This is a genomic window from Arthrobacter sp. P1_C12_2 (genome assembly GCF_056406415.1).
The window spans coordinates 1-57,671 of record NZ_JBFUAF010000002.1; the positions used below are offsets into that span (position 1 = coordinate 1).

Consider the following 57,671-nt stretch of genomic DNA (forward strand, 5'->3'; position numbering starts at 1 on the left):
GGGCCGGGGCGCGCGCTTGCCGGCGGCCAGGGCGGCCCGGGCCGCCCGGGCCGCCGGCACGGGGAGCCGCAGCGCCAGCCGCTGCAGCAGCGGCATCGCCGGAATCAGTTCAACGGAGACGATGCTTTGCAGCCCGACGTCGGACGGCAGTTGACGGACCTTGTCAACGGCCTTGTCCCAGACGACGGCGACGGTGGCGCCGTGGTCCTCGAACTGGTGGCGCAGCTCGCGGTCTGTATATAAGGGATTGTGTTCGACGACCACGGCGCCCAGCCGCAGCGCCGCGTGGAACGCGATGATGTGTTGCGGGCAGTTCGGCAGGACCAGCGCCACACGGTCACCGGGCCGGACGCCGAGCTTCCTCAGGCCCGCGGCCGCCTTGTTGATGGCGGCGCCCAGTTCGCGGTAGCTGGTGCGCGCCCCGAAGAATTCCAGCGCGGTCTTCTTCCCATAGCGCCGGACGGACGCGTCCATCAGATCGACCAGGGACCCTTCCGGGAGCTTGAGGCTGGCGGGAACTCCGGGGCTGTAGTGGCGGGTCCAGGGGCGGTCGGGACGCCGGGGCTCCGCGGATGTGGTGCTCATGGTGTGTCCTTGCCACTGGGCTGCGCCGGGCTGCCGGCCTCGGGCCCGGCGGGGCCCGTCAGGAAATCCTACCGGGGCGGCCCCGCACGGACGCGCGCCGCGGTAGGGCCGACGGCGGCAACCGGTGCGGGCCCACGGCGGCGGGGAGCGCGGGCCCGGAGGTGACTTTTGGCCCTTGGCACCCGGCGGGCCCGGGCGGAAGCTGGGGCGTACACCGCGAACCGCAGGTCCGTGCACTTCGCTGGGCCGCTCAGGTCACAGGTTCGCGCACTTCACAGGTTCGCGCGCAATCTAGAGGTCCACGGGAGCGCCATGAAGCACCAGCAGCCGAGCGACATCGAGGATCCGCGATGAACCCCGTAGCCGTCACCCGGACCACCGTGCTGAAGGAGATCCATGATCTCGCCCGGCCGCTGAAAACCGATCGGGACCTCAACGGCCTCGTGCGGCGCGCGGCCGACTGCCGTTTTGTGGCCATCGGCGAGGCCTCGCACGGCACGCACGAGTTCTACACCTGGCGCGACACCCTCAGCAGGCGGCTCATCGCGGAGGAAGGCTACAACTGGATCGGGGTGGAAGGGGACTGGCCCGACTGCTGGCGCATCAACCGCTGGGTCCGCGGCCAGGAGGGGAAGGACAAGGGCGTCCACGCGCTGCTGGCCGGCTTCGAACGCTGGCCGACCTGGATGTGGGCCAACGAGGAAGTTGCCGCGTTCCTGGACTGGCTGCGCAGCTGGAACCTGGCCAGGCCGCTGGACAAGCGTGTCGGGTTCTACGGACTGGATGTCTACTCGCTCTGGGATTCGCTGCGCGAAATTATCGGCTGGCTGGAGGAGAACGTTCCGGACGCCGTGCCTGCGGCCGAGCGTGCCTGGCAGTGTTTCGTGCCCCATCACGAGGACCCGCACCAGTACGCCTGGAGCACGCGGCTGGTGCCGCAGTCCTGCGAGCCTGACGTCGTGGCCCTCCTGACCGAGGTCAGGAACCGGGCTTTCAGCCCCGGCCGCCACGAGGAGGATGCCTTCGACGCCGTCCAGAACGCTGAAGTCGCGGCCAACGCCGAGCACTACTACCGCATCATGGTCCGCGGCGACCGGCAGTCCTGGAACGTCCGCGACCACCATATGGCCGACACCATCGACCGGGTCAGCAGGCACCTCGGACCGGCGTCGAAGGGCCTGATCTGGGAACACAACACGCACATCGGGGATGCCCGGGCCACCGACATGGCGGAGGACGGCCTGGTCAACGTCGGGCAGTTGCTGCGCGAACGCCACGCGGTCGAAGGGGTGCTGTTGGTCGGCTTCGCAGCCCACCGCGGCTCCGTGATCGCCTCCGACGGGTGGGGCCGCCCCGAACGCATCCTTACGGTGCCGGAAGCACGTCCGGGCAGCCACGAAGACTTCCTGCATCAGGCCCTGGGCGTGCCGTCAGTGCTGGAGTTCGGCGACGACCGGACCGGGCCGTGGCTTTCGACACGGCTTGGGCACCGGGCGATCGGCGTCGTCTACCACCCGGAAAGGGACGCCGGAAACTACGTTCCGACCCGGATGGGGGAGCGCTACGATGCCCTCATCTGGCTGGAACACACGGCAGCGCTGCGCCCGGTGCACCACGAGGGGCCGCCCCGGGAGCCGGAATTCGAGACAGAGCCCACCGGATTCTAGGCCGGTGGGGATTCCAGGAAAGCGGGAATCAGGATGAGCAAAGCAATCATCGTCGGTTTCAACGGGTCCGCAGGCAGCGACGCCGCATTGAGCTGGGCCCTTGAGCGGGCCGCCCGGGACAAGCTCCCGGTCATCATCGTCCACGCGGTGGACGACCGGTGGATGTCACCGGATTTCCAGTACCACGAGATCATCCGGGAATCGGGGATGGAGCTGCTTCGGCAAGCCCAGGCGAACGCCAGCGGGCAGGCCCCGGACGTCACGGTGGACATCCAGCTCCGTCATGGCAGCGGAGGCTCAGTGCTGCGGGAGGTATCCAAGCAGGCAGCCATCCTGGTGGTCGGCGGGCATGACAAGCGTTGGCTGGACGGCGGTCCCATGACGGACCGCGCCCTGCAAGTTGTCTCGGCCTCGGAATGCCCGGTAGCCGTCGTACCGGTGAAACGGGGAACGGGGGACCGGGGCGTGGTGGTCGGCGTGGACGGTTCCGAGGAGTCGCTGCAGGCCGTCGCCTTCGCGGCCGCGGAAGCCGACCTGGGCGGCGATGACCTCACCGTGGTCCTCGCCTTCAAGAACCCGGCCCGGTGGGTCGAGAAACAGCGGCCCTCCAGCGGCCTTGCCGAGAGTATGGTCGAAAAGGACCGGATCGTGCTGGCCGAGTCGGTTGCCGGCCTCAGCGGGGCATATCCGGACTTGACAGTTCAGCAGCGTCTGGAAACGAACACCGAACCGGCGAAAGCACTCGTCGATATAGCCGCCGGAGCCAGGCTGCTGGTGATCGGAAGCCGCGGACGCGGCGCGTTCTCCCGGACGGTGCTCGGCTCCACGGCGCATGCTGTCCTGCTGAGCGTGCCTTGCCCCACCATCGTCACGCGGGTGCACAGGGTCAAGCACGGGGACTGACGCCCGGCAGGGAATCCGTTGTCCCGGCCCGGCCCGTGACCGGCGGTTAGCCCGCGCCCGGGGAGGGGGCTTTTCGCCGCCGCCGCCGGATGGGAGGATGATGCCGTGGACCCCTTCTTCAATTTCGTCACTCACTTTTGGTGGCTCGTCTTTCCCCTCAGCGGACTGGCCGGCGGGTGGGCGCGGTCCTGGTCCAAAGCTGCTGAACGCCGGCACCGCCGCCGCGTGGAGCTCTACACGCTCAAGAACCAGGCGGCGCAGGCAGAGCAGGCGAGCCAGGCCGACGTGCTGGCACTCATGAAGGCGCACGACACCGTCAACAAGCGCTGGCTGGACTACGAACTCGACGTGGGGAAGCTGATCGACTATCCGGTCATGACGGATGTCCGCGAGCCCCTCACCGTGGCTTTCCTCCGGGCCAAGCGCGAGGCCGACGGGCTGCGCCCCGCCGCCCCCGCAGAGGTCAGGACCGCCGCCCGGCTTGCGGAGTACCGGGCGGCCGTGACCAGTTTTGAACTCGCATTCGACGTCGCCGAACGGGAAGCCAAACGGATCAGGGACAGCAAGTTCACGGGGCCGGAACGCCAGCGGCTGGAGACTGCCCGGAAGCTCCTGCGGATCGCATCGGACGCGGCCGCGACTCCCGCCGAGCGCCAGACGGCCTACCGGCGCGCCCGCCGGGAACTCGACGGGCTCATCGTGCTGCCGGAGGCGACGCTCGCAGCACTTGAGGACAGGATCGCGTCGATGCTCGACGCCGGTCCGGCGCCGGACGTCCGGCGGACCGTCTAAGCCGCGCCGCGTCCGGCGCGACGCCCGCTGTGACCGGCATCGCACCGCCGCTGTGAATGCCCCCGGCCGCACCGGCGGCCCGATTTTAGGGACTTCTGGCACGTTTTGCCCAGCCGTCATTCCCACGTACCATCGATAAGGTTTCAAGCTGCGTAAGTGACCACCGCGAGTTCATCGGGACAGACACCGGATGAACGTGGAGGCCCTGCGGCACAGGGGACGTGAAACTGGCTGACCATGGACACTTCAGATTGGGCAACAGGTGGAAATCACCGTAATGGTGGCGCTAGTGATATCGCTGGCGCTGTTCTTCGACTTCACGAACGGATTTCATGACACCGCGAACGCCATGGCTACGCCCATCGCGACCGGCGCCATCAAACCGAAAACAGCAGTTGCCCTGGCGGCGGTGCTGAACCTTGTGGGAGCGTTCCTTTCCACGGAAGTCGCCAAGACCGTTTCGGGCGGCATCATCAAGGAGGGCGCGGACGGTGTCCAGATCACGCCGGACATCATCTTCGCCGGGCTGATGGGCGCCATCCTCTGGAACATGATCACCTGGCTCAAGGGCCTGCCGTCCAGTTCCTCGCATGCTCTCTTCGGCGGCCTGATTGGCGCGGCGATCGCCGGCATCGGCATCCACTCGGTCAACTTCGAGTCGCTCATGCAGAAGGTCATTCTTCCCGCAGTGTTCGCCCCGATCATCGCCGGTGGAGTCGCCTACTTGTGCACGCGCCTGGCGTACGCCCTGACCGCCCGCCATGACCCGGAAACCGGGGACAAGCTCACGCAGAAGCGCGGCGGATTCCGGACCGGCCAGATCTTCACGTCCAGCCTCGTGGCGCTGGCCCACGGCACCAACGACGCCCAGAAGACCATGGGCATCATCACCCTGGTCCTGATCTCGGCAGGCCATCAGGCTACCGGCTCCGGCCCCGAGTGGTGGGTCATCACGGCCTGTGCCCTCGCCATCGCGATCGGCACCTACGCCGGCGGCTGGCGGATCATCCGCACCATGGGCTCCGGACTCACCGAGGTGAAGCCGGCCCAGGGATTCGCCGCCGAGTCCAGCACCGCCAGTGCCATCTTGGCCTCGTCGCACTTGGGCTTCGCCCTCTCCACCACGCAGGTGGCCTCCGGTTCAGTCATCGGCTCCGGGATGGGACGCCGCGGAACCACCGTGCGGTGGGGAACCGCCGGGAGGATTGCGATCGGCTGGCTGTTCACACTCCCCGCGGCCGGGATTGTGGGTGCACTGACTGCCATGCTCGTGCAGACCGGACCCATTGGAGTGATCATCGCGGCCGTCGCCGGCACCGCCGCCGTGGCTTATATGTTCGTGCATTCGCGCAAATCCCACGTCGGCCACCACAATGCCGTCCAGATCGAGGAAGTCGGCCAGGCCGTGCAATTCCGTAAGAAGAAGTCCCTCGCTAAGGCGATCAAGAACGGGGACGCAAAGCGATGAAGTGGTTGGAACTGCTCAGCGTGGCCGGAGCCACGCTTCTGTCCGCGGTGACCGTCGTCGTCCTCTACGCCCTGGGTGTCCGGCTCACCGCCATCGCGGGCGACATCCGGAACTCGCCGGCGTCATGGACCCGGCCGCTCGCTTACGCATGCTTCGCCGTGTGCGGCGTTGCAGTCCTCTTCGGGCTCTACCTGATCATTCCCTACTTCCACAAGTAAGCCGCCCTGCGCACGCAGTAAGGCCGGGGCACGGCCGTGCGTCGGCGCGTCCGCACAGCAGGGCGTCCGGGGGATGGGAACCGGGCACCGCATTGGCTACGCTGGGGCCATGGTGAGCTTCCAGTACTTCGTGGCGTCCTCACTCGACGGGTTCATCGCCACCGCCGGGGACAATCTGGACTGGCTGCTCCAGTTCGACGGATTTGAGGGCGGTCAGGACAGCTACGACGCGTTCATGTCCGACGTCGGCTGCATCGTCATGGGCGGCGAGACCTTCGCGTGGCTTCGGGAGCATGAACCGGACGCGTGGCCGTATCCGGGCACACCCTGCTGGGTCTTCACCCGCCACGAACACTCCGCCCCGAAGGGCGCCGATGTGACGTTCGTGCGCGGGGCCGTCGGCGAGTTTGTGGACGACCTCAAGGAAGCGGCCGGCGGCCGGAACATCTGGGTTGTGGGCGGCGGCGTCCTCGCAGCGCAGTTCGCGGACGCCGGGCTGCTGGACGAACTGATTGTCTCGGTCATCCCCGTGGTCCTGGGCAGCGGCAAACCGTTGCTGCCCATGACGGGCCCGACGCCGCCGCTGGAGTTGACTTCCTCGCGCACCTTGGGCCGGGGCATCGTGGAGCTGCGGTACCGTGTCCCGGCCCGGACGTAGCCGGCTCCGGCGCCGCCGGCGGCCGGTCGCCTAGCGCGCGATATCGCGGATGAGGTTCGTGATCCGGGCGGTGGAGAGCCGCCGGCCGTGCTCATCGGTCATCACGATCTCGTGGGTGGCGAGTGTCCGGCCGAGGTGGATGGCCGTGCAGGTGCCGGTGACGGTGCCCTCGGAGATCGCCCGGTGGTGCGTCGCTCCGACCTCGATCCCCAGCGCCTGCCGGTTGGGACCGGCGTGCATGCCCGCGGCGAAAGAACCCAGGGTTTCGGCCAGGACCACGTGCGCCCCGCCGTGCAAGATGCCGGCCACCTGGGTGTTCCCCTCCACCGGCATGGTGGCCACGGTGCGCCCCGGACTCATCTCCAGGAAGCGGATCCCCATCTTCACCACCAGGGCTCCGACGCCGTACTGGCCAAGCCAATCGTGCATCTCCTCGGGAACCCCGGCCGCCGCGAGCTCGGCCGCGTAGGGGCCGGGCGTGAAATTGTCCATCATGGGAACTAGGCTGGCACCTGTGAGCGAAACTACCAAACCGGCCCTTGCCCCCCTTTCTGCAGACACTGCAGCAGACCTTGCAGCAGACCTTCTCCCGGCAAGTGAACCGGATTCAGTGGTTGCGGCCAAGCCCGCCGGAAAATCCAGCCGGGCCGCGGCGTCGGTTTCCGCCACCGAGGCGCCCGTGATTCCCATCACGGACCAGCCGCGGCTGCTCGTGCTCGATGGTCACTCCATGGCGTTCCGGGCGTTCTTCGCCCTGCCCGCGGACAAGTTCTCCACCGCCACGGGCCAGCACACGAACGCCGTTCACGGCTTCACATCCATGCTGATCAACCTGATCAAGGAGCAAAAGCCCACCCACGTGGCGGTGGCGTTCGACGTCTCCGACGACACGACGCACCGTAAGGCCGAGTACAGCGAGTACAAGGGCGGACGCAATGAGACCCCGCGGGAAATGAGCGGCCAGATCGACCTCATCGACAAGGTCATGGGCGCCTGGGGCATCAAGACCATCAAAATGCCCGGCTGGGAAGCCGACGACATCCTGGCCACTCTCGCCGCCATGGGGGAAAAGGCCGGTTACGAGGTGCTTCTGGTCTCAGGCGACCGCGATGCCTTCCAGCTCATCACGGACAACGTATTTGTCCTGTACCCCAAGAAGGGCGTCAGCGATATTCCCCGCATGGACGCGGACGCCATCCAGGAGAAGTATTTCGTCAGCCCCGCCCAGTACTCGGACCTCGCCGCCCTGGTGGGGGAATCCGCGGACAACCTCCCCGGCGTTCCCGGCGTCGGGCCCAAGACGGCAGCGAAATGGATCAACCTTTACGGCGGTCTCGAGGGGGTCCTGGAGAACCTCGACGCGATCGGCGGGAAGGTGGGGGACTCGCTCCGCGAATATGTGGACGACGTCAAGCGCAACCGGCGGCTCAACCGGCTGCACACCGATCTGGACCTGCCCGTGACACTGGACGAGCTCGCGGACCCACGGCCGGACCAGGCCGCCCTCGAGGAGCTGTTCGACACCCTCGAATTCAAGACCATCCGCACCCGGCTCTTTGCTCTCTACGGAAGCGAAGTTGCCGAAGCCGAGCGGGAAAGCCTGGAAACCCCGGAGTTCGTGACCCCGGCGGACGCAGCGGAGCTCGGCGCCTTCCTGGCCGCCGGTGCCGGTAAGCGCTCCGCTGTGGCGGTCGACCTTGTGCCCGGCCGGATCGGCGAGGACGCCGCCGCGGTGGCGATCGTCCGTGACGGCGCCGCCGTCTACATCGACCTGGCCAGCCAGGACGCTGCCGCCGAAAACGTCCTGGCGGCGTGGCTGCGTGACGCCCAGGCGCCCAAGGTGGTGCACGGGTTCAAGGCTGCCCTGAAGGCCCTGACCGCCCGCGGACTGGAACTGGAGGGCGTGGTGGATGACACCTCCATCTCCGGCTACCTGATCCAGCCGGACCGCCGCAGCTATGAACTCGCCGAGCTGGCGCAGCATCACCTCAACATCTCGGTGTCCACCGAGGCCGCCAAGGCAGGCCAGCTGGAGCTGGCATTCGACGGCGACGACGCCGCCGCTGCCGGCGCGCTGGTGCACGTGGCCGCCGTCGTCCAGGCCTTGAGCCGCTTCTTCGAATCAGAACTGAAGGAACGACAAGCCCAGGACCTGCTCACCACGCTGGAACTGCCCGTCAGCCGGGTGCTCGCCGATATGGAACTCGCGGGAATCGCCATCGACATGCCCCGCATGGACGAGCAGGTGTCGGACCTGGCCAAGGTGATCGACAACGCCCAGGAGCTGGCGTTCGCCGCGATCGGCCACGAGGTCAACCTTGGTTCGCCGAAGCAGCTCCAGACCGTGCTGTTCGACGAACTTCAGTTGCCGAAAACCAAGAAAATCAAGTCCGGCTACACCACCGACGCCGCCTCGCTCAAGAACCTGCTGGAAAAGACCGGGCACGAATTCCTGGTCCAGCTGATGGCGCACCGCGAGTCGTCGAAGCTGCGCCAGATGCTGGAGTCGCTGAAGAAGTCCGTCACGGAAGACGGCCGGATCCACACCACCTACGCGCAGAACGTCGCAGCCACGGGCCGGATCTCCTCCAACAACCCCAACCTCCAGAACATCCCGATCCGCAGCGAGGAAGGCCGGCGCGTCCGCGGCATCTTTGTGGTCAGCGAGGGCTACGAGTGCCTGCTCTCCGCGGACTACTCGCAGATCGAAATGCGGATCATGGCGCACCTCTCGGGCGACGCCGGCCTGATCCAGGCCTACAAGGACGGCGAAGACCTCCACCGGTTTGTGGGCTCGAACATCTTCCATGTGCCCACTGACCAGGTGACGAGTGCCATGCGGTCCAAGGTCAAGGCGATGTCCTATGGCCTCGCGTACGGGCTGACATCATTCGGTCTGTCCAAACAGCTGGAGATCTCCGTTGATGAGGCGCGGACCCTCATGAAGGACTACTTTGACCGGTTCGGCGCCGTCCGCGACTACCTCCGCGGCGTGGTGGACCAGGCCCGGATCGACGGCTACACCGCCACCATCGAGGGGCGCCGGCGCTATCTCCCGGACCTGACCAGCACCGACCGTCAGCTGCGCGAAAACGCGGAACGCATCGCGCTGAACTCTCCAATCCAGGGATCGGCGGCTGACATCATCAAGCGCGCCATGCTGGGCGTGCATGCGGAACTGGCGGCACAGGGCCTGAAATCGCGCATGCTGCTGCAGGTCCATGATGAACTTGTCCTCGAAGTCGCGACGGGCGAGCGCGAGGCCGTGGAGAAACTTGTGACCGAGCAAATGGGCTCGGCCGCGGACCTCAGCGTTCCGCTGGACGTCCAGATCGGCATCGGCTCCAGCTGGTACGAGGCGGGGCACTAACGCTTTACCGGTTTCGGCAGGTTTTTGTTCGGCAGGTTTTTGTTCCGGCGCTTGCCGGGACGCGAGATTCTCAGGGGGAGAAACACATGGCAGAAAAGTACGAGCTCAGGCGGTTCCGCGCGGTCGCGAAGGACGCGGCGGACTACGCGCAGGGCACCGCGTGGCTGCGCGGGGTCGGGATTGGTTTCTATGAGGAGCCGCGCAAAGACGACCTCGTGGACAAGATCATGGCCATGTATGTCGTGGACAACCGCGAGATCACCGGCGTCTACCAGGCCGACGGCGTCGCGGCCCACTCGCTGGCGGCCGACGTCCCGGTGGCGACTTTCGCCACCCTGCGCAAGGACCTGAACATCGGTTACGGCCGTCAGCTCGAAGCCCAGCTCGTCACGGCCGTCACGGTGCGCGGGACGCACCGCCGGCAGGGACTGCTCCGGCGGATGATGACCGAGGACCTCGCCGCGGCCAAGGCCGACGGCGTCGCGCTGGCGGCACTCACTGCCTCGGAGGCCTCGATCTATGGCCGGTTCGGCTACGGTGTGGCCACCTTCGAGCGGAGCATCAAGGTCGACACCGGGCCGCGTTTCCGGCTGCGCCATGCGCCGGTCGGATCGGTGGAGATTGCCGACCGCAAAGTCCTGCTGGAACTGGCCCCCGAAGTTTTTGGACGGGTCCACGGTTCAATGCCTGGATCGATCTCGCGGCAGGAGGCCTACCGGCTGCGGTCCTCGGGCATGCTCGGCCGTGACGGCGGCGAGGACGAGGCAATCCGCTGCGCCCTGCACTACGACGCCGCCGGCACCGTGGACGGGTACGTCTCCTATAAGTTCGCCGGGTGGGACACCAAGCCCTACACCATGGAGATCGTGGACCTCGTGGCCGCGACTGACGCCGCGTACCTGGAATTGTGGCAGTTCCTCGGCAGCATCGACCTCGTGGATCGGATCAGCTGGCAGGAAGCGCCGGTGGACGACGCCCTGGTCTGGGCGCTCGAGGACCCCCGCTGCGTCGAGGCCTCGGACCACCGGGACATGCTGTGGCTGCGCGTCCTGGACCCGGCCCGGGTGCTGGGGGCCAGGCGCTACTCGGCCGACGGGACACTCATTCTCGCGATCAGGGACGGTCTCGGCTTCGCGGCCGGCACCTTCGCCCTCACGGTCAGCGGGGGAGAGGCCACGGTGACGTCGGCTCCGGAGGCTGAACCGGACCTCTCGCTTGATGTCGCGGACCTTGGTTCCATCTACCTGGGGGCCGTCTGTCCCGTGACCCTGAAGGCTGCCGGCCGGATCAGCGAGCACACGGCCGGGGCGGCGCTGACAGCGCGGCTCATGTTCGCCGTCGAACGCTCACCGCACTGCCTCACGCACTTCTAGGCGTCCGGCCCGCTTCCGGCGCGACGGGCGACGCGGAAGGCCCATGCGCTTTGACCGGCGTTCGCGTAAACGACTAGACTAAACGGGCGCGTACTACGTGCGCGCATCTACAATCCACAAAATCAGGATGACCCGGCGGATCGCTTGCTGTGATGCCGTGCTCTTGGCCTGCATTCCATAATGCCGGCGAAGCGGTTTGCCTGACCGACTAACTATCCACAACGGAGCCCCTACTACATGACCATCACCTCAACCGAGAAGCCCGGTACCCCCGTAGTCGCCATTAACGACATCGGTACCGCTGAGGACTTCCTCGCAGCTGTCGACGCCACCATCAAGTACTTCAACGACGGAGACCTCGTCGAAGGTACCGTCGTCAAGGTCGACCGCGACGAAGTTCTGCTCGACATCGGTTACAAGACCGAAGGTGTCATTCCCTCCCGCGAGCTTTCCATCAAGCACGACGTTGACCCCGGAGACGTCGTCTCCGTTGGCGATCAGGTCGAAGCCCTGGTGCTCACCAAGGAAGACAAAGAAGGCCGCCTGATCCTCTCCAAGAAGCGTGCTCAGTACGAGCGTGCCTGGGGCGACATCGAGAAGGTCAAGGAAGAAGACGGTGTTGTCACCGGTACCGTCATCGAGGTTGTCAAGGGTGGTCTTATCCTCGACATCGGTCTGCGCGGCTTCCTGCCCGCATCCCTCGTCGAGATGCGCCGTGTGCGCGACCTCGCTCCGTACATCGGTCAGCAGATCGAAGCCAAGATCATCGAGCTGGACAAGAACCGCAACAACGTTGTGCTTTCCCGCCGTGCATGGCTCGAGCAGACCCAGTCCGAGGTCCGATCCACGTTCCTCAACAAGCTGGAAAAGGGCCAGGTTCGTCCCGGCGTCGTTTCCTCCATCGTCAACTTCGGTGCCTTCGTGGACCTGGGCGGCGTAGATGGCCTGGTTCACGTTTCCGAGCTGTCCTGGAAGCACATCGACCACCCGTCCGAGGTTGTCGAAGTTGGCCAGGAAGTCACCGTCGAGGTTCTCGAGGTCGACCTGGATCGCGAGCGCGTCTCCCTGTCGCTCAAGGCTACGCAGGAAGATCCGTGGCAGACCTTCGCCCGCACCCACGCCCTCGGCCAGGTTGTTCCGGGTAAGGTCACCAAGCTGGTTCCGTTCGGCGCGTTCGTTCGCGTTGAAGACGGCATCGAAGGCCTGGTCCACATCTCCGAGCTCGCCGTGCGCCACGTTGAGCTGGCCGAGCAGGTCGTCTCCGTTGGTGACGAACTGTTCGTCAAGGTCATCGACATCGACCTCGAGCGCCGCCGCATCTCGCTCTCCCTCAAGCAGGCCAACGAGGGCGTCGACGCCGACAGCACCGAATTCGACCCGGCTCTCTACGGCATGGCCGCTGAGTACGACGAAGAGGGCAACTACAAGTACCCGGAGGGCTTCGACCCGGAGTCCAACGAGTGGCTTGAAGGCTACGAGAACCAGCGCGCAGCCTGGGAGCAGCAGTACGCTGACGCCCAGACCCGCTGGGAAGCACACAAGAAGCAGGTTGCCCAGCACGCTGCCGACGACGCTGCAGCTGCAACGTCCGGCGAGAGCGATTCCGGCACCACCAGCTACTCCTCCGAGCCCGCTGCAGCCGAGACCGGTGCAGGCACGCTTGCTTCGGACGAGGCTCTTGCCGCTCTGCGCGAGAAGCTGACCGGCAACTAATTGCCCGTGTTCCTCAGGGAGTCCGCTCCCTGGGGCCAGGCAGTTTGTAGCCTGAACTACCGCACCGTCACTGTGCGGTAGTTCAGATGCACAGCAAAGGTGGCCGTCCCCTCGGGGGCGGCCACTTTTCTTTGTGCCCCGGAGGACATGCTCATTCTTAGAGCTTTCCCGTGGGCATGTGCGGATTGTGCCCAGTCCTGGCCCCGGGCGCGGGACATGTCCATTGCTGGGAGGCCCGGGGCACGTGCTTCCTCCGGACATGCTCAATGTTCGGGCCGCCCTTGGGACATGCCCATTTTTCAAATCCTTCCCCGGGGGACATGCCCATTCCTGGTGCCCTCCCGTGGGCATGCGTGGATTGTGCCCAGTCCTGGCTCCGGGCGCGGGACATGCCCAGTGGTGGGATGCCCGCGCCACGTCCTGTCTCCGGGCATGCCCAATGATCGGGCTGCCCTTGGGACATGCCCAGTCTTGGAGGTGTCCCGTGGACCTATGAGTACCAAGCTGTTCCTCCCCGCGGCACGGACATGGCCCCGCGGCAGGCCGGGAGGTGGGCTCCTTGACGGCGGCCCGGCCCTGAGTGCAAACTCGGCGGGTTGAGATATTCGCAGCTGACGACGAGGGACTTCCATGGCTGATACTTCAGAAGCAGTTGAACCGCAGGACTCAGTCAGGGCCGCGGGTCCATGGCCGCGGGGCATCCATGCCGTCACCCTGTTCGTCGAAGACCTGGCCGCGACGAAGGGTTTCTACGAGTCAGTCTTCGGATTGCCTCTCATTTTCGAGGACGAAGTCTCAGCCGTCTTCAAGTTCGAGAACACGTTGATCAACCTGCTCAATGTCTCCGAAGCTCCCGAGCTCATCCAACCGGCCGCAGTCGCCAGCGCAGATTCCGGTGCCAGAATGCAGTTCACCATCGAAGTGGACGACGTCGACTCCATGTGCGCCGAGTTGACCGGCCGCGGCGTCGAGCTGCTCAACGGCCCAATGGACCGGCCGTGGGGTATCCGCACGGCCTGCTTCCGCGACCCTGCCGGGCATATCTGGGAAATAGCCCACTAGAAATTGGCTCAGGCGGACCGTCTTTGGTTCGCTCGACCGAGGGCATGCCATTGCTGGGTGCGTGGGATGGGCATAGGGGGGAATGGGCGCAGTGCTCGTGGCCACCGAGGGGCATGTCCAGTTCGCGTTCCGAATCCGGGGGTTGGCTGCGGGCGGGCATGTCCATTGCTGGGTGCGTGGGATGGGCATTGGGGGGAATGGGCGCAGTGCTCGCGGCCACCGGAGGGCATGTCCAGTTCTCGTTCCGAATCTGGGGGTTGGCTGCGGGCGGGCATGTCCAGTGGTGGGCGCGTGGGATGGGCATAGGGGGAGCGGGCACATTTCTCGCGACGAGGGTGGGGCATGTCCAGTCGTCATTCCGGACGCGGATGCCGGGCCGTCAGTGCAGCGGGATGTTGCCTTTGACGGGCACGGTCTCCGTCTCCGAGGCAGCACCGGCCACAAGCTCGGCGCCGGCGGATTTCAGCAATGCGAGGGCACTCACATTGCCGGCCGTCGTCTCGGCCACCAGGACGGCTGCCCCGGCCGACGCGGCGCGAGCCTTTACGAGCCGCAGCGCCTCGCGGCCCACACCACGGCCGCGGAAGCTCCGGGCCAGCCAGATTCCGGTTTCCAGCGCCCCGCCACGAGCCCCAGCACCAGCCCCAGCAAGCGCATCAGCCCCGCCTCCAGCCCCGCCGTCAACCGCCTCTGCCGGCTCCGTGTCCGTCCGCTTGAGCCGGACGGACCCTGCCAGCTGCCCGTCGCAGCTGATGGCCCAGCTCTTCTGCCCCGCGGGACCGTCCAGACCCGCTGCGGAGGCACGGTGGAATTCGCGGAACCAGCTGATCCGGTCGGTGTTCCAGCCGGCGGTCGTGCCCAACGGCGGGGTGACCTCGTCGGCGTCGGCGTCCCGGAGCGCAAGTTCCAGGAGCTGTTCGAGAACGTCCTCGCTGACATCAAGCAGCGCGACCGCGGGCACAGGCTCAGCTGATGGGGACATCGATCCACTCCGTTTCTCCGGGCAACAGCGATGCGCTGCCGGCTGACAAGGCGGCCACGCGGTCCGCGGCCCGGGCCAGTTCTTCCGGATCATCCGGCAGCGCCAGCCTCAGGACAGTAGTCTGCGCCTCGTAACGGGTTTCGGCCATGACATACCCCGCGGCGCGCAGATCGTTCTCGAGCCGCCCGGCCACGGCGTGCTGCACCGGCACCGAGCAGATCCGCAGGCGGCGGCGCCGTACGAGGGGAGCGAGCTCCAGCGCCCCGGACACCGATTCGGAATAGGCCCGCACCAGGCCGCCGGCACCGAGCAGAATGCCGCCGAAATAGCGCACGACGACGGCGGCCACGTCGCTGAGGTCGGCGACGCCGGGCGCGGTCTCCCGCTTCAGCAGCGCCTCGAGCATGGGGATGCCGGCGGTGCCGGAGGGCTCGCCGTCGTCGTTGGACCGCTGCACGTCCCGGTCGGGGCCGAGCACGAAGGCGAAACAGTGGTGCCGGGCGTCATGGAATTCCCTGCGCAGCCGGCCCAGGACAGCCCGGGCGGCGTCCTCGTCCGCCGTTCGGGCCAGGACGGTGATGAACCGGGACCGCTTGACCTCGATTTCGTGGCGAAACTCGGGCCCGGCGGCAAGGGTGGTGTAGACGGCCGTCCTGCTCTCGGGGGTTTCCGCCGCATCTGCCACCGGTTCAGTTTAGTCTGGTGAGGTGTTGAAGATCGGGTTGACCGGCGGAATCGCCTCGGGGAAGTCCATGGTTGCCGCGCGCCTGCGTGAACTCGGAGCAGTGCTTGTCGACGCCGACGCGCTGGCCCGAGAGGTCGTGGAGCCCGGTACGCCCGGGCTGGCCAGTGTGGTCGAGGCGTTCGGCGCTGCCATCCTGACTCCGGACGGCCGGCTGGACCGGGCCCGGCTCGGCGCCCTGGTCTTCGGCGAGCCGGAGCGCCTGGCCGTGCTCAACGGGATCATCCATCCCCTGGTGCGGGAGCGCGCAGCGGCGATGGTCGCCGCCGCCCCGGCCGGCGCCGTCGTGGTCCAGGACATCCCGCTGCTGGTCGAAACCGGACAAGGGAAGAACTTCCATCTGGTGGTCGTGGTGGATGCCCCGGACGACGTCCGGGTCCAGCGCATGGCAGAACACCGCAACATGACCGCCGACGAGGCGCGCGCCCGGATGGGAGCCCAGGCGAGCCGCGAGGACCGGCTGGCCGCGGCGGATGTCGTGCTGGATAACTCTGGCACCCCGGACGAACTCAGGCACGCAGTCGACGCGCTGTGGGAGGAACGGCTGACGCAGTTCGCGCTTAACCTCAAGGAGCAGAGGATTGCCCCGCGGACCGAAGGGCCGGTCCTTGCCCCTGCCGATCCCAGCTGGGCCGCGCAGGCCGCCCGGCTCATCGCCCGGTTGCGGGCAGCGGTTCCGCAGGATGTCCTGGCTGTGGACCACATCGGGTCCACGTCCGTCCCGGGCCTCGACGCCAAAGATGTGATCGACCTCCAGCTGAGCGTCCGCGACCTCGACGCCGCGGACCGGATCACGCCGCTGCTGGCCGACGCGGGATTCCCGCGCTGGCCCGGCATTATTTCCGACAATCCCAAGCCCTCCCACCCGGACCCCGCCGACTGGGGCAAGCGGCTGCACGGCAACGCCGATCCCGGCCGGCCGGTGAATCTTCACCTGCGTGCGGCCGGTTCACCGGGCTGGCGGTATGCCTTGTGCTTCCGCGACTGGCTCCGTGCCGATCCCGAGGCCCCGGCGGACTACGTCGCCGAAAAGCAGCGGGTCGCCGGGCTGCACGACGTCGACAAGTCCACCGCCGGCTACGCGGCCGACAAGGAGGGCTGGTTCACCGACTACGCCTGGCCCCGGATGGAAGCGTGGGTGCTGCGCACGGGATGGCAGCCGCCGTCGTACCCCGACGATGAGAGGGCGGACGACGGCGGAGCGGACGACGCCGGCAACGGCACCGTCAGCGGCGCCGGAGTCGGCCCTGGTAGTGCCCAAAGCTGAATCAGGACATCCTGTCACAGCCCGGCGGTAGATTAGGTACATGAGTCTTGCCCAGGAGATCAACCGTGTCGTGGCGCCCTTCGAGGTCATCAGCGAGTTCCAGCCGGCGGGTGACCAGCCGGCCGCCATCGCCGACCTGACCGAGCGCATCAAGAACGGCGAAAAAGACGTCGTGCTGCTCGGTGCCACCGGTACCGGTAAGAGCGCGACCACGGCCTGGCTGATCGAGCAGGTCCAGCGTCCCACCCTGGTGATGGTGCAGAACAAGACCCTCGCCGCGCAGCTGGCCAACGAATTCCGTGAACTGCTGCCGAACAACGCGGTGGAGTACTTCGTGTCCTACTACGACTACTACCAGCCCGAGGCCTACGTCGCCCAGACGGACACCTTCATCGAGAAGGACTCCTCCGTCAACGAGGAAGTCGAACGGCTCCGCCACTCCGCCACCAACGCGCTGCTGACCCGCCGCGACGTGATCGTGGTGGCCACCGTTTCCTGCATCTACGGCCTCGGCACCCCGGAAGAATACATCGCCGGCATGGTGACCCTCCGCAGGGGGGCTGAGATGAACCGCGACGACCTGCTCCGGAAGTTCGTCTCCATGCAGTACACCCGCAACGACATGGACTTCCACCGCGGCACGTTCCGGGTGCGCGGGGACACCGTGGAAATCATCCCGATGTACGAGGAACTGGCGATCCGGATCGAATTCTTCGGGGACGAGATCGAAAATATCCAGACCCTGCACCCGTTGACAGGCGAAGTGCTCCGCGACGAGACCGAAATGTACGTCTTCCCCGCCTCGCACTACGTCGCCGGTCCGGAGCGGATGGGCCGGGCGATCAAGCGCATCGAAGACGAACTGGCCGAACGCCTCGCGGTGCTGGAAAGCCAGAACAAGCTGGTGGAGGCCCAGCGCCTCCGGATGCGCACCACTTATGACCTGGAAATGATGCAGCAGATGGGGTTCTGCAACGGCATCGAGAACTATTCCTCGCACATTGACGGCCGGGGCCGCGGGACCGCGCCGCACTGCCTCATCGACTACTTCCCGGACGACTTCCTCCTGGTGATCGACGAATCCCACGTCACCGTGCCGCAGATCGGCGCCATGTACGAGGGCGACATGTCCCGCAAACGGAACCTCGTGGACCACGGCTTCAGGCTGCCCTCGGCGATGGACAACCGCCCGCTCAAATGGGACGAGTTCCAGGACCGCGTGGGCCAGACCGTCTACCTCTCCGCCACCCCGGGCAAGTACGAGCTCGGCAAGTCCGACGGCTTCGTCCAGCAGATCATCCGCCCCACCGGCCTGATCGATCCCGAGGTCGTCGTCAAGCCCACGAAGGGGCAGATCGATGACCTGCTGGGCGAAATCCGGACCCGCACCGCGAAGAACGAGCGGGTCCTGGTCACCACCCTGACCAAGCGGATGGCAGAGGACCTGACGGACTACCTGCTGGGCCATGGCGTGAAGGTGGAATACCTGCACTCGGACGTCGACACCCTCCGCCGCGTGGAACTCCTACGCGAACTGCGGATGGGTGTCTTCGACGTCCTCGTCGGCATCAACCTGCTTCGTGAAGGCCTCGACCTCCCGGAGGTGTCTCTGGTCAGCATCCTGGACGCGGACAAGGAAGGCTTCCTGCGCTCCTCGACGTCCCTGATCCAGACCATCGGGCGTGCCGCCCGAAACGTGTCCGGCCAGGTGCACATGTACGCGGACCGGATCACCGACTCGATGGCCCATGCCATCGACGAGACGAACCGCCGCCGCGCCATCCAGGTTGCCTACAACACGGAAAAGGGGATCGATCCCCAGCCGCTCCGGAAAAAGATCGCGGACATCACCGACCAGCTGGCCAAGGAAGACGCCGACACCCGCGAGCTGCTGGCCGCGGCCGGAAAGAACCGCGGCAAGGGCAAGGGCGCCTCCCTCATCCGTGCGGACGGGCTCGCGGCAGCGCCGGCCGAGGACCTCGTCGGCTTGATCGAACAGCTGACCGAACAGATGCACGCCGCAGCCGGGGAGCTGCAGTTCGAGCTCGCGGCCCGGCTCCGCGACGAGGTGGGGGACCTGAAGAAGGAACTGCGGCAAATGCAATCCGCGGGGCACGCCTAGGGTAAACTCGGACCAACGTAGGGGAGTATCCCAAGCGCTACGATCGTCAACACGCACGGCTACGACGCCGCGCCGGGCGTAGCGGGCAGCCAGGCAATGTCATGCGCCGGCGGTCGGAGAGACTTACACCGCTGAGCTGTACCCTACGAAAGGTATTTCCCCGTGCCCGACCTTCCCCTATGGTTCGAGATCGGCTCGTTTGTCGTCCTTGGCGTCATTCTGGCCATCGACCTGCTGATGGTCCTCAAACGCCCGCATGAGCCCTCCATGAAGGAAGCCGGACTGTGGGTCGCGTTCTACGTGGCCCTGGCCCTGGTCTTCGCCGGCGCCATGTTCGCCTTCACCGGCCCGGAATTCGGCGGCCAGTTCATCGCCGGCTGGGTGACCGAATACAGCCTGAGCATCGACAACTTGTTCGTCTTCATCATCATCATGGCGCGCTTCTCGGTACCGCGAAAGTACCAGCAGGAAGTGCTCATGGTGGGCATCATCATTGCCCTCATTCTCCGCGGCATCTTCATCATGCTCGGCGCGATCGTGATCGAGCAGTTCAGCTGGGTCTTCTACATCTTCGGCGCCTTCCTGCTCTGGACCGCCTGGAAGCAGGCCCAGGACGAGGGCGAGGACGAGGAAGACAAGGAAAACCCGCTGATCGCCCGGATCCGCCGGGTCCTGCCGATGTCCGAGAAGTTCGACGGCGGCAAGCTCCGCACCGTGGTCGACGGCAAGAAGGTGTTCACCCCAATGCTGATCGTCTTCGTGACCATCGGCATGACGGACCTGCTCTTCGCGGTCGACTCCATTCCGGCCATCTTCGGCCTCACCCAGAGCGCCTTCATCGTCTTCACCGCGAACATCTTCGCCCTCATGGGGCTGCGCCAGCTGTACTTCTTGCTCGGCGGACTCATGAACCGGCTCATTTACCTCAAGCACGCCCTGTCCGTGATCCTGGCGTTCATTGGCGTCAAGCTGGTCCTGCACGCCATGCACGTCAACGAGCTGCCCTTCATCAACGGCGGCCAGCACATCGAATGGGCGCCGGAGATCCCGACGTACGTCTCCCTCGCGGTGATCATCGGCACCATCGTTATCGCGGTGATCGCCAGCCTGATCAGCTCCAAGGCGTCCAAGTCGAAGCTGGACACCCGGCTGGAAGAGGACTCCCGCAAGAGCCTGAGCGACGTCGACTAGCACCGCCACGTCGATTAACAGCCGGGTGCCCGGCAGCGCAAACAGGTACGGCGCTGGACCTCCACGGTCCAGCGCCGTACCTGTTTGGCAGGGGCGCCATCGACTGCGCCCGTGCCTGGTCAGCGGCCTGGTTAGCGCCAGGTCAGCGGCGGGCGGGACGGGCCATTCCCAGCAGGCGCCGGAAGATCGCCTCGCCGTCGTCCGCGATCCCGTCATGGTGGAATTCATCAGACTCCCACACCTGCAGTCCCCGGACGGCGGCCGCTGTTTCCAGGGACAGCTCCCGGTCCACGTAGATGTCGTCGGTGTAGACGGCCGCGGCGACGGGCACGGTGTTCAGCGCCAGCCTCTCCGGATCGTAGAGCGGTGCCCAGTCGTCCTTTTCGGCCAGCAGCCGGGCCACGTCCTGCAGCGGGCGCAGGGCAGGGTCCTGCTCGAAGTACCAGGGGTACACCATTTCCCCGGTCAGGAGCGGTTCGCCGGCGTCGGGACGGAACTCGGGGAATTCCTCCAGCACGCGCCACGCGGCCCAGTTGGTGGCCCCGGCCTGGCCGTAAATGGACTCGTGCATCAACGCGTACAACGGGTTCGCGGCCCGCGAAACGAGGCCCCGGAGCTGTTCCAGGAACGCGTCCGAGAGGCGGTCGCCGCCGGGTGTGGCCACGAAGGCGTCCTCGAGCAGATGGTGCAGCGCGTCCACGCGGGTATTGCCGCCCAGGAACGAGCCCACCATCTGGAACCGTTCAACCGTGAGCCGGCCGCCGTCGGGCAGGATCTCCTTCGTGTCGCGCAGGTGCTTGGCGATCCGGGTGATGGCGGCACGGTCCTCGGGGTACCAGTCAAAGTATTCGGCGTTCCGGGCCGCGACCCGCTGGAACGTCGCCCGGTACACACGGTCCGCGGAGCCGTCCAGCGGGGCCAGCCCGCCCGTCACGAGCACCTCGCGCAGCCCCTCGGGGGCGAAGGACAGGTAGCTGAGCGCGCAGAACCCGCCGTAGCTCTGGCCGTAGATGGTCCATGGGGCGGAGCCCAGGGCAGCCCTGATGGCCTCGGCGTCGGCGACGATCGAGTCGGCGCGGAAGTGCGTCAGGTACTGGGCCTGCTCCACATCGGCGCCGCGCAGCGGCAGCGTGTTGCGGTCGACCGGCGAGGACAGTCCGGTGCCGCGCTGGTCCAGCATCAGGATCCGGAAGTCCTTCGCGGCGGCCTTGCTCCAGCCGCCCAGGGACGGGAACCGGTTACCGCGGCCGCCGGGACCGCCCTGCAGGAAGAGCAGCCAGGGAAGCTCGGCGGCCGCTTCCTCGCTGTGTTCGGTGGACACGTACTCGCGGGCGAACACGGAGATGGTCTCACCCCGGCGCCCCGACTCGCTGAAGTGGTCCAGGGGGACCTGGAAGTAGTGTTCCGCGGTCCGCATTCCCCGGTAAGTGTGGCGTGCCCGGACGCTGTGCCGGACTTTGCGCGGGACGCTGGATGCAGGCTCCAGGAGGGAGGCTCCCATCAGCCCCGTCATTGGAAGATCAGCCACGGATGGCCGCCTCGCGGGCACCGGCAGGGGACTCCGCGCCGGAAACTGTGCCGTGGCCGCCGAAAGCCGCCAGCGCCGCTCCGGTGAGGCGGAAGGTGGACCATTCCTCCATCGGCGCGGCGCCAAGCTTCTTGTAGAAGTTGATGGAGGGCTCGTTCCAGTCCAGGACACTCCACTCGACGCGCGCGTAGCCGCGGTCGACGGCGGTCGCGGCCAGGTGCTGCAGGAGTGCCTTGCCGTGGCCCTCGCCGCGGGCCTCCGGCCTGACATAGAGGTCCTCCAGGTAGATCCCGTGGACGCCCTCCCACGTGGAGTAGTTCAGGAACCAGAGGGCAAAACCCCGGACCTCGCCGGCCGCGTTCTCCGCCATGGTGGCGAAGACCTTCGGATGCTCGCCGAAAAGGACCTCGGTGAGCATCTCGGGGGTGTTCCGGACGGCGTCCGGTTCCTTCTCGTAGAGGGCGAGGTCGTGGATCATCTGCAGGATCTCAGGGACGTCATGTGCTGTGGCAGGCCGGATTACACTCATTATTCGAGTTTACCCGCGGCGCGACGGGGCCCCCGGCCCCGCCCCGCGGGTCCTTCGCCCGCGGTCCTTCGCCCGCGCCCTGCGCCCCTGCCGTGCCCCTAGAGCCGGTTGACGTCCGTGACGCGGACGACGGCGGTGCCGGACTCGTCCGAGGCCGCCAGATCCACCTCGGCGGAGATGCCCCAGTCGTGGTTGCCGGCCGGGTCATCGAAAATCTGCCGGACCTTCCACACGGCGGGCTCCTCGGTGATGATCAGCAGCCCGGGACCGCGGGCATCCGGGCCGGTGCCGATGTCGTTGTGCTCATCGAAGTAGTCATCCAGCGCATCTTCCCAGCGCTCCGCGTCCCAGCCGGATCCGGCGTCGAGCTCGCCCAGGGCGCTGGCGGCTTCATCGGCGAACAGCTCCACGCGGCGGAACATCTCGTTGCGCACCATCACCCGGAAGGCCCGGACGTTGGAGGTCAGCGACGGCGGCGGGGGCGGGGGAGCGTCGTGCGGCGTGGGCGCCGCGCCGGACGTTAGTTCTTCCCATTCGTCCAGCAGGCTGGAGTCCACCTGCCGGACCAGTTCGCCCAGCCAGGCGATGAGGTCCTCGAGGTCCTCCCGGAGGGCATCCTGCGGGACGGTCTGGCGGAGCGCCTTGAAACCGTCCGCGAGGTAGCGCAGCACGATCCCCTCCGAGCGGGCCAGGCCGTAGAACTGGACGAACTCGCCGAAGTTCATGGCGCGCTCGTACATGTCCCGGACCACGGACTTGGGCGCGAGCTCGAAGTCGCCGACCCACGGCGCGGCCTTGCGGTAGACATCGAAGGCCTCGCCGAGGATCTCCGCGAGCGGCTGCGGGTAGGTGACCTCCTCGAGCATCGCCATCCGCTGGTCGTACTCGATGCCGTCGGCCTTCATCGCCGCGATGGCCTCGCCGCGCGCCTTTTTCTGCTGTGCCGACAGGATCTGGCGCGGCTTCTCCAGGGTCGCCTCGATCACCGACACAACGTCCAGGGCGTACGACGGCGACTCCGGGTCCAAGAGCTCCAGCGCGGCCAGCGCGAACGGGGACAGCGGTTGGTTGAGGGCAAAGTTTGCCTGCAGGTGGACCGTGAGCCGGACCGTGCGGCCGTCAGCACCCTGCTCCTCGGCCGGGATCCGCTCCACGACGCCGGCGGCGAGCAGCTCGCGGTAGATTCCCAAGGCCTTCTTCATGAGCCGCAGCTGGGCCGGCCGGGTCTCGTGGTTTTCGGTGAGCAGGCGGCGGGCGGCCTGGAACGGGTCGCCGGGGCGTTCCATGAGGTTCATCAGCATCGCGTGCGTCACGGTGAAACTCGACGTCAGCGGATCCGGAACGGACTCGACCAGCCGCTTGTACGTCGGTTCACCCCAGGACACGAAGCCTTCCGGGGGCTTCTTCTTGACCACCTGGCGCAGCTTCTTCTGGTCGTCGCCGAACTTGGCCGTGGCCTTGGCCATCGCCTTCACGTTTTCCGTCACGTGCTCCGGGGCCTGGACCACCACGGTTCCGGCGGTGTCATAGCCGGCGCGTCCGGCGCGCCCGGCGATCTGGTGGAACTCGCGGGAGTTCAGCAGCCGGGTGCGGACGCCGTCGTACTTGCTCAGGGCCGTGAGCAGCACGGTGCGGATGGGCACGTTGATGCCCACCCCGAGGGTATCTGTGCCGCAGATGACCTTCAGCAGGCCGGCCTGGGCCAGCTGTTCCACCAGCCGGCGGTACTTCGGCAGCATGCCGGCGTGGTGGACGCCGATGCCGTGCCGGACCAGCCGGTTGAGGGTCTTGCCGAAGCCTGCGGCGAAGCGGAACCCGGCAATGAGCTCGGCAATCTTGTCCTTTTCCTCGCGGGTGCAGACGTTGATGCTCATCAGGTTCTGGGCCCGGTCGATCGCCTCGACCTGGCTGAAGTGGACCACGTAGACCGGGACCTGTTTGGTGGCGAGGAGTTCCTCAAGGGTCTCGTGGACCGGGGTCTGTTCGTAGTAATAGTGCAGCGGAATGGGGCGTTCCGCGGAACTGACGGTCGTCGTCGCGCGCCCGGTCAGCTCCCTGAGGCCGTCCTCGAACCGGCTGACATCGCCGAGAGTCGCCGACATCAGCAGGAACTGCGCCTGGGGCAGTTCCAGCAGCGGCACCTGCCACGCCCAGCCGCGCTGCGGGTCCGAGTAGAAGTGGAACTCGTCCATGATGACGGCGCCGAGCTGCGCCGCCGAACCTTCACGCAAGGCGATGTTGGCCAGGATTTCGGCCGTGCAGCAGATGATCGGGGCGTCCTGGTTGACGCCGGAGTCGCCAGTGATCATGCCGACGTTCTCGGCCCCGAAGATCTCGCAGAGGGCGAAGAACTTTTCCGAAACCAGGGCCTTGATCGGGGCGGTGTAGTAGCTGCGCTGCCCGCGCGCCATGGCCTGGAAGTGCGCGGCGATGGCCACGAGGGACTTCCCGGACCCGGTCGGGGTGGCCAGGATGACGTTGGAGCCGGCGGCCAGCTCCATGATGGCCTCGTCCTGGGCGGTGTACAGGGCCAGTCCGCGGGTCTCGGTCCACTCGACAAACCGGGTGTAGAGCTCGTCCGGGTCCAGGCCCGTCCTGCCGGGAACTCGGGCGGCGGGGGCGGGGAGCTGATCTGCGAGTTTCATTGCTGTCCAGCTTAGTGCCCGCGTGGTCCCGCCGGCACCGGAGGGAGCGTGCGCCGTACGCAGCTCATGCGCGCTTCCTTGGCTGGCCTACGGGGCGGGACTAGGCTTCGGTTAGGACAACTTGCCGGGAACTGGAGGCAGCCATGAAGTGGGATCCGGAGAAATATGTGCAGTTCGGGGACTACCGGGACAGACCATTTTTTGATCTGACGGGACGGATTCATGCCGAAGCCCCGCGGCACGTCGTGGACCTCGGCTGCGGTCCCGGCAACCTGACCGCGACGCTCGCGGACCGGTGGCCGGGTGCGCAGGTGGTGGGCCTGGATTCATCGCCGGAAATGCTGGCCACCTCCAAGGACCACGCAGCCGCGGCGGCCAATCTCTCCTACGAGCTGGCCGACATCGAACACTGGCTGCCATCCGGAGACACGGACGTGGTGGTCACCAACGCGGCCTTGCAGTGGGTGCCTAGCCACCGAAAGCTGTTACCCGCCTGGCTCGATGCCCTCAAGCCGGGGGCCTGGTTCGCGCTGCAAGTACCGGGAAACTTCAACGCCCCGTCCCACACCCTGATGCGGGAGCTGGCCGAGTCTCCGGCCTGGGCGGGGCGGCTCGCCGGGGTGCTGCGCCACGACGACGTGGTGGGGGAGGCGGAGGAATACCTGGAGATCATGCTCGACGCCGGTTGTGCCGCCGACGCCTGGGAGACCACCTACCTTCAGCTGCTCCCGGGCGCCCACCCCGTCTTGGAGTGGGTCCGCGGCACTGGACTCAGGCCGGTCCTCGCGGCCCTCCCCGAGGACGAGGCCAGGGAGTTCGAAGCCGAGTATTCGGCGCGGCTGGACGACGCGTATCCCGCGGGCCGTCACGGGACGGTGTTCCCGTTCCGCCGTACGTTCGCGGTGGCGCAGAAAACCGGGTAAGCGGCGTGGCTGCCGTATGACACGAAGCACTCCAGAATGGGGCTTACAATGACGTGGCGGTATGGGGCGGCCGTTAGGCTGATCACCATTCCGAGCCCTGGGCTAGTAATGGAGGTTCGGTGCTTATAGGCCTGATGTCGCGGTTGCTGTCCGCGCATAAGGGGGCCGTGCTGGCCATCGTTGTGCTGCAGCTCGTGCAAGCCACTGCCAACCTGCTCCTGCCCAYCCTGAACGCCGCGATCATCGACGACGGCATCATCGGCGGGAACACCGGGGAGATCATCCATCTCGGCGCCTGGATGGCCGGCATCGCTGCCGTCCAGGTGATCACGGCCGTCGCGGCCGGATATCTGGGCGCCGTGGTCGCCATGGAGATCGGCGGCCAGCTGCGTGGGGAGCTGTTCGCGAAGGTGCAGTCCTTCTCCTCCCAGGAGGTCGGCGTTTTCGGTGCGCCCAGCCTGGTGACCCGGGCCACCAACGACGTCGCCCAAATCCAAAACCTCGCCGTCCTGGTGTTCATCATGCTGATTGCCGCACCGGCGATCTTCATCGGCGGCATCGTGCTGGCCGTGCACCAGGACGTGGTGCTGTCCTGGATCGTTGTCGTGGTGATCCCGGTCCTGACGGTGATCATGACGGTGATCGTGCGCCGCCTGATACCCCTGTACCGCCAGGGCCAGGGCCTCCTGGACCGGATCGGCCGGGTGCTGCGGGAGCAGATCATCGGCGCGAATGTCATCCGCGGCTTTGTCCGGCAGGACCACGAGATCCGCCGCTTCGATGAAGCCAACAAGGACCTCACCCGGAACAACCTGCAATCCGCCCTCCTGGTCGCGGCGATGATGCCGATGATCATGTTCGTGGTCAACATCTCTTCCGTGTTCGTGGTGTGGTTTGGCGGCCACCGGATCGACGCCGGCGAAATGCGGCTGGGGGCGCTGACGGCGTTCATCGCCTACATCCTGCAGATCCTGATCGCCATCATGATGGCGATGTACGTCTTCATGACCGCACCCCGGGCGGCGGCATGCGCGGAACGGATCCGCGAGGTGCTGGACACGGAACCGGCCATCGCGGATCCGGCCACTCCTGCCACTCCCGCCGCCGCTACCGGCACTGCCGGCCCCACGGGTCGCTCCGGCGCTGTCGAGTTCCGGAACGTTTCCTTCGCGTATCCCGGCGCGGAAGCGCCCGTGCTGGACGGCGTCTCGTTCACCGCCAGGACCGGGACCACGACGGCGATCATCGGCGCGACGGGCAGCGGCAAGACGACGCTCCTGAACCTGCTTCCCCGCTTCCTCGACGCGACTACCGGAGAGATCAGCATCGGCGGGGTCAATGTGCGGGCCATGCCGCTGGAGGTCCTGCGGGGCCTCATCGCAGTGGTCCCGCAACAGTCCTATCTCTTCGCGGAGACGGTCGCGGAAAACCTCCGGCTCGGATCGCCTGCCGCCGGCGAGCCCGAGTTGTGGCAGGCGCTCGAAGCGGCCCAGGCTGCCGAATTTATCCGCGCCCTGCCGCTCGGGCTCGAAACTCCCGTGAGCCAGGGCGGCACCAACTTCTCCGGCGGCGAACGGCAGCGCCTGTGCATTGCCCGGGCACTGCTCAAGAAGGCCCCCGCCTACCTGTTCGACGACAGCTTCTCGGCCCTGGACTACGGGACCGACGTCAGGGTCCGCGCGGCGATCGAACCGCTGCTGAGCTCGGCTACCGTGCTCATCGTGGCCGAGCGGGTGTCAACAATCGTGGACGCCGGGCTGATCCTCGTCCTGGAGGACGGCCGGGTCGTCGCGCAGGGTACGCACAGCGAACTCATGGAGTCCTCGCCCAGCTACCAGGAAATTGCCGCGTCCCAGCTGGTTCTGGAGGAGGCCCCGTGAGCCGCTCGCGGGCACACCGCGCCGGGACTGATGCGGGGCCCGGCGTCCCGGAGGGCATCAAATGGCCCACCGCTGCCCGGCTGCTTGGCCTGCTGCTGCCGCTGAAGTGGCGGATGGCCGGAGTTATCGCCGCCACCTGTGCGTTCGTGACACTCAACGTGGCGGCCCCCAAGGTCCTGGGCGACGCCACCGACGTCGTCGTCGATGGCTTCTTGGGCGGCTCCCTCGACGAGCAACAGCTGGCCGAGCGGCTGCTGGCGGTTTCCGCCATGTACGTCGGGGCGTCGCTGTTCAGCTGGATCCAGGGCAGCCTGACCGCCACCGCGGTGCAGCGCCTCAGCTACGGGCTCCGCGGCTCCGTGGAACAAAAACTCCATGTGCTGCCGTCCAGCCATTTCGAGGAGCAGCGCCGCGGCGACGTGCTCAGCCGGGCCACGAACGACGTCGACAACATCTCCCAGGCGCTCAACCAGCTCCTCAACCAGCTGATCATGTCCGTCCTGATGCTCTCGGCCGCACTCGCCATGATGCTGTGGCTCTCGCCGCTGCTGGCGCTGATCGCGGTCCTCTCGGTACCGGTGTCCATGGTCATCACTGTGCTCGTGGCGCGGCACTCCCAGGCGCACTTCAAGGAGCAGTGGAGCAGCACGGGGGCACTGCACGCCCAACTCGAAGAATTCTTCACCGGGCATGAGGTGGTCAAGGCATTCGGCCGGCAGGAAGAGGCAGCGGTGAGCTTCCGGGAGTGCAATGAGAAGCTCACGCGATCGAGCACCCGCGCCCAGTATTTGTCCGGCATCGTGCAGCCGCTGCTGGTGTTTGTCGCCAACCTCAACTACATCGCGGTGGCTGTCGTGGGGGCGGTCCAGGTTACCGCGGGGGCGATGACCATCGGCGGCCTCCAGGCTTTCTTTCAATTCTCCCGCCTCTTCAGCCAGCCCGTGGGCCAGATCGGCGGACTGCTCACTCTCATGCAATCCTGTCTGGCCTCGGCGGAGCGCGTGTTTGAGCTGCTTGACGCTCCGGAGATCCCGCCGGACCGCGCTGTGCCGGCCGTTTCGGCAAATGGTGCCGGCCAGCTTCATCGCGGCGGTTCCCCGCGGAAACTCCGTTTCCCGCGCAAATCCTCCAACGGACGCAAAGCCCTTGCCCCGAGCACGTCCAGCGACGTGCTGAATCCGGGCGCAGTGGCAGGCAGGGTCACGTTCGAGCACGTCAGCTTCAGCTACAGCCCCGGCACCCCCGTGGTGAAGGACCTCTCGTTCACGGTGGAGCCGGGACAGACCGTCGCGATCGTGGGACACACCGGGGCCGGCAAGACCACCGTGGTGAACCTCCTGATGCGCTTCTATGAGCTCGACTCAGGACGGATTCTGGTGGACTCGACGGACATCGCCACCATCCCGCGGGACGTGCTGCGGCGCGCCTTCGGAACCGTCCTCCAGGATGCCTGGCTGTTCACCGGCAGCATCCGGGAGAACATCGAATATGGCCGGCCCGGCGCCACCGACGCCGACATCGTCGCGGCGGCCCGCGCCAGCCACGTGGACCAGTTTGTCCGGTCCCTTCCGGCCGGGTACGCCACGATGCTCGGCAACGACGGCGACTCCCTGAGCCGCGGCCAGCGCCAGCTCGTCTCGATCGCGCGGGCGCAGATCGCGGGGCGCAGCATCCTCGTGCTGGACGAGGCGACGAGCTCCGTCGACAGCCGCACCGAGGTGCAGATCCGGCATGCCATGGAGCGGCTGCGGCACGGTCACACGAGCTTCGTGATCGCGCACCGTTTGTCCACGGTCCGGGACGCTGATCTAATTCTCGTCATGGACCACGGACGAATCGTTGAACACGGCACCCATCAGCAGCTGGTCGCCCGGCGCGGGCTCTACAAGGATTTGTACGAGGCCCAGTTCGCCGGTCGCGAACAGGTCCCGGCCGTCCGGGAGGCTGAACAGTGAGCCCCGCGGACGCCGCGGGGGAGCGTTTCCCCGGATCCTGGCGGACCAATCCGGCCAGCTCCGTCCCGCTCTTCGAACAGCTCCGGCTCTACGTCATTGAACGCGCCGACAACGGCACGCTCGCACCCGGCACCAGGCTTCCGGCCGTGCGGAGCCTCGCCGGCGAACTGGGCGTGGCGCCGCACACCGTGGCGCGGGCCTACAAGGAACTCGAAGCCGCCGGCGTCGTGGTGACAAAGGGCCGCAACGGCACCGTTGTCTGTGCCCGCGATGAAGCCTGGAGCTCGCTGTCCGCCGCCGCCGCCGAGTTCGCCGCGGCCGCCAAGGCCCAGGGCGCCAGTTTCGCCGAGGCCGTGCAGTTGCTGGCCGCCGCCTACGACCGCCACTAGCACATCCGGCGCCGCCCCTGGTGCGCAGAATAGTTTTTCGAAGAAGTTTTCGATTAGCATTAGATTCGTGCCTAAAGCCGTAGCTGAAGATCCAGCCGTTGAAGTCCATTCCGCCGTCGAGCCCCTGGCAGTCCGGGATGCGGCCCCGTCCCGCCCCGTCCTGAAACGTCCGGACATGACGCGCCTCGTCGTCAAGGGCGCCCGCGAGCACAACCTGCGCAACGTCGACCTGGACCTGCCGCGCGATGCCATGATCGTGTTCACCGGCCTGTCCGGCTCCGGGAAGTCCTCCCTCGCGTTCGACACCATCTTCGCCGAGGGCCAGCGCCGCTACGTCGAATCGCTCTCCGCCTACGCCCGGCAGTTCCTGGGCCAGGTGGACAAGCCCGACGTCGACTTCATCGAGGGCCTCTCGCCGGCGGTGTCCATCGACCAGAAGTCCACCAGCAAGAACCCGCGCTCGACCGTGGGCACCATTACCGAGATTTACGACTACATGCGCCTGCTCTGGGCCCGCGTGGGCCGGCCGCACTGCCCCGTCTGCGGGGAGCCCGTGACCAAGCAGACCCCGCAGCAGATCRTCGACCAGCTGCTCGAACTCCCGGACGGCACGCGCTTCCAGGTGCTGGCACCCGTGGTCCGCGGCCGCAAGGGCGAATTCGTGGACCTCTTCAAGGAACTCACCGCCAAGGGCTACTCGCGCGCCCGGGTGGACAGCGAGCTGGTCCACCTGAGTGATCCGCCGAAGCTGGGCAAGCAGTTCAAGCACACCATCGAAGTGGTGGTGGACCGCCTCGTGGTCAAGGAAGGCATCAGCCAGCGCCTGACCGACTCCGTCGAAACCGCGCTCGGATTGGCGGAGGGCCGCATCCTGGCCGAATTCGTCGACCTCGAAGCAGACGATCCCGAGCGGATCAGGGCGTTCTCCGAACACCTCGCCTGCCCCAACGAACACCCCCTGGCGATCGACGAGATCGAGCCCCGCTCGTTCTCGTTCAACAACCCTTTCGGCGCCTGCAGCGCGTGCAGCGGCATCGGCACCAAGCTGGAAGTCGACGAGGAACTCCTCATCCCCAACCCGGAGCTCTCGCTCTCCGAGGGGGCCATTGCGCCGTGGTCCCTGGGTACCGCCACGACGGAGTACTGGAACCGGCTGCTGGCCGGCCTCGCCGAGGAGCTCGGCTTCTCGATGACGACGGCGTGGGAGAAGCTCAGCACCGACGTCCGGCAGACGGTCCTGCACGGCAAGGACCACAAGGTGGTGGTGCAATACCGCAACCGCTTCGGCCGGGAACGCAAGTACAGCACAGGCTTCGAGGGCGTCGTGCAGTACGTCCACCGCAAGCACGGCGAGACTGATTCCGACTACGCGCGCGACCGCTATGAGGAATACATGCGCCAGGTCCCGTGCCCGGCCTGCAACGGCGCACGCCTGAACCCGGCGTCACTCTCGGTGCTGATCAACGGCAAGTCAATCGCCGAGGTCGCCGCGCTGCCCATGCGGGAATGCGCAAACTTCCTCGAAAACCTCGTCCTCACCGGCCGCGAAGCCCAGATCGCCCACCAGGTCCTCAAGGAAATCCAGGCCCGGCTGACCTTCCTCCTCGACGTCGGACTCGAATACCTGAACCTGGAACGGCCCTCCGGCACCCTGTCCGGCGGCGAAGCCCAGCGCATCCGGCTGGCCACCCAGATCGGCTCCGGCCTCGTGGGCGTGCTGTACGTCCTCGACGAGCCCTCGATCGGCCTGCACCAGCGGGACAACCGCCGCCTGATTGAAACGCTCACCCGGCTCCGGGACCTCGGCAACACGCTGATCGTGGTGGAGCATGACGAGGACACCATCCAGGAGGCCGACTGGGTGGTGGACATCGGACCGGGCGCCGGCGAGCACGGCGGCATGGTGGTCCATTCCGGTTCCTACCAGGCGCTGCTGGAAAATACGGATTCGCTCACCGGCGACTACCTCTCGGGCCGGCGGAAGATCGAGATCCCGAAGAAGCGGCGCAAATACGACAAAAAGCGCGAGCTCAAGGTGGTCGGGGCGAAGGAGAACAACCTCCTGAACATCGACGCCAGCTTCCCGCTGGGCCTCTTCACCGCCGTCACCGGCGTCAGCGGCTCGGGTAAGTCCACCCTGGTCAACGAGATCCTCTACAAAGTGCTCGCCAACAAGCTCAACGGCGCCAAGCAGGTGGCCGGCCGGCACAAGTCCGTCCAGGGCCTCGAACACCTGGACAAGGTGGTGCACGTCGACCAGAGCCCCATCGGACGCACCCCGCGCTCGAACCCGGCCACCTACACCGGCGTGTTCGACAACATCCGGAAGCTCTTCGCCGAGACCACCGAGGCCAAGGTCCGCGGCTACCTGCCGGGCCGGTTCTCCTTCAACGTCAAGGGCGGCCGCTGCGAGGCGTGCTCCGGCGACGGCACCCTGAAGATCGAGATGAACTTCCTGCCGGACGTCTATGTCCCCTGCGAGGTCTGCCACGGCGCCCGGTACAACCGCGAAACCCTGGAAGTCCACTACAAGGGCAAGACCATCGCGGACGTGCTGAACATGCCCATCGAGGAAGGGGCCGAATTTTTCGCGGCCTTCTCGCCGATCGCGCGCCACCTCAACACGCTCGTCGACGTCGGCCTTGGCTACGTCCGGCTGGGCCAGCCGGCCACCACGCTCTCCGGCGGTGAGGCCCAGCGCGTGAAGCTCGCAGCGGAGCTCCAGAAACGCTCCAACGGCCGCAGCGTCTACGTCCTGGACGAGCCCACCACGGGCTTGCACTTCGAGGACATCCGCAAGCTCCTCATGGTGCTGCAGGGCCTCGTGGAGAAGGGCAACACGGTGATCACGATCGAACACAACCTGGACGTCATCAAGAGTGCTGACTGGATCGTGGATCTTGGCCCCGATGGCGGTTCGGGCGGCGGCCGGGTGGTCGCCTCCGGCACGCCCGAGCAGGTGGCCAAGTCGAGCGAGAGCCACACGGCCGCGTTCCTCGCCGAACTCCTCGCCTGAACCCGGCCGCCGGGGACCGTGCGGGCGGGAAAGCGCCTGCTTTCGCCGCACGTGTCCCCGCCAGCCCGGGAGTGTCTTTGATCAACGTATTCCTGAAGGAGTATGCGAATTTCTGGCATCCGCAGACTCGTGAGAAACTAAGCCGGTGACGCATACAACAGTGCCCGTGATCTTCGACCTTGACGGCACTCTTGTCGATCCCGCCGGCGGGATTACGGATGGCATCGCCGCCGCCCTCACCGAGCTGGGCCTGCCGGTTCCGGACAAGGCCCGGATGGACGCGATGATCGGGCCCAAGCTGAGCCATTCCCTCACGGAAATCGCCGGCGTTCCGGCCGCACAGCTGGAAGAAGCAATCCGCATCTACCGCGCGCACTATGTTTCGACCGGAATCGCGCAAAGCCGGCTGTACCCGGGAATCCGCGGCCTCCTCGAGGACTTTGTGGCCGCGGGACGGCCTATCGCCGTTGCCACCCAGAAGCCGGAAGGGCTTGCCCGCACCGTCCTGGCGCACCACGGCATCGCCGGGCTCTTCCACAGCATCCGGGGTTCCGCTGCCGACGAGGCCGCCGCCGGCCCGGCAACGGACTCCGTCCCCGAAGGCTCCGTCCCCGAAGGGAAGGCCGGAATCGTCGCAGCCGCGCTCTCGGACCTGGCTGACGCGACCGCTTCGGCCGCCGGCCGGGCCGTGATGGTGGGGGACCGGGCGCAGGACGTCGCCGGGGCCGCTGCGAACGGACTGGACTGCATCGGCGTAGGCTGGGGATTTGCGCCCGACGGCGAACTGCACGCTGCCGGTGCCGTCGAGATCGTGCACAACACCACGGCGCTTCACGCGACGATCAACCGACTCTCCGAACGCCCGGGGACCACAGCCCTGAACGAGGTGCACACCGATGGCAATGTTTGACGCAATCCGCTGGACCACGCGGGGGCTCGTAACCTCCACGTGCCGTCCAACGGTCATCGGCCTGGAAAACGTGCCCAAGGACGGGCCGTTCATCGTGGCCCCGAACCATCTTTCCTTCCTCGACAGCGTGATCGTCCAGGCCCTCATGCCGCGGCCGGTGGCTTTCTTCGCGAAGGCTGAATACTTCACCACCGGCGGCGTCAAGGGCAAGGCCATGAAGTCGTTCTTCGAGGCCGTGGGCTCCATTCCGGTGGAACGCGGCGAGCAGGCGGCGAGCGTCCAGGCGCTGAAAACGCTGCTGGACATCCTCGACTCCGGCAGGGGCGTGGGCATCTATCCCGAAGGCACCCGCTCCCGCGACGGCATCCTGTACCGCGGCCGCACCGGCGTCGGCTGGTTGGCCCTCACCACGGGTGCGCCCGTGATCCCGGTGGGCCTGATCGGCACCGAACACCTGCAGCCCGCGGACAGCAAGTCCGTCAAACCCCAGCACTTCACCATGAAGGTGGGGGTGCCGCTGTATTTCGAGAAGACCGGACCGGACCATTCCCTGCCGGCCCGCCGCCAGGTCACGGACAGCATCATGGACGCCATCGCCGAACTGAGCGGCCAGGAACGGTCCACGAGCTACAACCAGAGCAAGTCGGCCGAATAGCGCGCAGCTTCCTGCTCCCGGACTCCTCCGGGCATGCGGCGATGTAGGTGCAACGGCACCGCCTGCGGCTCAGTAGACTTGATGTGTGGCAGATCCAGCGAGTTACCGTCCCCAGACGGGTGAAATTCCGACCAATCCGGGCGTGTACCGCTTCCGCGATCCGCACGGCCGGGTCATCTATGTCGGCAAGGCCAAGAACCTTCGTGCCCGGCTGAACACGTACTTCGCCAATCCCGCCGGGCTCATGCCCAAAACCTACGCCATGGTCCACACGGCCAGCAGCGTCGAATGGACCGTGGTGGGCAGCGAGCTCGAGTCGCTGCAGCTGGAATACACCTGGATCAAAGAATTCACGCCCCGCTTCAACGTGATGTTCAGGGACGACAAAACCTACCCGTACCTCGCCGTGACGATGGGGGAGAAGTACCCGCGCGTCCAGGTGCTGCGCGGCGACCGGCGCAAGGGGACCCGGTACTTCGGCCCGTACACCGCAGGTGCGATCCGGGACACCATGGACACCCTGCTGCGCGTCTTCCCGGTGCGGAGCTGCAGTGCCGGGGTGCTTAAGCGCGCCGAGGCCAGCGGCCGGCCCTGCCTGCTCGGCTACATCGACAAATGTGCCGCGCCGTGCGTCGGTCGAATCTCCGCCGCGGACCACCGCGCTCTCGCCGAGGATTTCTGCACGTTCATGGGCGGCGAAGCCAAGCCCTTCGTCAACCGGCTCGAAAGGGAGATGGCCGCGGCAGTCGCCGAGCTTGACTACGAACGCGCCGCCCGGCTCCGGGACGACATCGTGGCGCTGAAGAAGGTCTTCGAGCGTAACGCCGTGGTCCTGGCCGAGGGCACGGACGCCGACGTCTTCGCCCTGCACGAAGACGAGCTCGAGGCCGCCGTCCAGGTCTTCCACGTCCGCGGCGGCCGGATCCGCGGCCAGCGCGGCTGGGTGGTGGAAAAAGTCGAGGACTCCACCACCCCGGAACTGGTCGAACACCTGCTACAGCAGGTCTACGGCGAGGAAGCCGGGCTGCAGGGCAGGTTGCCCCGGGAAGTCCTGGTGCCCGCCGAACCCAGCAACGCGCCGGAGCTCGCGCAATGGCTCAGCGGCCTGCGCGGGGCCCGCGTGGACATCCGCGTACCCCAGCGCGGAGACAAAGCTGCCCTCCTGTCCACGGTCCGTGAAAACGCCGAGCACGCCCTCAAACTCCACAAGTCCCGGCGTGCCGGCGACCTCACCATGCGCTCCCAGGCCCTGCAGGAAATCCAGGAAGCACTCGAGCTTCCCGTGGCCCTGATGCGGATCGAGTGCTTCGACATCTCGCACGTCCAGGGCACGAATGTGGTCGGTTCCATGGTGGTGGTCGAGGACGGCCTGCCGAAGAAGTCCGATTACCGGAAGTTCGCCGTCACCGGAGCCGCCGCCACCGACGACACCGCGGCCATGCACGATGTGCTGACCCGCCGGTTCCGGCACTACCTCCAGGAAAAGAGTGATCAGGCGGCGGCCGCCGCCAAACCCGCACACCAGGCCGCCCTCGACGCGGCCACCGCCGCGGCGGTCGCGGACTCCACGACGCCGGCCCCGCGGAGCAAGTTCGCCTACCCGCCCAACCTCGTCGTCGTCGACGGCGGCAAACCGCAGGTCAACGCCGCCGCGCGGGCGCTGGCAGAACTGGGCATCGAGGACGTCTACGTGGTCGGCCTGGCCAAGCGGCTCGAAGAAGTGTGGCTGCCGGACAGCGACTTCCCGGTGATCCTGCCGCGCGCCTCCGCCGGCCTGTACCTGCTGCAGCGCATCCGCGATGAGGCCCACCGCTTCGCCATCTCCTTCCACCGGCAAAAGCGCGGCAAGGCCATGACGGTCTCCGCGCTGGACAGCGTGCCCGGGCTGGGCGAGTCCAAACGCAAGGCCCTGCTGGCCGAATTCGGCTCCGTCAAGGGCATCAAGGCGGCGACGCAGGAAGAACTGACCGGCGCCAAGGGGATCGGCCCTTCCCTGGCCGCGGCGATCGTCCGGCACTTCGGTGCCGACGGCGGCGAGGAAGCCGCCACGGTTCCCGCGGTCAACATGACCACCGGTGAAATCCTCGACGCTTAGCTAGCGCCGCCAAACTTAGCTAGGGTAAAGACTTGGGTAACGGCACGGCCGCGGCATCACCGCGGCCCGCGCGCTGACCCGACCGGAACAGCAAATCGCGCAGGCAGAGATGGGGCTTCACTGATGGCAGAGTCGACGGCAGGATCCGAGACGGATGCGGACGGCATGACACCCGTCAAACCCGTCGAGGCTGAACTGCTCGTAGTGACCGGAATGTCGGGAGCCGGCCGGAGCACCGCCTCGGACGCCCTTGAGGACCATGGCTGGTACGTCGTGGAAAACCTGCCGCCGCAGATGCTCGGCACGCTCGCCGAACTCGTGTCCCGGACACCACACTCGATGTCCAAGCTCGCCGTCGTGATGGACGTCCGGAGTAAGGAACTGTTCGTCGACATGCGCGCGGCGCTCCGCGCGCTGGAGGCCACCGGCGTGAGCTTCCGCGTGCTGTTCCTCGACGCCAACGACGACGTCCTGGTGCGCCGCTTCGAGCAGGGCCGCCGGCCCCACCCGCTTCAGGGCGGCGGCCGGATCCTCGACGGCATCGCCGCCGAACGTGAACTTGTCCGTGAATTGAGGGACACCGCCGACATCGTCCTGGACACCTCCTCCCTCAACGTCCACGGTCTCGCCACCGCCATCACTGAACTCTTCAGCGAGACCGGTCCGGTGGCCCTGCGGCTGAACGTCATGAGCTTTGGCTTCAAGTACGGGCTGCCGGTGGACGCGAACTTCGTGGCCGATGCCCGCTTCATCCCCAACCCGCACTGGGTGCCGCAGCTGCGCCCGCACACCGGGCTCGACAAGGACGTCAGCGATTACGTGCTGGAGGCCCAGGGCGTCAGCGACTTCGTGGAGCGCTACGTCCTGGCCCTCGAACCGGTCCTGGACGGGTACCGGCGGGAGAACAAGCACTACGCCACGATCGCCGTGGGCTGCACCGGCGGCAAGCACCGCTCAGTGGCGGTCGCCGTCGAGCTCTCACGGAGGCTGGCGCAATATCCGCGCGTCACCGTGACCACGACGCACCGGGATCTGGGCCGCGAGTAATGGCGCTGCTGACCGGCCCGCTGCCCCTTGTCCCGCCCGCCAGCGCAGCGTTCGCGAGCCAGCAGGACAAAGGGCCCTCCGTCGTCGCGCTCGGCGGCGGCCACGGCCTCTCCGCCTCGCTGTCGGCCCTGCGCCTGCTGACCTCCGAGCTCACCGCGATCGTCACGGTCGCGGACGACGGCGGATCCTCGGGCCGGCTCCGCGAAGAGTACGGCGTCCTGCCGCCGGGCGATCTCCGTATGGCCTTGTCCGCGCTGTGCGACGACACCGACTGGGGCCGCACGTGGCGCGACGTGATGCAGCACCGCTTCGCCCCCGGCAAGGGCCGCGGCGGCTCCCTCGATGAGCACGCGATGGGCAACCTCCTGATCGTCACGCTCTGGGAGCTCCTGGGCGACACCGTCGCGGGCCTCAAGTGGGCCGGCGCCCTGCTCGGCGCGCGCGGTGAAGTCCTGCCGATGTCCAGCGTCCCGCTGACCATCGAGGGCCAGGTCCGGGTCACCGCCCCGGACGGCGGGACGGCGCTGCAGACCCTCACCGGCCAGGCCAAGTGCGCGGTGGCAGGGTCCCTGGAGCACGTCCGGCTGCTGCCCGAGAACGCTCCGGCCTGCACGGAGGCACTGACGGCGATCGAGCTGGCCGACTGGGTAATCCTCGGACCGGGCTCCTGGTACACATCCGTGCTGCCGCACCTGTTGCTGCCTGAAATGCGCGAGGCCCTCGCCAGCACGGCCGCCCGCCGCTGCCTGACCATGAACCTGGCCACGGACACCAAGGAGACCGCCGGCATGACCGCCGCCGACCACCTCCGGGTGCTGCGCGAGTACGCCCCGGAGTTCACGATCGACGTCATCCTGGCCGACCCGGCGTCGGTGCAGAACCTGCCCGACTTCGAGGCGGCGGCAGGAATGCTCGGTGCCGAGGTGGTCTTGGGTAAAGTGGGGGCGTCTGGTCGCCGTCCGGTCCATGATCCGTTGCGGCTGGCGACGGCGTATCACGATATTTTCGGGAATAGTTAGGAAAGGTGCCATGGCACTGACAGCATCAGTCAAGGAAGAACTTTCCCGTCTGGATATTAAGAAGTCCTCGGTCCGCAAGGCCGAGGTATCGGCCATGCTCCGCTTCGCCGGCGGGCTGCACATTATCTCGGGCCGGATTGTGATCGAGGCCGAAGTCGACCTCGCATCGACCGCCCGGCGGCTGCGCGCCGCCATAGCCGAGGTATACGGCCACCAGAGCGAGATCATCGTCGTCTCGGGCGGCGGCCTGCGCCGCGGCAGCCGCTACGTGGTGCGCGTGGTGCGCGACGGTGAGGCCCTCGCCCGCCAGACCGGACTCCTCGACGCGCGGGGGCGGCCCGTGCGCGGCCTTCCGTCGGTAGTGGTGAACGGCTCCGCCGCGGACGCCGAGGCCGTCTGGCGCGGCGCCTTCCTGGCGCACGGCTCGCTCACCGAGCCCGGCCGCTCCTCGGCCATGGAAGTCACCTGCCCCGGCCCCGAATCGGCCCTGGCCCTCGTCGGCGCCGCCCGCCGCCTCGGCATCCAGGCCAAGGCCCGCGAGGTCAGGGGAGTGGACCGCGTGGTTATCCGCGACGGCGACACAATCGCCGCGCTGCTGACCCGCATGGGCGCCCACGACGCGCTCATGGTCTGGGAGGAACGCCGCATGCGCAAGGAAGTCCGCGCCACGGCCAACCGGCTCGCCAACTTCGATGACGCTAACCTGCGCCGCTCGGCGCAGGCCGCCGTCGCCGCCGGAGCCCGGGTGGACCGCGCCCTGGAAATCCTGGGCGACGACGTCCCGGACCACCTGAAGTACGCCGGCGAGCTCCGGGTCGCGCACAAGCAGGCCAGCCTGGACGAGCTGGGCCGCCTGGCGGACCCCGTCATGACCAAGGACGCGATCGCCGGCCGGATCCGCCGGCTCCTGGCCATGGCGGACAAACGGGCCCAGGACCTCGGCATCCCGGGCACGGAGGCCAATGTGACGCCGGAAATGCTCGACGACTAGCCCGCCCCTAGAATCAACAGCAGGATCCACTCGCCCCCGCCAGGATGGAAATGCCGCGGGAATGAAAATGCCCCGCAAATGAAATATCCGGGAGCCGCGGCTGGTTGTCGCCGTTGGATCCCACCGCAATCTTCCGGATGCCCAGCATCCGGATGCACAATCCGAGAGTTACCGAACCGGACAACCCGTCCACGACATTGGAGGATTTTGTGACCGAGTACGTACTGCCCCAGCTCGACTATGACTACGCAGCGCTGGAACCGCACATCTCCGCGAAAATCATGGAGCTGCACCACAGCAAGCACCACGCCGCCTATGTGGCCGGCGCCAACAACGCCCTGGCCCAGCTGGCCGAGGCGCGCGAAAAGGGCGACTTCGCCAACATCAACCGCCTCTCCAAGGACCTCGCGTTCCACACCGGCGGCCACATCAACCACTCCGTCTTCTGGAAAAACCTCTCCCCGGACGGTGGCGACAAGCCCGAGGGCGAGCTCGCGGCGGCCATCGACGACGCCTTCGGCTCGTTCGACGCGTTCCGTGCCCAGTTCAGCGCCGCGGCGCTGGGCCTGCAGGGCTCCGGCTGGGGCTTCCTGGCCTACGAGCCCATCGGCGGCAACCTGGTCATCGAGCAGCTCTACGACCAGCAGGGCAACGTCGCACTCGGCACCACCCCGCTGCTGATGCTGGACATGTGGGAGCACGCCTTCTACCTGGACTACGTCAACGTCAAGGCCGACTACGTCAAGGCCTTCTGGAACATCGTCAACTGGGCCGACGTCGCCAAGCGCTTCGACGCCGCCCGAAAGAACGCGACGGGTCTCATCACCCTCTAGGCGGTCCCTTTACCCTGCAGAGGGTGACGGAATCGAATTCCGTTTGTAACAAACCTCACATTACGGGCCCTTCGGCCCGAAATGTGGACGGACTGCCCCTGCACTTGCGGGGGCAGTCCCGGTTAAACGTAAGATGGATCACGGAAGGCGGTTAGCCTTCAGCAATGTGGCTGGTCGCCCTCCGATCTGGTAATTATCTCTGCCCAATGGCGTGCGGGATCTGTTAGTTGGCTTGAACGCCTTCTCAACTAGTCGTGCTCGCAGGAGCACCAAGGAGACTGAAAACGTGACGACCCGTATTGGCATCAACGGCTTTGGCCGTATCGGCCGCAACTACTTCCGCGCCGCCCTCGCACAGGGCGCAGACCTTGAGATCGTTGCGGTCAACGACCTCACCAGCCCGGAAGCCCTCGCTCACCTCCTCAAGTACGACTCCGTGGGCGGCCGCCTGGCCGAAACCATTGAAGTCAAGGACGGCAACATCGTCGTCGACGGCAACATCATCAAGGTCCTTGCCGAGCGCGATCCCGCCAAGCTGCCCTGGGGCGAGCTCGGCGTCGACATCGTCATCGAGTCCACCGGCTTCTTCACGAAGGCCGCCGATGCGCAGAAGCACATCGACGCCGGTGCCAAGAAGGTCCTGATCTCCGCCCCCGCGTCGGATGAGGACATCACGATCGTGATGGGCGTCAACGACGGCCTGTACGACAGCGCCACGCACCACATCATCTCCAACGCCTCCTGCACCACCAACTGCCTCGGCCCGCTGGCCAAGGTCATCAACGAAGCGTTCGGCATCGAGCGTGGCCTGATGACCACCATCCACGCCTACACCGCCGACCAGAACCTGCAGGACGGCCCGCACAAGGACCTCCGCCGCGCCCGCGCCGCCGCCATCAACATGGTGCCCACCTCCACTGGTGCCGCCAAGGCCATCGGCCTGGTCCTGCCCGAGCTCAAGGGCAAGCTCGACGGCTACGCCATCCGCGTGCCCGTCCCCACCGGCTCCGCCACGGACCTGACCGTTACGGTCTCGCGCGAGACCACCGTCGCTGAAGTCAACGCCGCCCTCAAGGCAGCATCGGAGACCGACGAGCTCAGGGGCCTGCTGACCTACACCGACGAGCCGATCGTCTCCTCCGACATCGTCGGCGACCCGGCATCGTCCATCTTCGATTCCGGCCTGACCAAGGTGATCGGCGACCAGGTCAAGGTTGTGTCCTGGTATGACAACGAGTGGGGCTACTCAAACCGCCTCGTGGACCTCACGGAGCTTGTCGCGTCCAAGCTGGGCTAGGGTAAGACTCATGACATTCCACACCCTCAACGAACTGATCGCTGATGGTGTCCGCGGGCGGTACGTTCTGGTCAGAAGTGACCTGAACGTGCCGCTCGACGGCTCTACAGTGACTGACGACGGCCGCATCAAGGCCTCCCTGCCAGTGCTGGCGAAGCTCACGGACGCCGGTGCCCGCGTGCTGGTCACAGCACACMTGGGCCGCCCCAAGGGCGCCCCGGAGGAGAAGTACTCACTCAAGCCCGCCGCCGCACGGCTGGCCGAGCTTGCCGGGTTCAAGGTCTCACTCGCCGGCGACACCGTCGGCGGGTCGGCCAAGGAGCTCTCCGCCGCGCTCCAGGACGGCGAAGTGCTGGTCCTGGAAAACGTGCGCTTCGACGCGCGGGAGACCTCCAAGGACGACGCCGAACGCGGCGCCTTCGCGGACGAGCTCGTCGCCCTCACCGGTGACAACGGCGCCTTCGTCGATGACGCCTTCGGTGCCGTGCACCGCAAGCACGCCAGCGTGTACGACGTCGCCACGCGGCTGCCGTCCTACCAGGGCGACCTCGTCCGCACGGAGGTCGAGGTGCTGCGCAAGCTCACCACGGACACCCAGCGGCCCTACGTCGTTGTCCTCGGCGGCTCCAAGGTCTCCGACAAGCTCGCTGTCATCGACAACCTCCTGGGCAAGGCGGACACGATCCTGGTGGGCGGCGGCATGCTGTTCACCTTCCTCGCCGCCGCGGGCCACAAGGTCGCGGGCAGCCTGCTCGAAGAGGACCAGATCCCGGTCGTCCAGGACTACCTGAAGCGGGCCGCTGACGCCGGTACCGAGTTCGTCGTGCCCACCGATGTTGTGGTGGCGGCAAAGTTCGCCGCCGACGCCGAGCACGAGACCGTCGCCGCCGACGCCATCGAGTCGGGCAGTTTCGGAGCCCAGGGCATCGGGCTGGACATCGGGCCGGTATCGGCAGCCGCTTTCGCGGAACGGATCAAGGGCGCCAAGACGGTGTTCTGGAACGGGCCCATGGGCGTGTTCGAATTCGCGGCCTTCGCCGGCGGTACCCGGGCCATCGCCCAGGCGCTGACCGAGACGGACGCGTTCACGGTGGTTGGCGGCGGCGACTCCGCCGCAGCGGTCCGGACACTCGGCTTCGCCGATGACCAGTTCGGCCACATTTCCACCGGCGGCGGCGCAAGCCTGGAGTACCTTGAAGGCAAGGAACTCCCCGGCCTGAGCGTCCTCGACCGCTAGTAGCACTGACCGTTAGAAGCACCGGCGGCTGCCAGTCAACATGACAGCGCCGGCCGCCAGGCCATCGGGCCGGCAGGGTGCCCTCCGCAGGGAACCGGGCACCCTGCCGGCTGCTCTCACACAACAAGCACTCTTGGAGATCACGTGACCACGTCAACCAACGGTAAATTCGACCGCAAGCCCTTCATCGCCGGAAACTGGAAGATGAACATGGACCACGTCCAGGGCATCACCCTCCTGCAGAAGCTGGCGTGGACCCTGTCCGACGCCAAGCACGACTACAGCCGGGTGGAGGTCGCCGTCTTCCCGCCGTTCACGGATCTCCGCGGCGTTCAGACCCTGGTCCAGGGCGACGAGCTCGCCGTCGTCTATGGCGGCCAGGACCTCTCCCAGTTCGACTCCGGCGCCTACACCGGCGATATCTCCGGCCAGTTCCTCGCCAAKCTCGCCTGCAGCTACGTCCTGGTCGGCCACAGCGAACGCCGCACCATCCACAACGAGTCCGACACCGTCCTGAACGCCAAGACCAAAGCCGCCTTCCGGCACGGCATCACCCCCGTCCTCTGCGTCGGTGAAGGCCTGGAGATCCGGCAGGCCGGCACTCACGTGGACCACACGCTCGCCCAGCTGCGCGCCGGCGTCGAAGACCTCACCCCGGAGCAGGCCGCCGAGCTCGTCGTCGCCTACGAGCCCGTGTGGGCCATCGGCACCGGCGAGGTCGCGGGCCCGGAGGACGCGCAGGAAATGTGCGCAGCCATCCGTGCCGAACTGTCCACCCTCTTCGGAGCCGACGTCGCCGCCAAGACCCGCCTGCTCTACGGCGGCTCGGTCAAGGCCAACAACGCTGCCTCGATTCTGAAGGAGCGCGACGTGGACGGCTTGCTGGTCGGCGGTGCCAGCCTGGACGCTGCCGAGTTTGCTAATATTGTCAGGTTCGAGAGTCACCTGTTGACGGATTAGTCCGGACACAGCCTGACCCCCGCAATCCAATCCTTCTGAAAGGCCGTCGTGGACGTTCTTCATGTCATTCTGCAGGTCCTCCTGGGCATCACCAGTCTCCTGCTGACGTTGCTCATCCTGCTCCATAAGGGACGCGGAGGCGGCCTGTCCGACATGTTCGGCGGCGGCATGAGCTCGGGCCTGAGCTCCTCCGGGGTCGCTGAACGGAACCTCAACCGGTTCACGGTCATCCTGGGAATCACGTGGGGCGTCGTGATCATCGCCCTCGGCCTGATGATGCGGTTCAGCACGGGCGCCGATTCCTAGGACGTCCGTCCGAAAACTTCATATGGGGTCCTTATGGCCCTCCCGGCATCGGGAACTCACGAACTACACTGTGGCTGTCGTTTGCACTTCCACCAGCTACGTAGCCAGGAGTTCCCGATGCTGCATTCTGCTTCCGGATTCAAGGGAATCCGTGTGGGCGCCACCGAGGGAGCATCTCCCCGCCATGAACCACTGAACGGGGCCGGCGTACGCCAGCCCCGTATTCGTGTCGCCTTCCTGTGCGCCAAGGGCCATGAAACCTCGCTCGTGTTCGCGCAACTGCCGGAGGAACAGATCCCCGGAGTTTGGGACTGCCGGCGATGCGGCGGGACCGCAACCCGCGACGGATCAAAGTTTGGCCTGGAGGAAGCGCCGACAGAGGGCTTCAAGACACACCTGGAATACGTTAAAGAGCGGCGCTCCAGCCAGGACGCCGAAGACGTGCTGGCCGGAGCGCTGGAACGGCTACGCTCAGGACGGACCCTTCCGGACGAGCTGCTCCGGGACCCGTGAGGCAGCGTCCTCGTCAATCAGCCACAACGTTTCCCGCCGGCCGCGCGGCCCAGCCGCGGGAACCTGCACGGGATTGGCGCCGGCCAGGGCCAGCCCCACGGCGCCGGCCTTGTCATCACCGGCCACCACCATCCACACCTCGGACGCCGTATTGATCGCCGGGAGCGTCAGTGACACCCGTGCCGGCGGCGGCTTGGGGGAGTTGTGGACCCCCACGACAGTCACTTCCTTCTCCCGGATGCCGGCTTGCTCCGGGAAGAGCGAGGCGACGTGCGCGTCCGGGCCGACGCCGAGGAGGACGATGTCCAGGCGCGGGAGCTGCGCCGGATGTTCGGGCCTGTCGTCTGACATGTCCGCGGCGTGCTCGGCGGCCGCCGCCTCCGCGAGGCGGCGCGCATAGTCCGCCGCGGCGTCATCCGGGCTGTCGAAGTCATCCGTGGACCCGGGCACGTGGACGCGCGCCGGATCAACACTGATATGGGACAGGAGGGCGTCCTGGGCCTGGCGGACGTTGCGCTCGGCGTCATCGGCCGCCACAAAGCGCTCGTCACCCCACCAGAAGTTCACCTTGGACCAGTCGACGGCCCGCGCCGCCGGTGATTCGGCCACGGCCTTGAGCGAGCCGATGCCCATCGTCCCCCCGGTAAGCACCACCGTGGCCTCGCCGTGCCGGTCCTGGATATCCACGAGCTTGGTAATCAGGCGGGCTGCGATCGCAGCCATCAGGACGGTCGAGTCAGGATGGATGCTTACTCTCGGGTCAGCGCTCACTGGGACGGACACTCCTTAGATTGGTACGCGGCAGTCCCATAGTAATCACTTCACCGAAGACTTCGTCCGGATCCAGGCGGCGGAGTTCTTCGGCCAGGCAGTCCTTGAGGCTGCGTCGGGGCAGTGAGATCCGCTGCGCGGGCTGGCCGGGCTGGGTCAGTTCCGCAATGGTGAGCCCGGGCCGGAAGAGCTGGATGTCGCCGCCGGGCCGGGTCAGACGGACGCGGCGGATGCCGGTTCCGGCCGGATCCGCCACTATCGTCACGGGAACGTCCAGGGCCAGGGTGAGCCAGGCCGCGAGGAGCACGGTACTGGGGGAGTCCGAGGCGCCCTCGACGGCGACGGCCGTCACCGGCGAGTCGTCCACCTGGTCCAGGACCGCGGCCAGCTGGATGCGCCAGTTGGTCAGGCGGGTCCAGGCGAGGTCCGTGTCGCCGGCCTTGTAGGTGCGGCGGATGTTTTCCAGCGCCGCGACGGGGTCCGTTTCGTTGGCGGAGTCGGTGATCCGGCGGTGCGCGATGCCCCCGATCGAGGTCTGGCACGCATTCCTGGGGGCGCCGTGCGGCCACCACGCCACGATCGGCGCGTCCGGGAGCAGCAGGGCCGCGACGAGGGATTCGCTTTCCTCGGCGAGTTCGCCGTAGCCGCGCAGCAGGATGACCTCGGAGGCCCCGGCGTCGCCGCCGACGCGGATCTGGGCGTCTAGCCGGGTCGGGGCCGAGGCCCCGGCGTCGGCGAGGACGATGATCCGGCACGGGTGTTCCCGGCTGGCCTCGTTGGCGGCCTCAATGGCCTCCTCTTCCAGCCCCGAACGGGTGACGACCACAAGGGTCAGCACCCGGCCCAGGGCGATCACGCCACCCTGCTCCCGTAGGGCCATGATCTTCTTGGAAATCTTGGAGGTGGTGGTGTCGGGAAGATCTACGATCATGGCCTTCTCCAGGTTCGTCCGTCGCGGGCAAGGAGTTCGTCGGCCGAGGCGGGGCCCCAGCTGCCGGGAGCGTAGGGCTGGGGCTGTTCGTCCAGGCCGGCCCAGTAGTTCTCGAAGGGGTCCAGGATCTTCCAGGACAGCTCTACTTCGGCGTGCCGGGGGAACAGCGGCGGTTCGCCCAGCAGCACGTCGAGGATGAGGCGTTCGTAGGCTTCGGGGCTGGACTCGGTGAAGGAGTGGCCGTAGCCGAAGTCCATGGTGACGTCGCGGACCTCCATCTGGGTGCCCGGGACCTTGGACCCGAACCGGATCGTGGCGCCCTCGTCGGGCTGGACCCGGATTACCACGGCGTTCTGGCCGAAGTCGTCCTCGCCGTGGTCGGTGAAGAGCAGGTTCGGTGCGCGCTTGAAGACGACGGCGATCTCCGTCACCCGGCGGCCCAGGCGCTTGCCGGCGCGCAGGTAGAACGGCGCTCCGGACCAGCGCCGGGTGTTGATGTCCACCCGGATCGCGGCGAACGTCTCGGTCTTCGAATCGGCCGGAATGCCATCTTCCTCCAGGTAGCCCAGGACTTCCTCGCCGCCCTGCCAGCCGCCGGTGAACTGCCCGCGGGCCGAGTGGGTGGAGAGGTCCTCGGGGAGCCGGACGGCGGCGAGGACCTTCTCCTTCTCGGCCCGCAGGTCATCGGCGTTGAACGAGATCGGCTCCTCCATGGCCGTCAGGGCCAGGAGTTGGAGCAGGTGGTTCTGGATCACGTCGCGGGCCGCGCCCACGCCGTCGTAGTAGCCTGCCCGGCCGCCGGTGCCGATGTCCTCGGCCATGGTGATCTGGACGTGGTCAACATAGTTGGCGTTCCAGAGCGGCTCGAAGAGCTGGTTGGCGAAGCGCAGTGCCAGGATGTTCTGCACCGTCTCCTTGCCCAGGTAGTGGTCGATCCGGAAGACTGCGTCCGGTGGGAACACCGATTCGACGATGTCGTTGAGCTGGCGGGCCGATTCGAGGTCGTGTCCGAACGGTTTTTCGATCACCACGCGGCGCCAGTTGTCGCCCGCGGCCTGGGCCAAGCCATGCTTGGAAAGCTGGCGGCAGACCTGCTCGAAGGCCTTCGGCGGGATCGAGAGGTAGAACGCGTGGTTGCCCCGCGTCCCGCGCTGCTCGTCGAGCTCATCGATCGTTTCGCTGAGCCGCTTGAACGCCTCGTCGTCGTCGAACTCGCCCTGCACGAAACGGATGCCCTCGGAGAGCTGCTTCCAGACCGTTTCATCGAACGGGGTGCGGGCGTAGGCCTTGACGGACTCTTTGACCTCTGCGGCGAAGTCCTCGTTCTCCCAGTGCCGGCGGGCAAAGCCCACCAGGGCGAAGCTAGGTGGCAGCAGCCCGCGGTTGGCGAGGTCATATACCGCGGGCATGAGCTTCTTGCGGGCGAGGTCCCCGGTCACGCCGAACAGGACCAGCGATGACGGCCCGGCAATACGGTTCAGACGGCGGTCACGCGGGTCCCGGAGCGGATTGCGCCCCCGGCCGGCCGTGGTCCTGCCGCCGTTGTAAGTTTCTGGCATGGTTGCGTGGGTGCCTTAGCTTTCAGTGGAGGATGCTGCCTGGCCGGCAAGGGACGTGACGAGCTCCTGGAGCTGCTTCACACCCGCAGCGCGGTCGGTCAGGTGCAGCCGGAGGACCGGGCGGCCGTGCTCGGACAGGACCTGGGCATCGCCCGCGGCCTGCGCCGAGATCAGCTCGCCGAACGTAAACGGCCGGTCCGGGATGGCCAGGTCGGCCGCGGAAGCGGCCGTGACCTGCAGGAAGACGCCGATCGCGGGTCCGCCCTTGTGGAATTGTCCGGTGGAGTGCAGGAACCGCGGGCCCCAGCCGAAGGTCACCGGGCGTCCGCTGACAGCGGCCAGTTCGTCCCGGACGCCTTCGAGGCTGGCGTAGGCGAGCCGGTCGAAATAGGCCTGGACGCTGAGGTAGTTGTCCGGGCCGAGTTCGGCGAGCAGGGCGCTGACGGCCTCCGCCGCGGTGGCGGCGCCGCCGAGCCATTCCCCGCCGCGGACCTCGATGGCGCCGTCGGTGAAGTTCGCCGGCGTCGGCTCGGGCTGTGCGTCCAGCAGGCCGCGGGCGGCGATCTTCGCCGCCTCGACGTCGGGCTGGTCGAACGGGTTGATGCCCAGCAGGCGGCCGGCCACGGCGGTGGCGAATTCCCACACCATCATCTGCGTGGCCAAGCCGCCGGCAGTGGCGACCTCGTTCTCGCCCAGCTGCACGTCTGCATCCGCCGCGACGAGCCGGATGACGAGGACATCGGGGGCGCCGAGGGTGGCTTCAGGGGAGGCCGGACCGGCCACGACAGGCAGCACGCCGGTGCCGAGCTTGCCGGTGGATTCGGCGATGAGCTGTTCGGCCCAGTCGGCGAAGCCCACGATCCCGGACCCGTCCTCCGCGATGACGATCTTGTTGCGCAGCGGGGTGGTGCCGCCCAGGGCGGTGCCGAGGGCGAGGCCGATGTTGTCCTCCGAGTCCTCGTTGAGGATCTCGGCAGCTTCCTCGGCCTCATCCAGGAAACCCTGGATGTCCACGCCGGCCAGCCCGCAGGGGACCAGCCCGAACGCGGTCAGGGCCGAGAAACGGCCGCCGACGTTGGGGTCGGCGTTGAAGACGGCGCGGTAGCCGGCTTCTCGTGAGGCCTTGTCCAGCGGCGAACCCGGGTCGGTGACGATGATGATGCGGCTCTTCGCGTCGATGCCGGCGTCGGTGAACGCCTGCTCGAAGATCCGACGCTGGGAATCGGTTTCCACGGTGGAGCCGGACTTGGACGAAACCACGATGGCGGTTTCGGCCAGCCGGTCCGCTACTGCGGCACTGACCTGTTCGGGGTCGGTGCTGTCCAGAACAGTCAGCTCGACGCCAGCGGTGCCCGCGATGACTTCAGGCGCCAGCGAGGAGCCGCCCATGCCGCAAAGGACGATCCGCCGTACGCCCTCGGCCTTCAGCGCGTCGCGGAGTTCCAGAATGTCGCCGACCAGCGGCTGGGAGACGGTGGCCGCCTCGACCCAGCCCAGCCGGACAGCGGATTCTTGCTCTGCGTCCGGACCCCACAGGGTGTGGTCCTTCGCGAAGATCCGGGTGGCAATGCGGTCTTCCAACAGTGCCGGGAGGTGCTGGTCATGTGCCTGGCGGGCTGCGCCGGTGGCGTCGTAGCTGAGTGTGCTCATGGTGGGTTAGGAAGCCTTCCGTGCAGAGGCCAGGGCGCCTTCGACGTCGCCCAGCAGTTCCTTCCAGCTGGCCACGAACTTATCCAGGCCTTCGGATTCGAGCAGAGCGACGACGTCGTTGTAGGAAATCCCCAGCGCGTCGAGGGAGTTCAGCGTGGCGTTGGCGTCGTCGTAGCCGCGGGTGACGGTGTCGCCCGTGACGGTGCCGTGGTCGAACGTGGCGTCGAGGGTCTTCTCCGGCATGGTGTTGACCACGCCCGGGGCGACGAGTTCCGTGACGTAGAGGGTATCCGGGTAGGCCGGGTCCTTTACGCCGGTGGAGGCCCAGAGCGGGCGCTGCGGCAGGGCGCCGGCCCCGGCCAGGAGGGCCCAGCGTTCGGTTGAGAACAGCTCTTCGTAGACCTGGTAGGCCAGGCGGGCGTTGGCCAGGCCGGCCTTGCCCTTGAGTGCCTTCGCTTCCTCGGTGCCGATCGCGTTGAGGCGCTTGTCGATTTCGGCATCGACGCGGGAGACGAAGAAGGATGCGACCGAGTGGATCTTGGACAGGTCGTGGCCGTTGTCCTTGGCCTGCTCGAGCCCGGACTGGAAGGCGTTGATCACGCCGCGGTAGCGTTCCAGCGAGAAGATCAGGGTCACGTTGACGCTGATGCCCTCGGCCAGGGTGGCCGTGATGGCCTCGAGGCCTTCGAGGGTTGCCGGGATCTTGATCAGGACGTTGTCCTTGTTGACCTTTTTGTACAGGTGCTTCGCTTCGGCGATGGTCCCGGCGGTGTCCCAGGCCAGGCGCGGGTCGACCTCGATGGAGACGCGGCCGTCGACACCCTTGGTGGCCGCGGCGACGGGGGCGAACAGGTCGCAGGCGTCGGCCACGTCGGTGGTGGTGATTTCGAAGACGGTCTCTTCAACGGTGGCGCCGGCGGCGGCCTGCCCGGCGATCACGGCGTCGTAGTCGTGGCCGGTGGTGATGGCGGCGTGGAAGATCGACGGGTTGGTGGTGACGCCAACGACGTTCTTCTCTTCGATGAGCTTGCGCAGGGTGCCTGTCTGCAGGCGGCCGCGGGAGAGGTCATCGAGCCAGATCGAGACGCCGGCGKCGGAGAGCTGCTGGGTGGGGGTAGTCATTTCATAACTCCTGGAAATCATGGGTTCCGGGGGCACAGCGTCCCCCGGAACCGTGGTGGTGGATCAGTTGGTAAGGCCGGCCAGGGATTCCTTGGCGGCGGCGGCGACTGCAACGGCGGTGATGCCGAATTCCTGGAAGAGGCGCTTGTAGTCCGCGGACGCGCCGAAGTGCTCGAGCGAGACGGAACGGCCGGCGTCGCCGACGAATTCCTTCCAGCCCAGGGCCAGTCCGGCTTCGACCGAGACGCGTGCCTTCACGGCCGGCGGCAGCACGGCGTCGCGGTAGGCGGCGTCCTGCTTGTTGAACCATTCCACGCAGGGCATCGACACCACACGGGTGGGGATGCCCTCGGCCTGCAGCGCCTCGCGGGCGTTGACAGCGAGCTGGACCTCGGAGCCGGTGCCGATCAGGATGACCTGGGCCTCGACGGTGTTGCCGTCCTTCGACGCCTCAGCCAGGACGTAGCCGCCCTTCTCGACTCCGGCGGTGGAGCCGAAGGTGTCGCCGTCGGCCACGCCGGTGCCGCGGGCATACGTGGGGATGTTCTGCCGGGTCAGGACGATCCCGGCGGGGTTTTCGTGGTTTTCCAGCATGGCCTTCCAGGCCGCGGCGACCTCGTTCGCGTCGCCGGGGCGGACGACGTCCAGGCCCGGGATAGCCCGCAGGGACGCGAGCTGCTCGACGGGCTGGTGCGTGGGGCCGTCCTCGCCCAGGCCGATCGAGTCGTGCGTCCAGACATACAGCGACGGGACGCCCATCAGGGCGCCGAGCCGGATCGCGGGGCGCTGGTAGTCGGAGAAGATCAGGAATGTGCCGGAGAACGCCCGGGTGCGCCCGTGCAGGGAGATGCCGTTCACGATCGACGCCGCGGCGTGCTCGCGGATGCCGAAGTGCAGGACCCGGCCGTAGGGGTTGCCCTTCCAAGCCGCGGTGGACCGGGACGTGGGGATGAACGACGGCGAGCCTTCGATCGTGGTGTTGTTCGACTCTGCGAGGTCGGCGGAGCCGCCCCAGAGTTCGGGCATGACCGGGCCGATCGCGTTCAGGACCTTCCCGGACGCGGCGCGGGTGGAGACGTCCTTGCCGGCTTCGAAGACGGGCAGGGCGGCCTCGAAGTCGCCCGGGAGCTTCTTCGCCTCGACGCGCTCCAGCAGGGCCGCGGCCTCGGGGTTGCCGGCCTGCCACGCCTCGAACGAGGCCTGCCAGTCGGTGCGGGCGGCCGCGCCGCGGTCCTGAACGGCCCGGGCGTGGGCCAGGACGTCTTCGTCGACCTGGAAGGCGCGTTCCGGGTCGAAGCCCAGGACCTTCTTCAGGGCAGCGACTTCCTCTGCACCCAGGGCCGAGCCGTGGATCTTGCCGGTGTTCTGCTTCTTCGGCGCCGGGTACCCGATGATGGTCCGCAGCGAGATGATGGAGGGCTTGCCGGTTTCGGCCTTCGCCGCGAGCAGCGCGGCGTGCAGCTCCTGCACGTCTTCGACGTATTCGCCGGTCCGGGTCCAGTCGACCCGCTGGGTGTGCCAGCCGTAGGCCTCGTAGCGGGCCAGGACGTCCTCTGTGAACGCCACATCGGTGTCGTCCTCGATCGAGATGTGGTTCTCGTCGTAGATCACCACAAGGTTGCCCAGTTCCTGGTGCCCGGCGAGTGAGGACGCCTCGGAGGTCACGCCTTCCTGCAGGTCGCCGTCGGAGGCGATCACCCAGATGGTGTGGTCGAACGGGCTCGTGCCGGCGGGGGCATCGGCATCGAACAGGCCGCGCATCCGGCGCTGCGAATACGCGAAGCCGACAGCGGACGCCAGGCCCTGGCCCAGCGGGCCCGTGGTGATCTCCACACCCTTGGTGTGCTTGTATTCCGGGTGGCCCGGGGTCAGCGAACCCCAGGTCCGCAGCGCCTCCAGGTCCTTCAGCTCCAGGCCGTAGCCGGAAAGGAACAGCTGGATGTAGAGCGTCAGGGACGTGTGCCCGGGGGACAGAACGAACCTGTCACGGCCCAGCCAGTCCGGGTTCGCCGGATCGTGGCGCATCAGCTTCTGGAACAACAAATACGCGGCCGGAGCCAGGCTCATCGCCGTCCCCGGGTGGCCGTTTCCGACCTTCTCCACCGCATCCGCGGCCAGCACCCGGACCGTGTCCACCGCGCGCTGGTCCAAGTCAGTCCATGACAGTTCTTGCTCTTCCAAATGTGGCACGAAAACCGGGCCCCTCTCTGTGCTGACGGCCGGCGGTACGCGTCGTTCCCGCCCCGGGCACAGTTCGGTGCCCGCTGCGGTTCGTACCAGCCGTTCACCATCGAAACGTTGATCTATCATTCAGACGCAGACGCAGAGCCGCGTGTTCCGGCAAGTGCCTGTATGCGCTGATCTAAAGACAGCCTAGTCCCATTCCACTTTGTGGTCAGCGTATATCTCACCAAATGGACCGGATTTCGCTTATATGAATCACCGCCCGACGCCGGGCCGGTGAGCCGGCGTTAATACGCCGGAATCATGGCTCGCCGTTCGGCGGCCCTCCTGCCCGGAGCTCCACGGTATGATGGGTGGTGGCCTTCGACTGGGGCAAAGACACGGGCTTGCGCCGGGCGCGGAGCCCGATCTGCAGCACAGCTCGTTGCGAAATCCACCCGGGGCTGCCCGGCCAGACAGAACTGCACAGCCAGACAGACCCACAGCCAGACAGAACAGAGTGACTGCCACCGTGAGCACAACGAATACGCCGCTGAACGCCTCCCCGGCCTCGGCAAAAATGGGCTTCGGCCGCAAAGCCAAGGCCTACCTGGCGCTCACGAAACCCCGCGTCATCGAGCTCCTGCTCGTCAGCACGCTGCCCACCATGATCTATGCCGAACGTGGCTTCCCGTCGATCGGCCTGATCCTGGCGACGCTTGTGGGCGGCGCGTTCGCGGCAGGCTCCGCGGGCGCCTTCAACTGTTACATTGACCGCGACATCGACAAGCTCATGCACCGCACGGAGAACCGGCCGCTGGTCACCGGTGAGGTCACGCCCCGCGAAGCCCTCATCTTCTCCTGGCTGCTGGGCGCGGCGGCGATCGCCATCCTCTGGTTCGGGGCCAACCCGCTCGCCGCGTGGCTCGGACTCGGCGCCATCGTCTTCTACGTGGTCATCTACACCATGATCCTCAAGCGACGCACGGCCCAGAACATTGTCTGGGGCGGCGCCGCCGGGTGCTTCCCGGTCCTGATTGCCTGGGCCGCCGTCACCAACACCGTCGAGTGGCCCGCCGTCGTGCTGTTCATGGTGATCTTCCTCTGGACCCCGCCGCACTACTGGCCGCTGTCGATGCGCTACGGCGAGGACTACCGCAACGCCAACGTGCCGATGCTGGGCGCAATCGCCGGCGCGAAGGTGGTCTCAGTGCAGGTGGTCCTCTACGCGTGGGCCATGGTGGCGTGTTCGTTGCTGATGATCCCGGCCGGCGGTGCCGGCTGGGTCTACACGGTGACCGCCGTCGGCGCCGGTGCCTGGTTCCTGTACGAGTCGCACGCCCTGTACAACCGTGCGCAGGCGGGCGACGTCTCCAACAAGGGAGCCATGAAGGTCTTCCACGGCTCCATCAGCTACCTGACGCTGCTCTTCATTGCCCTGGCCGTCGACCCGTTTGTCGGCTCGGCCATCATGGGCGGCTGAGGCCCGCCCATTCGGTCTCCTGACGCTCCCTCACCGGTGGTGGGGGAGCGTCAGCTGTATTAAGGGGAACGTCTTTTCGGACCCGGGGTATCCTTACGAACCAGCCAGGCAACACAACCCCAGGGGGCGCCCGTGATCAACCGCGGCGATGTACTTCAGGCACAGAGCCGAATCAGCGGCTACGTGCGGCGCACGCCTTTGCTCCGCGGGGGTACCGCTGCGGCTCCGCTCTGGTTCAAATGCGAGTTCCTGCAGCACACCGGCGTCTTCAAGGCCCGCGGCGCCTTCAACCGCCAGCTCGCCGCCCGGGAGCGCGGTGAACTTGATCCCGGCGTCGGCGTGGTGGCGGCGTCGGGCGGCAACGCGGGCTTGGCGAACGCCTACGCCGCGGCGGCCCTCGGTGTTCCGGCGACAGTGTTCGTCCCGGAGAACGCCCCGCGGGTGAAGGTCGAGCGACTCCTCGCGTACAACGCCACGGTCCGGCAGGTCGGCGCCGAGTATGCGGAGGCTTTCGCGGCCGCAATGCATTACGTGGAGGAAAGCGGCGCCCTGTTCTGCCACGCGTACGACCAGCTCGAAATCGCGGCGGGCGCAGGCACCCTCGCCGAGGAGATTCTCCAGGACGAGCCCGGCATCGACACGATCGTCGTCGCCGTCGGCGGCGGCGGACTGTATGCCGGAGTGGCGGCAGCGGCCGAGGGCCGGGCACGCGTCGTCGCGGTTGAACCCTTCAACATCCCCACGCTGCACGCGGCCCTCGACGCCGGCCACCCGGTCGATGTGGCCGTTTCCGGAGTCGCCGTGGATTCCCTGGGTGCCCGGCGGGTGGGTGAGATCGCCTTCGACATCGCCGCGCGCGTCCCTCCGACCTCGGTACTGGTGGACGATGCATCCATCGTTGCCGCCCGTTCACAGTTGTGGAGCGATTACCGGATCCCCGCCGAATACGGCGCGGCGGCGGCGTTTGCTGCGCTCACGTCAGGGGCGTACACACCCGCCGAAGGGGAGCGGGTGGCGGTGATCGTCTGCGGGGCGAACACCGATGCGTCCACGCTGGAGAACCGGCCCGACGCCGGCACCGCGGGGGCGCTGGGTACCGACTGAACAGTACCGCCTAAAATGCCTGCGCACGTGCCTAGTCCGCGGAGGTCTCCCCGCCCGGCCCGTGCGTGGTGTGCCGGGGAGCGTTGCTGCCGGACCGTCCCCGGTCCGGCTCGTACCGGGCCGAATAGTGCTGGTCGAAGCGGGCGCGCGCGATCCGCCCGAGCCTTTCGACAGTGTGCCAGCTGATGACCGCAATGAGCAGGGTCACCACGATGGCCGACACGGCGACGAGCGGCGGCAGATCGGCCGTGGACCCCCCGTTGAGCCAGAGAATGACGACGTAGTTCCAGAGGTATGCGGCGTACGATACCGTGCCCAGCATCTGCACCGGGCGCGTCCACTTCGGCATCGCCGCGGTGCGGGAGGCGGCCAGTGCGACCAGGACGGCTGAGGCGGCCATGGCCAGCGGGCCGCCAATGAACATGAAGGCCGGCGTTTCGTTGGCCTTCGGGTAGAAGATCAGCGCGGCCAGGATGGCGACGGAACCGAGCAGGGCCGCACGCCTGAGCCAGAGGCCTGTGAACCAGCTGAACACATGGACCCTGTACAGCCGCAGGGCCGCACCGATAATCAGGCCCAGGCCCCACGTTGTCGGCAGCGCGTAGACCAGAGCGTGAAGTTGCGGGGCCAGAGTCACCATGGCCAGCACACTGGCCGACATGAGCAACAGTGCGACGGCGGCGGACCAGCCAACCAGACGTCCCTGGCGGTTGCGCCGCAGGGCGAGCACCAGCAGCGCGGGCCAGATCAGGTAGAACTGTTCCTCCACCGCCAGTGTCCAAAGTGGTCCGATCGCCATGCTGACGTCGAAAGGCAGCGGGAGGTCTTTGAGGTAGCCAAGGCCGGCGAGGACGGTGTACCCGACGATTCCCTTGGACCGGTCGCCGAGGACGTCGGTGGCCAGTTCGACGACCGCGTATACGCCCAGGAGGGAGATCAGTGCCGGCACCAGCCGGAAGGCCCGATGCGCATAGAAGCGGCCGTAGCGAATTTTCCGGTGCCGTTCGATGTCGCCGACCAGCACGTTGGTGATCAAATAGCCGCTCAACACGAAGAAGGCAATGACACCAACGATGCCGGCGCCTTGAAATATGCCCGGCCAGGAATGTCCCAGCAGGACGGCGCCAACGGCAGCACCGCGAAGAACGTCCAGGCCGTCCAGCCTTGGGCGCTTTGCAGTATGTTGGACCGTCTTTGCGGGCCTCTCGCTGACTAGTAACGCCACATATCCTCCGGTGCCTCTATCTGGCCGGTTCCGATTCCAGCTGCATCAAGGCAAAACCGAGCCGTCCTTCTGTCCATGGATGCGATTGCGGCGCCAGTCCTGCGCCATCAACAAGTATCCCCGCCTTGGCTGGACGAAGCCTGACGCTGGCCCCGGGCCGCCCGGCAATGGGCTGACCTACGAGGGGGCTACACGACCCAGTATTCCGAATGCCTTCCCGTTTGGACAAGTGACCGATCAGTAACCCGTCCTGGAATGTGGGGGAAATTTCGCGGCCGGTTCAGAGGTGGTGGGCCACGAATTCGAGTCCAATCACCAGGAGGCTCAATACAACTTCGGCGAGCATAATGGCGGCCTTGTGACGCAGAGGAATGTCGAGGCGCCGGATGGCGAGATAGCCGACCACCAGGAGCGTGACGACGAGCACGACGACCGCCCAGCTGAGTGCGGCCGCCGTCGACAAGATACCGAGGCCTGCCGCCAGGAGGAGGATCAGCGGCGTGACCAGGACGCTGAGGGCCCCGACACTGATAGCGACCATCTGACGCAGTTCTTCAGGGGTTGGGAGCGTCGAATGAACCGCCAGGTGGCTCAGGAGGTCGGCGACCAGGATTCCGAGCAGTGACCCGATCACCACGATGCTGAGGGTCGCCGCCGCGGCCGCGGGCGTCGTCTCGTCGGCGTGGCTGCGAAGCGCCAAGACCACAGCCAAGGTCGTGAAGATGATGTAGACGCGTTCTTTGAGGCTTGCCGCGCGATGGCGGGCGGAGGGTGAAAGGGGCGACGCCGGTTCGATCTCTTGCATTTGAGAAGGCCTTCCGG

47 protein-coding genes are annotated in these 57,671 nt (G+C 67.1%); 32 read left to right on the forward strand and 15 right to left on the reverse strand.

Annotation, left to right across the window (positions count from 1 at the left end; translation table 11 throughout):
- A partial coding sequence (locus tag AC1DZQ_RS02645) for an AMP-binding protein (protein ID WP_476962037.1) occupies window positions 1–585 on the reverse strand: 585 nt, incomplete at its 3' end.
- A gap of 350 nt (window positions 586–935) precedes the next feature.
- Between AC1DZQ_RS02645 and AC1DZQ_RS02650 the strand changes: the two genes are divergently transcribed.
- The 6 genes from AC1DZQ_RS02650 (at window position 936) to AC1DZQ_RS02675 (ending at window position 6,291) form a co-directional block, all read left to right on the forward strand.
- Window positions 936–2,252, forward strand: coding sequence for an erythromycin esterase family protein (locus AC1DZQ_RS02650; protein WP_476962038.1), 1,317 nt, complete (start codon window positions 936–938; stop codon window positions 2,250–2,252).
- 33 nt (window positions 2,253–2,285) lie between these two features.
- Complete coding sequence (locus AC1DZQ_RS02655) at window positions 2,286–3,155, forward strand: universal stress protein (protein WP_476962039.1); 870 nt, start codon at window positions 2,286–2,288, stop codon at window positions 3,153–3,155.
- 105 nt (window positions 3,156–3,260) lie between these two features.
- Window positions 3,261–3,947, forward strand: coding sequence for a hypothetical protein (locus AC1DZQ_RS02660; RefSeq protein WP_476962040.1), 687 nt, complete (start codon window positions 3,261–3,263; stop codon window positions 3,945–3,947).
- Window positions 3,948–4,209: 262 nt separating this feature from the next.
- Entirely contained in the window at window positions 4,210–5,415 is a 1,206-nt protein-coding gene (locus tag AC1DZQ_RS02665) for an inorganic phosphate transporter (RefSeq protein WP_476962041.1), read from the forward strand.
- A complete protein-coding gene (locus AC1DZQ_RS02670; RefSeq protein ID WP_476962042.1) occupies window positions 5,412–5,633 on the forward strand; it encodes a hypothetical protein in 222 nt (73 codons plus the stop codon). Before AC1DZQ_RS02665 ends, AC1DZQ_RS02670 begins: the two co-directional genes overlap by 4 nt.
- A 109-nt stretch (window positions 5,634–5,742) precedes the next feature.
- Window positions 5,743–6,291: a dihydrofolate reductase family protein gene (locus AC1DZQ_RS02675; RefSeq protein WP_476962043.1), complete on the forward strand. Its 549-nt coding sequence runs from the start codon at window positions 5,743–5,745 to the stop codon at window positions 6,289–6,291.
- 30 nt (window positions 6,292–6,321) lie between these two features.
- Here AC1DZQ_RS02675 and AC1DZQ_RS02680 read toward each other — a convergent pair whose 3' ends face one another.
- Complete coding sequence (locus tag AC1DZQ_RS02680) at window positions 6,322–6,786, reverse strand: hotdog fold thioesterase (RefSeq protein WP_476962044.1); 465 nt, start codon at window positions 6,784–6,786, stop codon at window positions 6,322–6,324.
- Here AC1DZQ_RS02680 and polA point away from each other — a divergent pair.
- The 4 genes from polA to AC1DZQ_RS02700 all read left to right on the forward strand — a co-directional run bounded on the left by polA (window position 6,785) and on the right by AC1DZQ_RS02700 (window position 13,809).
- Window positions 6,785–9,661, forward strand: a complete 2,877-nt coding sequence (gene polA, locus AC1DZQ_RS02685; protein ID WP_476962045.1) for a DNA polymerase I — start codon at window positions 6,785–6,787, stop codon at window positions 9,659–9,661. The genes AC1DZQ_RS02680 and polA overlap by 2 nt on opposite strands.
- Before the next feature lie 86 nt (window positions 9,662–9,747).
- Window positions 9,748–11,034 (forward strand): GNAT family N-acetyltransferase, encoded by a 1,287-nt coding sequence (locus AC1DZQ_RS02690; protein WP_476962046.1) that lies wholly within the window; start codon window positions 9,748–9,750, stop codon window positions 11,032–11,034.
- Window positions 11,035–11,271: 237 nt separating this feature from the next.
- Window positions 11,272–12,747 carry a 30S ribosomal protein S1 gene (gene rpsA, locus AC1DZQ_RS02695; protein ID WP_018773018.1) on the forward strand — a complete coding sequence of 492 codons (1,476 nt, stop codon included), beginning with the start codon at window positions 11,272–11,274 and terminating at the stop codon, window positions 12,745–12,747.
- A 630-nt stretch (window positions 12,748–13,377) separates the two neighbouring features.
- Window positions 13,378–13,809, forward strand: a complete 432-nt coding sequence (locus AC1DZQ_RS02700) for a VOC family protein (RefSeq protein ID WP_476962047.1) — start codon at window positions 13,378–13,380, stop codon at window positions 13,807–13,809.
- 379 nt (window positions 13,810–14,188) lie between these two features.
- Here the strand turns inward: AC1DZQ_RS02700 and AC1DZQ_RS02705 are convergent, their stop codons facing one another.
- Together AC1DZQ_RS02705 and AC1DZQ_RS02710 are read right to left on the reverse strand one after the other, a co-directional pair.
- Window positions 14,189–14,791 carry a GNAT family N-acetyltransferase gene (locus AC1DZQ_RS02705; protein ID WP_476962048.1) on the reverse strand — a complete coding sequence of 201 codons (603 nt, stop codon included), beginning with the start codon at window positions 14,789–14,791 and terminating at the stop codon, window positions 14,189–14,191.
- Window positions 14,775–15,476 carry an IMPACT family protein gene (locus AC1DZQ_RS02710; RefSeq protein WP_476962049.1) on the reverse strand — a complete coding sequence of 234 codons (702 nt, stop codon included), beginning with the start codon at window positions 15,474–15,476 and terminating at the stop codon, window positions 14,775–14,777. The genes AC1DZQ_RS02705 and AC1DZQ_RS02710 overlap by 17 nt, the downstream gene beginning before the upstream one ends.
- Window positions 15,477–15,498: 22 nt before the next feature.
- Here AC1DZQ_RS02710 and coaE point away from each other — a divergent pair, with 22 nt between their 5' ends.
- The 3 genes from coaE to AC1DZQ_RS02725 all read left to right on the forward strand — a co-directional run bounded on the left by coaE (window position 15,499) and on the right by AC1DZQ_RS02725 (window position 20,113).
- A complete protein-coding gene (coaE, locus tag AC1DZQ_RS02715; RefSeq protein ID WP_476962050.1) occupies window positions 15,499–16,800 on the forward strand; it encodes a dephospho-CoA kinase in 1,302 nt (433 codons plus the stop codon).
- A 40-nt stretch (window positions 16,801–16,840) separates the two neighbouring features.
- The gene (uvrB, locus tag AC1DZQ_RS02720; protein WP_476962051.1) at window positions 16,841–18,922 is read left to right on the forward strand and encodes an excinuclease ABC subunit UvrB; all 2,082 of its coding nucleotides are present in this window, start codon (window positions 16,841–16,843) and stop codon (window positions 18,920–18,922) included.
- Window positions 18,923–19,084: 162 nt separating this feature from the next.
- On the forward strand, window positions 19,085–20,113 hold the full coding sequence (locus tag AC1DZQ_RS02725; protein WP_476962052.1) for a TerC family protein: 1,029 nt from the start codon (window positions 19,085–19,087) through the stop codon (window positions 20,111–20,113).
- A gap of 142 nt (window positions 20,114–20,255) precedes the next feature.
- Here the strand turns inward: AC1DZQ_RS02725 and AC1DZQ_RS02730 are convergent, their stop codons facing one another.
- The 3 genes from AC1DZQ_RS02730 to AC1DZQ_RS02740 form a co-directional block, all read right to left on the reverse strand.
- Window positions 20,256–21,614, reverse strand: coding sequence for an alpha/beta fold hydrolase (locus AC1DZQ_RS02730; RefSeq protein ID WP_476962402.1), 1,359 nt, complete (start codon window positions 21,612–21,614; stop codon window positions 20,256–20,258).
- Between the two features lie 19 nt (window positions 21,615–21,633).
- Window positions 21,634–22,170, reverse strand: a complete 537-nt coding sequence (locus AC1DZQ_RS02735) for an N-acetyltransferase family protein (RefSeq protein ID WP_476962053.1) — start codon at window positions 22,168–22,170, stop codon at window positions 21,634–21,636.
- Window positions 22,171–22,268: 98 nt separating this feature from the next.
- On the reverse strand, window positions 22,269–24,815 hold the full coding sequence (locus AC1DZQ_RS02740) for a DEAD/DEAH box helicase (protein ID WP_476962054.1): 2,547 nt from the start codon (window positions 24,813–24,815) through the stop codon (window positions 22,269–22,271).
- Window positions 24,816–24,958: 143 nt separating this feature from the next.
- On the opposite strand from AC1DZQ_RS02740, the gene AC1DZQ_RS02745 reads away from it, so the two are divergent.
- The 17 genes from AC1DZQ_RS02745 to AC1DZQ_RS02825 all read left to right on the forward strand — a co-directional run bounded on the left by AC1DZQ_RS02745 (window position 24,959) and on the right by AC1DZQ_RS02825 (window position 44,841).
- On the forward strand, window positions 24,959–25,738 hold the full coding sequence (locus AC1DZQ_RS02745; protein ID WP_476962055.1) for a trans-aconitate 2-methyltransferase: 780 nt from the start codon (window positions 24,959–24,961) through the stop codon (window positions 25,736–25,738).
- A 134-nt stretch (window positions 25,739–25,872) separates the two neighbouring features.
- The gene (locus AC1DZQ_RS02750; RefSeq protein ID WP_476962403.1) at window positions 25,873–27,618 is read left to right on the forward strand and encodes an ABC transporter ATP-binding protein; all 1,746 of its coding nucleotides are present in this window, start codon (window positions 25,873–25,875) and stop codon (window positions 27,616–27,618) included.
- Between the two features lie 113 nt (window positions 27,619–27,731).
- Window positions 27,732–29,573: an ABC transporter ATP-binding protein gene (locus AC1DZQ_RS02755; RefSeq protein ID WP_476962404.1), complete on the forward strand. Its 1,842-nt coding sequence runs from the start codon at window positions 27,732–27,734 to the stop codon at window positions 29,571–29,573.
- Window positions 29,570–29,962, forward strand: a complete 393-nt coding sequence (locus AC1DZQ_RS02760) for a GntR family transcriptional regulator (RefSeq protein WP_476962056.1) — start codon at window positions 29,570–29,572, stop codon at window positions 29,960–29,962. Before AC1DZQ_RS02755 ends, AC1DZQ_RS02760 begins: the two co-directional genes overlap by 4 nt.
- A gap of 67 nt (window positions 29,963–30,029) precedes the next feature.
- The gene (uvrA, locus tag AC1DZQ_RS02765; protein WP_476962057.1) at window positions 30,030–32,978 is read left to right on the forward strand and encodes an excinuclease ABC subunit UvrA; all 2,949 of its coding nucleotides are present in this window, start codon (window positions 30,030–30,032) and stop codon (window positions 32,976–32,978) included.
- 145 nt (window positions 32,979–33,123) lie between these two features.
- The gene (locus tag AC1DZQ_RS02770) at window positions 33,124–33,888 is read left to right on the forward strand and encodes an HAD hydrolase-like protein (RefSeq protein WP_476962058.1); all 765 of its coding nucleotides are present in this window, start codon (window positions 33,124–33,126) and stop codon (window positions 33,886–33,888) included.
- On the forward strand, window positions 33,875–34,543 hold the full coding sequence (locus AC1DZQ_RS02775; protein WP_476962059.1) for a lysophospholipid acyltransferase family protein: 669 nt from the start codon (window positions 33,875–33,877) through the stop codon (window positions 34,541–34,543). Before AC1DZQ_RS02770 ends, AC1DZQ_RS02775 begins: the two co-directional genes overlap by 14 nt.
- Window positions 34,544–34,628: 85 nt before the next feature.
- Window positions 34,629–36,638, forward strand: a complete 2,010-nt coding sequence (gene uvrC, locus AC1DZQ_RS02780; RefSeq protein ID WP_476962060.1) for an excinuclease ABC subunit UvrC — start codon at window positions 34,629–34,631, stop codon at window positions 36,636–36,638.
- Between the two features lie 123 nt (window positions 36,639–36,761).
- The gene (rapZ, locus tag AC1DZQ_RS02785) at window positions 36,762–37,685 is read left to right on the forward strand and encodes an RNase adapter RapZ (protein ID WP_476962061.1); all 924 of its coding nucleotides are present in this window, start codon (window positions 36,762–36,764) and stop codon (window positions 37,683–37,685) included.
- On the forward strand, window positions 37,685–38,704 hold the full coding sequence (locus AC1DZQ_RS02790; RefSeq protein ID WP_476962062.1) for a gluconeogenesis factor YvcK family protein: 1,020 nt from the start codon (window positions 37,685–37,687) through the stop codon (window positions 38,702–38,704). Before rapZ ends, AC1DZQ_RS02790 begins: the two co-directional genes overlap by 1 nt.
- A gap of 10 nt (window positions 38,705–38,714) precedes the next feature.
- Window positions 38,715–39,695 carry a DNA-binding protein WhiA gene (gene whiA / locus AC1DZQ_RS02795; RefSeq protein ID WP_090577741.1) on the forward strand — a complete coding sequence of 327 codons (981 nt, stop codon included), beginning with the start codon at window positions 38,715–38,717 and terminating at the stop codon, window positions 39,693–39,695.
- Between the two features lie 209 nt (window positions 39,696–39,904).
- Window positions 39,905–40,528 (forward strand): superoxide dismutase, encoded by a 624-nt coding sequence (locus tag AC1DZQ_RS02800; RefSeq protein WP_018772998.1) that lies wholly within the window; start codon window positions 39,905–39,907, stop codon window positions 40,526–40,528.
- 286 nt (window positions 40,529–40,814) lie between these two features.
- Entirely contained in the window at window positions 40,815–41,825 is a 1,011-nt protein-coding gene (gap, locus tag AC1DZQ_RS02805; RefSeq protein WP_476883297.1) for a type I glyceraldehyde-3-phosphate dehydrogenase, read from the forward strand.
- A gap of 10 nt (window positions 41,826–41,835) precedes the next feature.
- On the forward strand, window positions 41,836–43,062 hold the full coding sequence (locus AC1DZQ_RS02810; RefSeq protein WP_476962063.1) for a phosphoglycerate kinase: 1,227 nt from the start codon (window positions 41,836–41,838) through the stop codon (window positions 43,060–43,062).
- A 144-nt stretch (window positions 43,063–43,206) separates the two neighbouring features.
- A complete protein-coding gene (gene tpiA / locus AC1DZQ_RS02815) occupies window positions 43,207–44,022 on the forward strand; it encodes a triose-phosphate isomerase (RefSeq protein WP_476962064.1) in 816 nt (271 codons plus the stop codon).
- A 48-nt stretch (window positions 44,023–44,070) separates the two neighbouring features.
- Entirely contained in the window at window positions 44,071–44,328 is a 258-nt protein-coding gene (gene secG / locus AC1DZQ_RS02820; RefSeq protein WP_476962065.1) for a preprotein translocase subunit SecG, read from the forward strand.
- A gap of 117 nt (window positions 44,329–44,445) precedes the next feature.
- Complete coding sequence (locus AC1DZQ_RS02825) at window positions 44,446–44,841, forward strand: RNA polymerase-binding protein RbpA (protein ID WP_476962066.1); 396 nt, start codon at window positions 44,446–44,448, stop codon at window positions 44,839–44,841.
- Here the strand turns inward: AC1DZQ_RS02825 and pgl are convergent.
- The 6 genes from pgl to tkt all read right to left on the reverse strand — a co-directional run bounded on the left by pgl (window position 44,800) and on the right by tkt (window position 53,055).
- Complete coding sequence (gene pgl / locus AC1DZQ_RS02830) at window positions 44,800–45,612, reverse strand: 6-phosphogluconolactonase (protein ID WP_476962067.1); 813 nt, start codon at window positions 45,610–45,612, stop codon at window positions 44,800–44,802. The two genes, AC1DZQ_RS02825 and pgl, sit on opposite strands and share 42 nt — an antisense overlap.
- On the reverse strand, window positions 45,602–46,543 hold the full coding sequence (locus AC1DZQ_RS02835; protein ID WP_277523710.1) for a glucose-6-phosphate dehydrogenase assembly protein OpcA: 942 nt from the start codon (window positions 46,541–46,543) through the stop codon (window positions 45,602–45,604). Before AC1DZQ_RS02835 ends, pgl begins: the two co-directional genes overlap by 11 nt.
- The gene (gene zwf, locus AC1DZQ_RS02840) at window positions 46,540–48,102 is read right to left on the reverse strand and encodes a glucose-6-phosphate dehydrogenase (RefSeq protein ID WP_476962068.1); all 1,563 of its coding nucleotides are present in this window, start codon (window positions 48,100–48,102) and stop codon (window positions 46,540–46,542) included. The genes AC1DZQ_RS02835 and zwf overlap by 4 nt, the downstream gene beginning before the upstream one ends.
- 15 nt (window positions 48,103–48,117) lie before the next feature.
- Complete coding sequence (locus tag AC1DZQ_RS02845; RefSeq protein ID WP_476962069.1) at window positions 48,118–49,752, reverse strand: glucose-6-phosphate isomerase; 1,635 nt, start codon at window positions 49,750–49,752, stop codon at window positions 48,118–48,120.
- A 6-nt stretch (window positions 49,753–49,758) separates the two neighbouring features.
- Window positions 49,759–50,874, reverse strand: coding sequence for a transaldolase (tal, locus tag AC1DZQ_RS02850; RefSeq protein ID WP_476962070.1), 1,116 nt, complete (start codon window positions 50,872–50,874; stop codon window positions 49,759–49,761).
- Between the two features lie 63 nt (window positions 50,875–50,937).
- Window positions 50,938–53,055: a transketolase gene (gene tkt, locus AC1DZQ_RS02855; protein ID WP_476962405.1), complete on the reverse strand. Its 2,118-nt coding sequence runs from the start codon at window positions 53,053–53,055 to the stop codon at window positions 50,938–50,940.
- 502 nt (window positions 53,056–53,557) lie between these two features.
- Between tkt and AC1DZQ_RS02860 the strand changes: the two genes are divergently transcribed.
- Entirely contained in the window at window positions 53,558–54,520 is a 963-nt protein-coding gene (locus tag AC1DZQ_RS02860; protein ID WP_476962071.1) for a heme o synthase, read from the forward strand.
- 132 nt (window positions 54,521–54,652) lie between these two features.
- Complete coding sequence (locus AC1DZQ_RS02865; RefSeq protein WP_476962072.1) at window positions 54,653–55,624, forward strand: threonine/serine dehydratase; 972 nt, start codon at window positions 54,653–54,655, stop codon at window positions 55,622–55,624.
- Window positions 55,625–55,655: 31 nt separating this feature from the next.
- Here the strand turns inward: AC1DZQ_RS02865 and AC1DZQ_RS02870 are convergent, their stop codons facing one another.
- Window positions 55,656–56,849: an acyltransferase family protein gene (locus AC1DZQ_RS02870; RefSeq protein WP_476962073.1), complete on the reverse strand. Its 1,194-nt coding sequence runs from the start codon at window positions 56,847–56,849 to the stop codon at window positions 55,656–55,658.
- 280 nt (window positions 56,850–57,129) lie between these two features.
- Window positions 57,130–57,654, reverse strand: coding sequence for a hypothetical protein (locus AC1DZQ_RS02875; RefSeq protein WP_090577765.1), 525 nt, complete (start codon window positions 57,652–57,654; stop codon window positions 57,130–57,132).
- Window positions 57,655–57,671 lie beyond the last annotated feature (17 nt).

Bases quoted from the DNA above. Each gene is read 5' to 3' on its own strand.
- AC1DZQ_RS02650 (WP_476962038.1), top strand. From the start codon at position 936: ATGAACCCCGTAGCCGTCACCCGGACCACCGTGCTGAAGGAGATCCAT.
- AC1DZQ_RS02655 (WP_476962039.1), top strand. From the start codon at position 2,286: ATGAGCAAAGCAATCATCGTCGGTTTCAACGGGTCCGCAGGCAGCGAC.
- AC1DZQ_RS02670 (WP_476962042.1), top strand. From the start codon at position 5,412: ATGAAGTGGTTGGAACTGCTCAGCGTGGCCGGAGCCACGCTTCTGTCC.
- AC1DZQ_RS02675 (WP_476962043.1), top strand. From the start codon at position 5,743: ATGGTGAGCTTCCAGTACTTCGTGGCGTCCTCACTCGACGGGTTCATC.
- polA (WP_476962045.1), top strand. From the start codon at position 6,785: ATGGGAACTAGGCTGGCACCTGTGAGCGAAACTACCAAACCGGCCCTT.
- AC1DZQ_RS02680 (WP_476962044.1), bottom strand. From the start codon at position 6,786: ATGATGGACAATTTCACGCCCGGCCCCTACGCGGCCGAGCTCGCGGCG.
- AC1DZQ_RS02690 (WP_476962046.1), top strand. From the start codon at position 9,748: ATGGCAGAAAAGTACGAGCTCAGGCGGTTCCGCGCGGTCGCGAAGGAC.
- rpsA (WP_018773018.1), top strand. From the start codon at position 11,272: ATGACCATCACCTCAACCGAGAAGCCCGGTACCCCCGTAGTCGCCATT.
- AC1DZQ_RS02700 (WP_476962047.1), top strand. From the start codon at position 13,378: ATGGCTGATACTTCAGAAGCAGTTGAACCGCAGGACTCAGTCAGGGCC.
- AC1DZQ_RS02705 (WP_476962048.1), bottom strand. From the start codon at position 14,791: ATGTCCCCATCAGCTGAGCCTGTGCCCGCGGTCGCGCTGCTTGATGTC.
- uvrB (WP_476962051.1), top strand. From the start codon at position 16,841: ATGAGTCTTGCCCAGGAGATCAACCGTGTCGTGGCGCCCTTCGAGGTC.
- AC1DZQ_RS02730 (WP_476962402.1), bottom strand. From the start codon at position 21,614: ATGGGAGCCTCCCTCCTGGAGCCTGCATCCAGCGTCCCGCGCAAAGTC.
- AC1DZQ_RS02735 (WP_476962053.1), bottom strand. From the start codon at position 22,170: ATGAGTGTAATCCGGCCTGCCACAGCACATGACGTCCCTGAGATCCTG.
- AC1DZQ_RS02740 (WP_476962054.1), bottom strand. From the start codon at position 24,815: ATGAAACTCGCAGATCAGCTCCCCGCCCCCGCCGCCCGAGTTCCCGGC.
- AC1DZQ_RS02745 (WP_476962055.1), top strand. From the start codon at position 24,959: ATGAAGTGGGATCCGGAGAAATATGTGCAGTTCGGGGACTACCGGGAC.
- AC1DZQ_RS02755 (WP_476962404.1), top strand. From the start codon at position 27,732: ATGGCCGGAGTTATCGCCGCCACCTGTGCGTTCGTGACACTCAACGTG.
- AC1DZQ_RS02775 (WP_476962059.1), top strand. From the start codon at position 33,875: ATGGCAATGTTTGACGCAATCCGCTGGACCACGCGGGGGCTCGTAACC.
- rapZ (WP_476962061.1), top strand. From the start codon at position 36,762: ATGGCAGAGTCGACGGCAGGATCCGAGACGGATGCGGACGGCATGACA.
- AC1DZQ_RS02790 (WP_476962062.1), top strand. From the start codon at position 37,685: ATGGCGCTGCTGACCGGCCCGCTGCCCCTTGTCCCGCCCGCCAGCGCA.
- whiA (WP_090577741.1), top strand. From the start codon at position 38,715: ATGGCACTGACAGCATCAGTCAAGGAAGAACTTTCCCGTCTGGATATT.
- AC1DZQ_RS02825 (WP_476962066.1), top strand. From the start codon at position 44,446: ATGCTGCATTCTGCTTCCGGATTCAAGGGAATCCGTGTGGGCGCCACC.
- AC1DZQ_RS02835 (WP_277523710.1), bottom strand. From the start codon at position 46,543: ATGATCGTAGATCTTCCCGACACCACCACCTCCAAGATTTCCAAGAAG.
- zwf (WP_476962068.1), bottom strand. From the start codon at position 48,102: ATGCCAGAAACTTACAACGGCGGCAGGACCACGGCCGGCCGGGGGCGC.
- AC1DZQ_RS02845 (WP_476962069.1), bottom strand. From the start codon at position 49,752: ATGAGCACACTCAGCTACGACGCCACCGGCGCAGCCCGCCAGGCACAT.
- AC1DZQ_RS02875 (WP_090577765.1), bottom strand. From the start codon at position 57,654: ATGCAAGAGATCGAACCGGCGTCGCCCCTTTCACCCTCCGCCCGCCAT.